The organism is uncultured Vibrio sp. (assembly GCF_947488985.1).
Taxonomy (GTDB): domain Bacteria; phylum Pseudomonadota; class Gammaproteobacteria; order Enterobacterales; family Vibrionaceae; genus Vibrio.
In genome coordinates this window covers 1-50,468 of sequence record NZ_CANLBV010000024.1, presented here as the reverse complement: position 1 = coordinate 50,468, position 50,468 = coordinate 1, and the positions used below count along the sequence as shown (strand labels likewise).

Below are 50,468 nucleotides of genomic sequence, written 5' to 3'. Positions count from 1 at the left end.
CTTTTCATTACTTGGAGTAGCAGTTTCCAGCGAATATCAGTTAGCATTGTTCTTGGCATGGTATTGGTTATGGTTTTACTTTTGACAAAGCAAATTATAACTTTTTACCATACTGTTCAAAAAATACTCACGAAAGATCAACACGCCCGTGCTACCGAAGTTGGACTAAGCTGACCAATTAAATAATCAAATTGGTATAAGTTGTGTATGGCTGATATTAGAAAGGTATTAAAATATGATAGAGATTAAATTTTCGAAGAAAAAAAAGTAAAGCGATGATGTTTTGTGTGGAACAAGCTTTAGGAGCTGTTGAGCAGATTGTTGCTAGGCTAATTAAAGTTGCCAGGTTGGTTTATTTTTAAATAGATCCTGCGGGGGGAGGCTAGGTTGAGTTGTATTGAGATGCAATAGTTTTAGGCAAAAACGAAAAAAGCCAAGTCTTTCGACTTGGCTTTTGAATGTGGCTCCCCTTGCAAGACTTGAACTTGCGACATACGGATTAACAGTCCGCCGTTCTACCAACTGAACTAAAGGGGAATTATTTGTGTCAACATCAGGTCTTTAAAAGACCATTATTTGTTAAGCACCAAATAATGGTGCCTCGAGGCGGAATCGAACCACCGACACGCGGATTTTCAATCCGCTGCTCTACCGACTGAGCTATCGAGGCAAAAGAATGGTGCCGACTACCGGAGTCGAACTGGTGACCTACTGATTACAAGTCAGTTGCTCTACCTACTGAGCTAAGTCGGCACACTAAATTCTTTGCTTGAAGAGTAAACTCTTCATTAGAACCTCATTTAAATGAAGCCCTTGAAAATGGCTCCCCCTGCGGGACTCGAACCTGCGACATACGGATTAACAGTCCGCCGTTCTACCAACTGAACTAAGGGGGAATTATTTGTGTCAACATCAGGTCTTTAAAAGACCATTATTTGTTAAGCACCAAATAATGGTGCCTCGAGGCGGAATCGAACCACCGACACGCGGATTTTCAATCCGCTGCTCTACCGACTGAGCTATCGAGGCAAAAGAATGGTGCCGACTACCGGAGTCGAACTGGTGACCTACTGATTACAAGTCAGTTGCTCTACCTACTGAGCTAAGTCGGCACACTAAATTCTTTATGTTTTTGTCCGTGTTGCTACTCCCTGTTAAAGAGTGTTGACACCAACAAATCAAATTGTGGTGCCCGGAGGCGGAATCGAACCACCGACACGAGGATTTTCAATCCTCTGCTCTACCGACTGAGCTATCCGGGCAACGGGGCGCTATTAAACGGATTTTCTGCATAACCGTCAACTCCTTTTTTAAAAATAATTAAAAAAAACGTTCATTCGTTGTTTTTTTATTCAAAAGTGAGGGTTATGTTTTACCTTGGTTAAATTCTTTTTTGAATTGCGTTACTTTTTCTAGGTATCGGCGCGACTCTTTATTTGGATGCTTCTTGGTAAGCGCCCAGTAGGCTTGGCTCGGTTGCAGCGAGTTCAAGTCTTGCATTGCTCGCTTTCTGTCCTTGCTGAAGGTATTGAGCACGCCACCAGTACCTCCGTTGTAGGCTGAGATCATACTGTATTCAAGTGTTAATGGTTTTTTTACATCTTTCAAATAACGATTTTTAAGGATGTAAAAGTATGCGGTGCCAGCATCAATGTTGTTTTCTGGATTGAATAAGTACTCAGGGCTTGGTTCACCAGGTTTCTTTTTGACGTGTTCAAATACATCTCGACCAGCTGTTTTAGGTACCACCTGCATAAGACCATACGCATTAGCCCAGCTTACGGCGTACGGGTTGAAGCTACTCTCTGTCTTGATGATGGCGTAGATTAAATCTTCAGGGATGTCATAACGCTGAGAGGCTCGTCGAACGATGTCGGCATATTGATAACTACGTTGGCTAGCATGATCGGCTACCATTGGGATTTCAACGTAGTAGGCTTTTTTAAAGTCGACTTCTTTGGTCTTTAGATTATTCGCAATCAGGTAATCCGCAAACTGGTTTGCTCGCCAAGTCCATTGAATAGGCTTTTTTTCTTGGTCTACGACCTGATTATAGAGGAAAGGTTTGCCTTCTAGCTTGATGCTTTTAGAAGAGAATAGATCGACATGTGCCGGATCATCTGGCGTCAAAAGGGTCGTCATGATCGCATTTTTGAGGTGTTTTTTCGGATCGGTAGAGGAAACCGTTTCCACCGTTATCAGGCCTTGGCTAAAATTTACTTCTGAACGGCTTAAGTAATTATCTATGTATTTCACATAGTTACTCTTACCTGCTATCTTGATTTCACTGCTACCCCAACGTTTTTGAATATTACCTGAAAAGCTATCTATTAATGAATCTAGCGCCCCGGTATCTTTTTCAAATTGTCCGGGTAGTTCTGCTAAATTCTTCACAAACCGGTTGGTTGGCTCGTAATTTACATCATAAATGCTTTCGATAAATTCACGACTGCACCCAGTTAACAACATGGCTGTTAGGAAGTAACTTAGCTTTTTCATAGTCCCTCATGCAAAAATGACATCGTAGCGCTAACTATGATGTCATTAAAATATGCTTAAATAAACGTCTTATTCGCTTGGTGGAGTATAACCATCAATCACGACATCTTTACCTTCGAAAAGGAAGTTAACCATCTCTGTTTCTAGAAGTTTACGATGCTCAGGATCCATCATATTCAGCTTCTTTTCATTGATAAGCATGGTTTGTTTGCTTTGCCATTGTCCCCAAGCTTCTTTAGAGATGTTGTCAAAGATGCGCTTACCTAAGTCACCAGGGTAAAGTTGAAAATCTAGGCCTTCAGCATCTTTCTGGAGGCGAGCACAAAATACAGTGCGGCTCATAGTGGTTCCTCTTATCGCGTTCGTTGATTCAAACGTCGTCGTTCAGTTCAAAGGGTAGGCTCTCAATAAGCTGCTTAACAGGAGCGGCTAGGCCAATTTCTTCCGGTTTTGATAAGTTATACCAGAGACCTTTAGTCCCTTCCATTATCAAATCTGGTTGTTTATCTAATTTTACTAATACTGGTGTGATATCTAAGTGGTAGTGGCTGAAAGTGTGCCTAAACGCAATCATGGTCTTGATCGAATTGGTTTCAGTGTCTTTGATCGAACGAAGATCGAGTTGATGTTCGATCTCTGCGTTTTCATTTTGAGGAAAACAGAACAATCCGCCCCAGATACCAGATTGAGGGCGCTGTTCGAGCCATACTTGGTTGTCGTGATACAGAATCACAAACCATGTTTCTTTTACTGGTTTTTCTTTCTTAGGTTTTTTGCCCGGGAAGTCGAGTTGTCTATCAAGCTTTTTGGCTTCACACATGCTTTCAATCGGGCACAGAGTACATTTAGGCTTGCTACGAGTACAAACCATAGCTCCCATGTCCATCATTGCTTGATTGTACTTATCGACATCTTGATTGGGAGTGTGTGCTTCTGCGTGTTCCCACAGCTGATTTTCAACTTTCTTTTGTCCAGGCCAACCTTCAACGGCAAAGCTTCTTGCAAGCGTTCGCTTCACATTGCCATCAAGAATTGCATGAGGAAGTTTATGAACGGAAGACAGCACCGCAGCTGCAGTCGAGCGACCAATACCCGGTAGCGCGTTCATCTCTTCGATAGACAGCGGAAACTCCCCACCATACTGCTCAGCGACGATCTTGGCTGCTTTGTGAAGGTTACGAGCTCGTGCGTAATAACCAAGCCCAGTCCATAAGTGGAGCACCTCGTCTTGTTCGGCGTTCGCTAGGTCAATAACCGTCGGGAAACGTTCCAAGAAGCGTTGGTAGTATGGAATCACCGTGGCAACCTGAGTCTGCTGAAGCATGATTTCAGATAGCCAAACGGTGTAGGCGGTTTTGTTTTGTTGCCAAGGTAATTCTTTACGCCCGTAGGCGTCATACCACTTTAATATGGCGGTTGCGAAAGGAGTCACGACATGCTCTATGCTTTGCTATTATTAGAAGCGAAATTGCACCACACTTAACGTTGGATGTAAAACAGACAAATTGTGTGGGAATTTATCCACGGAAAGACTTGCACCGAAGGCAATTCTTTGGATAATCCCCGCTTTGATTAATCAATGTGCAGGCAAAAATCAATGAGTGAAGTGACCACTAACGAATATACTGAAGACGGCAAACTGGTTCGTAAGATCCGTAGTTTTGTTCGCCGCGAAGGCCGCTTAACCAAAGGCCAAGAAAACGCGATGAATGAATGTTGGCCAACAATGGGTATCGACTACAACCCAGAGCTTCTTAACTGGAAAGAAGTCTTTGGCAACGATAACCCAGTTGTACTAGAGATTGGCTTCGGTATGGGTGCATCACTGGTTGAAATGGCAAAGAACGCACCTGAGAAAAACTTCTTAGGTATTGAAGTTCATAGCCCAGGTGTTGGTGCTTGTTTAGGTACAGCACGTGATGCTGGCGTAACTAACCTGCGTGTAATGTGTCACGATGCAGTAGAAGTATTTGAACACATGATCCCAGATAGCAGCCTGCATACACTGCAACTGTTCTTCCCTGACCCATGGCACAAAGCTCGCCACCATAAACGTCGTATCGTTAAGGCTGAGTTTGCAGAGATGGTTCGCGGTAAGCTGCAACTTGATACTGGTATTTTCCACATGGCAACAGACTGGGAAAACTACGCAGAACATATGATTGAAGTGATGAACCTTGCTCCTGGCTTTGAGAACATCGCTGAAGATGGTGATTACATCCCTCGTCCGGATGAGCGCCCGCTCACTAAGTTTGAAGCGCGTGGCCACCGTTTAGGTCATGGTGTTTGGGACATTAAGTTCAAGCGTACTCAGTAATTCTAACTCACAGCTAATGAAGGTGGATCTTAATTAGAATCTTCCTCCATACCTTGTGAAATGGATAAAGCCAACATTATTCCAGTGTTGGCTTTTTTATCCTTAGGCTTCTATTGCTATTGCTATTGCTATTGCTATTGCTATAGAGATTTAAGGATAAAATTATACCTTACCCATTAAGAATCAATAATATAGAAGTGCCCTATATGAAACCAACTCAAGCTATTTTGGCCGAGATCCTAGAAGAAGTTCGCCCTTTAATTGGTCAGGGAAAGGTCGCAGATTATATTCCTGCATTGGCTCGTGTATCGAACCAGAAACTGGCGATTGCGGTATACACCAATGAAGGTGAAGTGATTCAAGCTGGCGATGCCAATGAAGCCTTTTCTGTGCAATCAATCTCTAAAGCTTTAAGCCTGACGTTGGCGATGGTGTTGTATAAGCCTGAAGAGATATGGCAGCGAGTAGGTAAGGAGCCTTCAGGACAAGCCTTTAACTCGATGATTCAACTTGAGATGGAGCACGGCATCCCTCGTAACCCGTTTATTAATGCAGGCGCGATTGTCGTGGCTGACTTATTACAAAGCCGTCTATCAGCACCAAGACACCGTTTATTAGAATTTGTGCGTCAGCTATCAGGTGATACTCATATTGTGTATGACAAGGTTGTGGCGGCTTCTGAGATGATGCACAGCGATCGTAATGCTGCTATCGCTTATTTGATGCGTTCATTTGGTAATTTTGAGAACGATGTTATCCCGGTACTTAACAATTACTTTCATGCTTGTGCGCTTAAAATGACCTGTGTCGACTTGGCGAAGACCTTTAGCTATTTAGCAAACAAAGGTGTGTCGGTTCAGACCAAGAAAGAGATCATCACGCCAGTTCAAACCAAACAGCTGAATGCTTTGCTCGCCACATGTGGCTTGTACGATGGGGCGGGAGAGTTTGCTTATCGTGTTGGTATGCCAGGAAAGTCTGGCGTCGGTGGCGGTATTATCGCTATCGTTCCGGGCGAGATGACGATTGCAGTGTGGTCTCCAGAATTGGATCCTTCGGGCAACTCGCTTGCAGGAACCAAGGCATTAGAGCTGCTTTCAGAGCGTATTGGTCGCTCTATTTTCTAAGAGAAAGGTACGAGATTCGAGCACGGACTTCGTCCTATAGAATGCTATGCTCCTAGAGGGTTCATAAAACAAAAAGGGTTGACCCTAAAGCCAACCCTTACACAATACTTCTCGAATCTCGAATCTCGAATCTCGAATCTCGAATCTCGAATCTCGAATCTCGAATCTCGAATCTCGAACTATTCGTCTTCTTCAGTCATAAAGGCTTCCAGCAAATCATTTAAGAAAAGTTTGCCTTTTTCAGTGATCTGCCAGTGCGTGTCGCTTTCATTTAAGTAACCGAGATCTTTTGCCCACTCTATTGTTGGCTCAATTGAGTCAAACCCAAGCCCCGTGGTATCAATGAAATCTTGTTTTGGGCATGCTTCCATTAGCCGGAAACGGTTCATGAAGAATTCAAAAGGGCGATCTTCGTTTGCCACTTCAAATTCATCCGATAGATAGGTTTTTACCATGTTCTGGTATGCCGCTAGGTAGCCTCTTGGGTGCTTAATCTTAGTGGTGCGAACAATGCGCCCATCCGCAAAGCTCAGTTTGCCATGAGAGCCGCAGCCAATACCCAGATAGTCACCAAAACGCCAATAGTTGAGGTTATGCCGACACTGATAGCCTGGCTTGCTGTAGCCTGAGATCTCGTACTGAACATAGCCTGCGTCTGCGAGCTTTTTATGGCCTAACTCGAAGATATCCCACAGAGCATCATCATCAGGCAGTTTAGGTGTTTTGTAATAGAACATGGTGTTAGGTTCTATTGTTAGCTGATACCAAGATAAGTGTGGGGGGTTAAGCTCAATCGCTTTGTCTAGATCCGCCAATGCTTGATCTATGCTTTGATCCGGCAAGCCGTGCATGAGATCTAAGTTGAAACTATTCAATCCGATCTTATGTGCTAAGTGAGCGGCGCTCACTGCTTCATCTTGACCATGAATACGCCCCAGTCTTTCGAGCTTCTCTTGTTCAAAACTTTGCACACCCACCGAGATACGAGTAATACCAGCCTTTTGGTAACCGGCAAAACGTTCAGCTTCAATGGTGCCCGGGTTGGCTTCCATGGTGATTTCTATTTCAGGTTTGAACGGGATGCGCTGTTCAATGCCTTGTAATAGTCGGCCAATTCCTTCAGGAGAAAATAGACTCGGCGTGCCGCCACCAATAAAGATCGAATGCAGTGGGCGAGGCATACCATTGAGTTGGTACTTTTCGATATCGGTATCGAGATCGTCAAGCAGTGCATCTATGTATTCTTTTTCTGGGATCTCGGCTTTCAGAGCGTGTGAGTTAAAATCACAATACGGGCACTTTTGTACACACCATGGAATGTGGACATAGAGACTAAGTGCGGGTGGTATTAGCGCTGCATTGTGCATTACAGAGCCTGCTCCTTGAGGGTTTTGAATAGTGACGCAAGCGCTTTACCACGGTGTGATAGTTGCTTCTTACGTGAAGATTCAAGCTCTGCTGATGCGCAGTTATCTTCTGGTACATAGAATATAGGGTCGTAGCCAAAGCCATTCTCACCATGTTCTTCGGTCAGGATACGGCCTTCCCATTTACCGTGACATATTAGAGGTGTTGGGTCATTTTCGTGGCGCATTAGCACCAACACACAGTGGAAACGCGCAGTACGCTTTTCCGTTTCAACACCTTGCATCGCATCAAGCAGCTTTTCGATGTTCTGCTTGTCGGTCGCCCCTTCACCAGAGTAACGAGCTGAGTAGATGCCCGGTGCACCATTTAATATATCAACTTCTAAACCAGAGTCGTCCGCAATGGCTGGCATCCCTGTTTCTTTCGCGGCGTGGCGAGCTTTGATGATGGCATTTTCAATGAACGTCGTGCCCGTTTCAGCGACGTCTGAAACGTTAAACTCACTTTGTGCGATAACGTCAAAACCAAACTCAGACAGAATATCTGCCATTTCGCGAACTTTGCCTTGGTTGCCTGTGGCTAAAACAATCTTACTCATGGGAATGTGACTCTAATCAGTTAATAAATGGAACGGTAAGGTTGGTGCTTACTCTTCAATATAGAATTTTTGTGTGAAGCGCAGTGGACCTGTACCTTTCAAGCCTGCGTTAACATCAATAGTAAAGGTGATGTTTTCTTCGTGAGTTACTGGAAATTCAGCAAGGTAATAAATGGCATCACCCTCTTTAATTTCTCGGAAACTAAGGGTGCGCGTGTTGCCCACCAAGTTTTTAGCTGTTCCTGAGATTTTAGCCGTTGTAGCGGGTTTGCCAAGGGAAGCCTTGTCGATCACGCTGATGTTGAGAATGGCAGAGTAGCCGTTTCGCTTAAGCTGATATTGCTTAGCAACCTGCGCAGTTAAAAACGTGGAGTTAAAAGCCGAGTAGTGAACCTCGACATCCTTGATGTTCTTAAACTGTCCTGCTGAGCTGGGCAGGGCAATAAGAGTGGTGAGTAGTGCTGTTATCCATAGACGCATAATGACTCCAATAAATCGCAAAAAGCCATCATAGGATGGCTTTGATTTCGGAGGGAATTTGGCTTGGCGAGCATATTCGAACTTGCTTATGCCGACCGAGCTCTCCCTTTTCTATCGTAATTTGCCCCTTCGCGACCTTAAATTGTTTGGCAAGGTATTTCGTTAAGTGGGTATTGGCTTTACCATCAACCGGCGGGGCGGTAATGGCTATTTTCAACTCCTCACCGTGCAAGCCGACAATCTTGTCGCGGCTTGCTTTGGGTTGGATATAGAGCCGAAGAAGAATATCGCCTTCCTCGACCCAAACTGCTTTTGGCATTATTACAAGACCCGGTGTTGGCGCTTGAATTATAATTGAAACCAAATAGGACCAATCATGTCGCCCATTAGGAAGTTTGCAAATTGCAGAACAATGAACAGAACCAGAACGCTTAGGTCGAAGCCACCCATGTCAGGCAGAATACGACGGATAGGCATCAGCATTGGTTCGGTCAGTTGATGGAATACGTACTCGATTGGGCTACGGCCTTGGCTCACCCAGCTAAGGATGGCACGGATAAGTAGAACCCAGAAGATCAAGCCACCCGCCGCTTTGAGCAGAGACAGTGCGCCAAAGATCAGGAAGCTGATATCAAATACAGCCGCACCGCCAGAGATAATCAAGTTTAGAGCGACGAACTTAAGTACACACAGCACATAAGCGAAAAACACCGTCGCAAGATCAAGGCTGCCGATGGATGGGATAACTCGGCGCAGTGGGGCTACCACGGGTTGTGTCGCTTTGACGATAAATTGTGAGAATGGGTTGTAGAAGTCGGCACGTGATGCTTGTAGCCAGATACGCAAGATCACAACCATGATGTAAAGATCAAAAACGGTCGAGATCAAAAAGCTCATCGAGTTCATATTGTTTCCTTTTTCGGGGTGATTTGCCGCCTAGGTTCCCCTTAAACGGCAAAATGCTTAAAACAGTTTTTCCATCTCTTCAGCTCGAGCAACCGCCGCCTGCATGGCTTTCGCTACGATCTCTGATAGCTGATGTTCGTTAAACGTGCGTAGTGCTTCTGCGGTGGTGCCACCCTTTGAAGTCACTTGTTCACGCAGTGTCGATAGCTCAGTGCCTGGGTTCGCTACCACCATCTCTGCCGCACCTAATGCAGACTGCTGCACTAATTTACGAGCGGTTTCTTGGTCGAAACCTTGCTTGATCGCCTCTGCTTGCATCGCTTCCATAAATAGGAAGAAGTAAGCTGGAGCACTTCCCGCTGCCGCAATGATGTTATTGATACCAGACTCTTGCTCAACCCAGCTAACTTCACCGACGGCTTGCATCAGCTGAGATGCGAAGTCTTTATCATTTTGGCTGACCGTTGAATCGGCATAAAGACCGCTCATCCCTTTACCAAGCAGTGATGGCGTGTTTGGCATCACACGAACAAGGTTCAGCTGGCAGTTTAACATCTCATTGAGTCTATTCGCATTAATACCCGCAGCAATTGAGATAACCAGTCTGTTGCTAAAGTCGATGCTTTGTAAGGGTTTACATACATCAGCCATCATTTGTGGCTTCACTGATAACACAACAACGTCTGCTTGCTCAGCTGCGGCAATATTATCGCTGGTGGTATTGATGCCGTATTCTTGCTCTAACGGCAGCCTTCTGGTGTCTGAAGGCGCTGTCGCAGTAATCTTTTGCGCTGGGTAACCACTGGCGACTAAGCCCGCTACGATTGAGCGAACCATGTTTCCCGCCCCAATAAAGGCGATGTTCTTATGTTCCATATATCCGATCCTGAACTTGTGGCTGCGCCGTCAAAGCGCAGCAGTATCAATACTTGTTGTTAGTGACGTGTTGCTGACTATTTACTGTAGTCTCGAGCACCAAAAATAGCCGTTCCAATACGAACCATGGTGCTTCCAGCCTCAACCGCGGCGTCCATATCACCACTCATGCCCATAGAAAGGGTATTAATGCTTGAATACTTAGCGGCCAGTTTTTGTTGAAGCTGTGCCAGTTGAGAAAAGGCATGAAGCTGTGATTGATAGTCAGATACGTTTGCAGGAATCGACATCAATCCTCTTAAGGTGAGGTTCGGCAGTGACGAAATCAACTCTGCGAGTGCAAAAACTGTCTCTTCTGATGTTCCTGATTTCGATGCTTCGCCACTGGTATTCACTTGAATAAGAATTTGCAGAGGTGGCAGCGCGCTTGGCCTTTGATCGTTGAGTCGCTGCGCGATCTTATCGCGGTCGACAGAGTGCACCCATTGGAAGCTTTCGGCGATTGGGCGAGTTTTATTAGATTGGATTGGGCCAATAAAGTGCCATTCTAGATTGAGGTTCGAATGCTGTTCTGAAAAGTGTTTTACTTTATCGACACCTTCTTGAACATAGTTTTCACCAAAGGCAACTTGGCCGCCAAGAGCGGCTTCTAGGATCGCCTCAATAGGTTTGGTCTTACTGACCGCTAAAAGTTGCACGGACTCTGGAGATCGTCCGCACTTTTGCTCGGCACTGCGAATCTGTGAGGTGATTTGTTCGATATTTTGTTGAATACTACTCATAGCTGACTTTACTTAAGGGAAAATAAATGGATATCACTGAGTTACTAGATTTTAGTGTAAAGCATAACGCGTCAGATCTACATCTTTCTGCGGGTGTATCTCCAATGGTACGTATAGATGGTGAAGTAAGGAAGCTTGGAATCCCAGCTTTGAGTCATGCTGATGTGCACCGTTTGGTTTTTGAGATCATGAACGACTCACAGCGCGGTGAGTTTGAGGAGAAACTGGAGGTTGATTTCTCTTTTGAGCAGCCTAATGTCGGTCGCTTTCGTGTCAATGCGTTTAACCAAGCTCGGGGGTGTTCTGCTGTCTTTCGTACTATCCCCGTTGAAATTCCAACTTTAGAACAGCTTGGTGCGCCTGAAATCTTTGAAAAGATTGCCAACTACGAAAAAGGTTTAGTGCTTGTCACTGGCCCTACTGGTTCTGGTAAATCGACGACGCTCGCGGCGATGGTTGATTACGTAAACCGCAACCACAATAAGCACATCCTGACGATCGAAGACCCGGTTGAATTCGTTCATACCAACAATAAATGCCTTGTTAATCAGCGTGAGGTCCATCGTGATACTCACAGCTTTAAAGCTGCGCTGCGCAGCGCGTTACGTGAAGACCCAGATGTTATCCTTGTTGGCGAGCTTCGTGACCAAGAGACGATCAGCTTAGCGCTAACCGCAGCGGAAACCGGTCACTTGGTCTTTGGTACTTTGCACACCAGTTCTGCTGCTAAAACTATCGACCGAATTATCGATGTATTCCCAGGGAGCGACAAAGACATGGTGCGTTCTATGCTGTCTGAATCGTTGCGTTCGGTCATTGCTCAGAAGCTGTTGAAGCGTGTTGGTGGCGGTCGTGTAGCTTGTCATGAGATCATGATGGCGACACCAGCGATCAGAAACTTGATTCGTGAAGACAAGGTCGCGCAGATGTATTCGATCATTCAGACGGGCGCAGCACATGGTATGCAGACCATGGAGCAAAATGCGAAGCAGCTAATGGCTCAAGGCTTGGTTGACTCGGAAGAGGTCGAGAGAAAGATCGAAATTGAAACCTCAATGTTTTAATCAAGGTGAACAAAATGGAATTGAATCAAATCCTTGAAGGGATGCTATCTCAAAAAGCATCGGATCTTTATATCACCGTTGATGCGCCTATCCTGTTTCGTGTCGATGGTGAATTGCGACCTCAAGGCGAAAAGTTAAATGTAGCTCAGGTTGCTCAGCTACTTGATGCAATGATGGAGCAAGACCGACGTGATGAATATCAGCAAACACGTGAGGCAAACTTTGCCATTGTGCGTGGGTTTGGTCGCTTTCGTGTCAGTGCATTCTTTCAACGAGAGCTACCTGGAGCGGTCATTCGACGCATCGAGACTAACATCCCAACCTTTGAGCAATTAAAGCTTCCTGACGTATTACAAGATCTTTCAATTGCTAAGCGCGGACTTGTGCTGGTGGTTGGTGCGACAGGCTCTGGTAAATCGACCTCAATGGCCGCCATGACAGGCTATCGCAACACCAATCGTTCAGGCCATATCTTAACGGTTGAAGATCCGATTGAATTCGTCCATGAGCACAAAAAGTGCATCGTAACCCAGCGTGAGGTTGGGTTAGACACCGAGAGTTATGAGGTTGCGCTCAAGAACTCTTTGCGCCAAGCGCCTGATATGATCTTGATTGGTGAAATCCGCAGCCGTGAGACGATGGAGTACGCGATGACTTTTGCCGAGACAGGGCATTTGTGCATGGCTACCTTACACGCCAATAATGCCAACCAAGCATTAGAGCGTATTCTTCACTTGGTGCCGAAAGAGCAAAAAGAGCAGTTCTTGTTTGATTTGTCGATGAACTTGCGGGGTGTGGTTGCTCAGCAATTGATTCGTGATAAAAATGGCAGCGGTCGCCATGGTGTGTTCGAGATTTTACTCAATAGCCCACGAGTATCAGACTTAATTCGCCGAGGTGAATTACATGAGCTAAAGGCCACTATGGCGAAATCGAAAGAGATCGGTATGCAGACCTTTGATCAAGCTTTGTATGACTTAGTGATTGCCGGAAAGATCAGCGAAGAAGATGGATTTCACAGTGCCGATTCAGCCAATAATTTACGCTTAATGCTGAAAACTCGGCGCGGTGATGATGAATCCAGTACTAGTTCACTGGCTGGCGTCAAGATTGATATGGGGTAGGTTAATCGGCCGCTAACGAATGAAAAATGCCTGAGTCCATTAGTGGGTAAGCTCAGGCACGCACTACTCTTTTTATGTTTGTCATTGATGAACCGTGCGATTAACGCTTGTGATTCCTGCTTACATTAGCGAGTTTTGAGTTTGTTGGATTGTCATTCATATAACCTGCATTGTTGGAGCTTGTTGAGCTACATGCTGAGATTGCTAGAGCTGCGAAGATTACTAGAAATATTTTCATAAGAATTCTCACTTACCTAATAATGAATGTGCTCGACATTACGTCGAGTTATTAGTATAGGATCAGAAAATACTTTCAGCATTTGGCGCTTAATTTTTTATTAAAAATATTGCGCCTCAAACCAACTCTCTAAGATAACCACAGCTGATTGATTGTCGACATTGCCTTTACTTAATGCTTTGTAGCCACCCATATCAAAAAGATCAGCTCTTGCTTCGGCGGTTGATAATCTTTCATCATGCAGCTCAACCTCAACCCCAAAGCGTCCTTTAAGACGATTGGCAAATTTCTTGGCTCTAGGGGTGATGGTGGCCAGATCTTTACCGTGAAGGTCGGTAGGTAGGCCAACCACGATAAGGTTCGGCTGCCACTCTTTGATCTGTTTTTCGATGTCGTCCCAGTTTGGGATTCCATCTTTGGCTTTAAAGGCTTTTAGAGGACTTGCAGTGCCTGTGATTTCTTGTCCTATCGCACTACCGATACTTTTTGTACCGTAGTCAAATGCCATAATTGTTCGTGACATGGATCTTCCAAATTTATCTGTGTTTGAGAGTTTTTGTATAGTGAACTTGAACTAGGCGTGGCCAGCGTCAGCGGAAAGCTGGGCCGCATTTATACCTAACATCTGCACTGCGACTTTCCAGCGGTCTGCAATGGGGGTATCAAAGATGACTTTAGGATCGGCTTCAACTGTGAGCCATGCGTTTTCTGTCAGTTCGGTTTCTAGCTGTCCCGGCTCCCACCCGGCATAGCCCAGTGCGACTAAATAATTCATAGGCTCATCTTCCGTTCCTAACACCATCAGAATATCTTTTGATGTGGTCACCGAGATTTGGTCCGTCATGCTGATACTGGATTGATAGCTGCCCTTAGGCTTGTGCAGAATAAACCCACGATCTTCTGCCACCGGCCCACCATTTAATACTGGCTTATTAAGGCTGGCTTGGTTGGGTTTCGGTTGTGTCGATTTAGCCTCTACTTGCTTCAGCATGCTGCCGACGGTGACATCAATAGGTGCATTGATCATTAAGCCCATCGCACCTTCGTCATTGTGCTCACAAAGGTAGATCACCGAGTTTTGAAAGTAGGGATCTTTCATCCCGGGCATTGCGACCAAAAAGTGGTTCGTTAGGTTCATAGCGCCTCCTGCCAGTGTGTTGCCAGTAAAGGAAAAAGAGCGGCGTAACGCCGCTCATTGAATCTGTGCCTAATTACCTAGTTTGCAAATAGCAAAGGCTTTCTTTAGTTTAGGCTATTTCGCGTTAACTCGGAGTTCGATCGCATCCATTAACTTACCCGTGACAGAAATGTCGAAAGCGGCTTCAATTTCACGGATACAAGTTGGGCTTGTTACGTTAATTTCGGTCAGCTTATCACCAATAACATCCAACCCAACGAAGATTAAGCCTTTCTCTTTAAGTGCTGGAGCCACGGCTCTTGCGATAGCCCAATCGGTATCACTTAATGGACGTGCTTCACCGGTACCACCGGCTGCAAGGTTGCCTCGAGTTTCACCTTTCGCAGGGATACGAGCTAGGCAGTAAGGCATCGGCTCACCGTCCACGACAAGAATACGCTTGTCACCATTGCTGATGTCGGGAACAAAAGTCTGTGCCATCGCGTAGTTTTGACCGTGGTTGGTCAAGGTTTCAATGATCACCGATACGTTTGGATCGCCTTCCTTGACGCGGAAGATCGAGGCGCCGCCCATGCCATCCAGTGGTTTTAGGATCACATCACCGTGCTTTTCGCGAAACTCTTTAATTTTATCAGCTTTACGCGTCACTATGGTGGTTGGGGTTAGCTCTGGGAACCAAGCTGTGAATAGCTTCTCGTTACAGTCGCGTAGGCTTTGTGGTTTGTTGACGATCAGCGCGCCGTTTTCTTCAGCACGTTCAAGAATGTAAGTCGCATAGATGTACTCCGTGTCAAACGGAGGATCTTTACGCATCAATATTGCATCTAAATCAGATAGTGCGATCGTCTGTTGTGATTTGAATTCGTACCAACCGTTTGGATCTTCTTTTAGTTCTACAACTTTTGTGTCAGCAATGGCGACGCCTTGATCTAAATGTAGATCATCCATCTCCATGTAATGGATTTCGTAACCACGACGCTGAGCTTCAAGCATCATGGCAAAGCTAGAGTCTTTTTTGATGTTAATGGATGAGATCGGGTCCATTACGATGCCAAGTTTGATCATTTTTTTCTCCTAGCCTAGATCGCCAAAGCGGACTTGTAAGGCTGTAATTGCGGTTAGAGCCGCTGTCTCGGTACGAAGCACACGTGGGCCGAGTAGCGTTTCTTCAAATTTGTATTGTTCTGTCATGCCGATTTCTTCAGCGGATAATCCACCTTCAGGGCCGATCAATAGACGTACCTTGTTGATCGGTTCTGGAAGAGTGTTAATAGAGTACTTTGCACGAGGATGCAGGTTGAGCTTTATCGCTTCACTGGGTTCGCTGCACCACGCTTCAAGCTGCATGATAGGGCGGATAACGGGCACCGTATTACGACCAGACTGTTCACACGCAGCAATAGCGATTTTTTGCCACTGTGCGAGTTTTTTCTCAAAGCGTTTAGCATCCAGTTTGACGCCGCAGCGCTCCGAAATCAGAGGGGTAATGGTGTTGACGCCAAGCTCAACTGATTTCTGGATCGTGAACTCCATTTTGTCGCCACGTGAAATCACTTGGCCCAAATGTAAGTCTAACGGAGATTCACTGCTACGCTCGATACGCTCAGTCACATTCACTGTGACATTCTTCTTCGATACCTCAGCAATGGTCGCCGGGAATTCAGCGCCGCTACCATCAAAGAGCAGGACGTCTTGACCTTCTTTCATGCGAAGGACACGACCAACATGACCCGCGGCATCTTCGCATAAAGCGAGTGAACCTAACTGATGAATGCGTTCTGGGTGATGGATACGAGGGATTCTCATGTTGGTAAACCTATAAATAGTGTCGTTTGGGGACTTTGTTACAGCCTAACATGGATGCTTTTGGTTGAAAAAACAAGGGCAGAGCAAGAGTTTCAGGAGCAATTATGAAACTCTTGTTCGAGATGGTGGCTGCTGTGGGTGTTGATGGTGCGAGTCGCGTTATTGACAAGCCTGGCGAACAAATGGGTTGTGATTGCCTTGGATAGCGTAGATTCGCTGATCACGAGTACATTCCCACTCATCGACAGGGAACTGTTTGTCCCATGCTAGCATCAGCTTGGTTTGCTGTTTAGAGAGCTTAAATCCATACTCTTGGCTCATATACAGGTAGGTTCGTGCTATCGAGCCTTTAGCTCTGTCAGGCGGCATAACTTTACGTTGCTTGAAGTTGACCTGCATCTCACACTGGCCATAGCTCACTCCATCCATGCCATTCCACTGACTGAAATTGTAATTAGAACGATCGCCGTTCACTTCACCAATGGTAGGGGTTAGGTTGTGAAGGTCAGCCTCCATGGATTTAAACGCTTTGTCATTTCGTGTGCAGTTCTTACGCCCGCCATCTTGCCAGCATTGACGCTGGTGGCCAAATTGCCAAGCAGGTACCACGTGTTCCCATTCTATTCTACTCGCTCGCTTTTGTTGTTTTCTTACTTGATAGCCACAACCGTCAAGGTCGGGAATGCCTTTCTTTTTGTCCTTCCACGTGATGTCACAGCCACAATAAAATGACGTTGGGTGGTCGAGGTAAATCTTCACCGCTTCTCTTTTTGCTTTGGAGAATGAACTCGGTGGAGCGGCGAAAACGCTTTGGGTTACCAGTAGGCCAAATACTATCGATAAGTAAAAAGACACAGGTAGGCCAAATGCTTTTTGAGTGATGTTTTGCATAGAAAAAGACTGATAAAAGTATGATAAACCTGAGTCTATCACTCAAATGATAAATGCCTCTATTACATTTCAATCATCTATATACTTGGATCGCGATTTATTGAGGCAGAGATGGCTTGGTTGTGGTCTCTCCAACTTGCTGGGGCTTGTGCCTGTTTTTTGTGGAGGAGCGGATTTTTCTTTTTTGTAGTTGTAGTTACAGTGATGTTGGGGGAAGAAACCTTAAGGCTGAGTTATTGATGCGGCGCTAGCTTAGAAGGATAAGCCGAGAACACCGCAAAATGGTGATAAATCGCGTGCATTTAATTTTAAGTGGTTAGCTAAGTTGGTTACCTGTGAACGCTAAAGTTTGCTGGCACTGCTGGCAGCGATAGCTTGATTGATTGCGCAGCACCTTGTTATGACGTCGGATTGTGAGTGGATAAACCGTGCAGGCGCAACGGTATTCAAAGGTTTTGCCTTGTACAGAGTGAATCTCAAAGCTGTGCGTGGTTTTGGCTGATACGTGGAATACCGTTTCCATCACGTATTTCCACTCATTGCCATGAGGCTTTACTCGGCCAAAGACTTGATGAGTGATCAGATGTGCGAGCTCATGGGGGAGCACTTCGTTAATAAAAGCGTCTTCATTTTCGCGGAATAAAACAGGGTTGAGCTTGATTTCATTAAGCTGTAAATAGGCCTTACCCGCTGCCTTGCCTCTTAATTTGTAAGTGATGGTTGGGCATGGGAACTCACGAGAGAAATGTTGATTAGCGATAGCTAGGCACTCGGCCAATTTTTTATTGGTGCGATGTTGTAGCGGGGTGTATGACAAGCGTAGTTAACTCCAAGTAAAAAGACCTCAGCATTGTAGCTAAGGTCTCATCATAACATTGCTTGGGGTTCTTGCGATGGTTTATAGGTGGTGGTTCTTTTTAATTATCTCATGATAAGCATGCCACGTACCATAACCGAGCAGTGGCATGGTGACGATCATTCCGATGCCGTAGGTCGCAAACCCGACCAAGATACCAGTACAAATAATACTTGCCCAAACCACCATTGCAGGGATGTTTGACTTCACGGCGTTAAAGCTCGTAAAAATCGCACTCATTACATCCACGCGTCTCTCCATCATCAAGGGTATTGAAAAGGCGGAGATGCTAAATATAAGGCTTGCGATAACAAAACCAATCACAGAGCCCGTAATTAAGAAGGGAGCGAATTCAGCCAATGGTGCCCCTTGAACTGACGGGTAAAGCGCATGTAATAGGGCGGCGATGCGCATCCAGAATATCATCGCAACCATCAACACAATCGCAAAGGCCCATTGGTGGGTGGAATTACGAGTGATGGCTTTCATCGAATGCAGTAGGCTAGCGTGGTGCCCTTTTTCTCTTTCCCAAGCTGCGTCATACAAACCCAGAGCTAAAAAAGGCCCTATCAGCATATATACTATCAAGCTGGGCATCACGACCAAGTGGGTGCCTTGCCATTGGACGAGTTGTACTATCGCGATGGCTGCCGCCATAAAGCACAGTCCGTAAAACGCACTGATTAATGGCATTCTGACTAAGTCATGGAGAGCAAGTGACAACCAATGAAAGGGCGCGGAAATGCTGATTTGGTTGCAAGGAATGGTTCGAGCGTAATCCTGATCGCTGACCTTATGTTTTTTATCGTTCAATTCGGATGGGTGTGCGGTACGAGGCATAGATCCCCCTAGTTAAATAACGTCCTAGTTATAGTTCCATAAGGCTCTGTGGTGTGGCTTACGTGAGAGTTATGGTGTTGAGCTAAATTGCTCATAGTCATCCCAGTGATTGTTCTAGCGTGCATTTAACGAGTGTTATTAGATTGAATTACGTTAACTTAAATGTGAGCTTGAGCGCCTAGGAATTACCTTAACTATTGTCAGTAGTAGTCGAAAACACAAATTATCAGCGACTTTTTATACTAAGTGGTTAACGGTAAATAAGGACTGAAGGGAATCTATAGTGGGGAAATATTCGGTAAGTACATAAAAATAAAGCCCTTACTAACAAGCAAGGGCTTTAAAGAAATCAATTGCAGTGGCTAAATTATTTTAGGCCAGCGAAGTCTGCAAGGATTGCTGCTTTGTCAGTTGCTTCCCAAGGGAACTCTTCACGACCGAAGTGGCCGTATGCAGCAGTCTGCTTGTAGATAGGCTGAAGAAGGTTCAGCATCTCTTGAAGACCGTATGGACGTAGGTCGAAGTTTTGACGAACGGCTTCAATGATGATTTCGTGAGCTACTTTTTCAGTACCAAACGTTTCAACCATGATAGAGGTTGGATCTGCAACACCGATAGCGTAAGACAGTTGAATCTCACAACGGTCAGCCATGCCAGCTGCAACGATGTTTTTCGCAACGTAACGAGCCGCGTAAGCTGCAGAACGGTCAACTTTTGATGGATCTTTACCAGAGAATGCACCGCCACCGTGACGAGCTGCGCCGCCGTAGGTATCAACGATGATCTTACGACCAGTTAGACCACAGTCACCCATTGGGCCACCGATTACGAAACGGCCTGTTGGGTTGATGAAGAAGTTAGTGTCTTTGTTGATCCACTCAGCAGGAAGAACTGGCTTGATGATCTCTTCCATTACCGCTTCACGTAGGTCAGGCGTTGTCACTGAATCACAGTGCTGAGTTGAAAGAACAACAGCGTCAATACCAACAATTTTACCTTGATCGTATTGGAAGGTAACTTGTGATTTCGCATCTGGACGAAGGAAGTCAAGTTTACCACTCTTACGCACTTCTGCTTGCTTCTTAACAAGAAGGTGAGAGTAAGTAATTGGAGCTGGCATTAGGATCGGTGTTTCGTTCGTCGCGTAACCAAACATGATGCCTTGGTCGCCAGCGCCTTGCTCTTTAGGATCCGCTTTATCAACACCTTGGTTGATGTCTGGAGACTGCTTACCAATGGTGTTTAGAACAGCACAAGAGTCAGCGTCAAAGCCCATATCAGAATGAACGTAACCAATTTCACGTACTGTTTCACGAGTGATTTCTTCGATATCAACCCAGGCAGACGTTGTAACTTCACCGCCAACCATAACCATGCCGGTTTTTACGTAAGTCTCACAAGCAACACGTGCTTTTGGATCTTGTTCCAAGATGGCATCAAGAACAGCATCAGAGATTTGGTCTGCAATTTTATCTGGATGACCTTCTGAAACAGATTCAGAAGTGAATAGGTGCTTAGCCATGAGAGCTCCACTTTAAGTTGTAAGTGTAATTATTATGGTGTCGCAAGCTAGCAAGCGCCGCCATAAAGTACGGTATGTTCTGTAGGTGTTTCTACATCTAGACGGCTATTCTAATTTCCAGTACTCGAATTACAAGCTCTTTTTTATGATATGTCATAACTAAACGTTTGCGTATAGATTGAGGGAATGAATTGCCAGGGGGAGTGAATGTTCCATTTTGCGAAAATTGACCGTTTAAATGCCAGTAAAACGTTTGCAGTCACTATAGTCGTTTGAGAGAATACCCGCGCTAATAAAAATGACACTTTAGCACCAATCTCTTTTTTAAATCGCTTATGTACTCAGGAGCAGACATGCCTTCTCGTAAAGATCTAGCCAATGCAATCCGCGCACTTAGCATGGACGGTGTTCAACAAGCCAATTCAGGCCACCCAGGCGCACCTATGGGTATGGCTGACATCGCTGAAGTTCTTTGGCGTGGCCACTTGAACCACAACCCAGCAAATCCAGAGTGGGCTGACCGCGACCGTTTTATCCTATCTAACGGCCATGGTTCAATGTTGATTTACTCTTTGCTTCACCTAACAGGCTACGAGCTTTCAATTGAAGACCTGAAAAACTTCCGTCAACTGCACTCTAAGACGCCAGGTCACCCTGAGTACGGTTACGCTCCTGGTATTGAGACAACAACGGGTCCTCTAGGTCAAGGCATCACGAACGCTGTTGGTATGGCAATGGCTGAGAAAGCGCTAGCGGCTCAGTTCAACAAAGAAGGCCACGACATCGTCGACCACTACACTTATGCATTCATGGGTGATGGTTGTTTAATGGAAGGTATCTCTCACGAAGCGTGCTCTCTAGCGGGTACGCTAGGTCTTGGTAAGCTGGTTGCTTTCTGGGATGACAACGGCATCTCTATCGATGGTGAAGTTGAAGGTTGGTTCTCTGACGATACACCTAAGCGTTTTGAAGCATACGGCTGGCACGTAATCCCAGCGGTAGACGGTCACGATTCTGATGCTATCAACGCTGCGATTGAAGCGGCTAAAGCGGATCCTCGTCCAACGCTTATTTGTACTAAAACTATCATCGGTTTTGGTTCTCCAAACAAAGCAGGTACACACGACTGTCACGGTGCTCCACTAGGCGCTGATGAAATCACAGCAACTAAAGCTGCACTTGGTTGGGAACACGGTCCTTTCGAAATCCCAGCGGATATCGCTGCCGATTGGAACGCAAAAGCGGCGGGCGCAGAGAAAGAAGCGGCTTGGAACGCGAAGTTTGATGCATACGCAGCCGCATACCCAGCAGAAGCTGCTGAGCTTAAGCGTCGTCTAAACGGTGAGTTACCAGCTGAGTGGGAAGAGAAAGCAAACGCAATCATTGCCGATCTGCAAGCTAACCCAGCAAACATCGCTTCACGCAAAGCCTCTCAAAACGCACTAGAAGCGTTTGGTCAAATGCTTCCAGAATTCATGGGCGGCTCTGCTGACCTTGCGCCTTCTAACCTAACTATGTGGTCTGGTTCTAAGTCTCTTGAAGCCACTGACTTCTCTGGTAACTACATCCACTACGGTGTACGTGAATTCGGTATGACGGCTATCATGAACGGTATCGCTCTGCACGGTGGTTTCGTACCGTACGGCGCAACCTTCCTAATGTTCATGGAATACGCGCGTAACGCAATGCGTATGGCTGCGCTGATGAAAGTTCAGAACATCCAAGTGTACACGCATGACTCTATCGGTCTTGGCGAAGATGGTCCTACTCACCAACCGGTTGAGCAGATCGCTTCTCTACGTTTAACGCCAAACATGAGCACATGGCGTCCATGTGACCAAGTTGAGTCTGCTGTTGCATGGAAACTGGCTATCGAGCGTAAAGATGGCCCAACATCTTTGATCTTCTCTCGTCAAAACCTTGCACAACAAGATCGTGACGCTGAGCAGTTAGCAAACATTGCTAAGGGTGGTTACATCCTGAAAGATTGTGCTGGTAAGCCAGAGCTAATCATCATTGCAACAGGTTCTGAAGTTGAGCTTGCTGTTGAAGCAGCTGCACAACTCACCGCTGAAGGCAAAGCAGTACGCGTAGTCTCTATGCCTGCAACTGACGCATTCGATAAGCAAGACGCTGACTACCGTGAGTCTGTACTTCCATCTGACGTAACTGCACGTATCGCTGTCGAAGCTGGCATCGCTGATTTCTGGTACAAGTACGTTGGTTTTGGTGGCAAGATCATCGGCATGACAACGTTCGGCGAATCTGCACCAGCAGGTGAACTGTTCAAGATGTTCGGTTTCACAACTGAAAACGTAGTGAATACGGCAAAAGAGCTTCTTGCTTAATCATTGATTGCTAGCCTAGCGGTAGCAGTGAAATGAATAAAAAACCGAGCGTAGAGCTCGGTTTTTTTGTCTGTGGAGTTTGTTGAGTTATGCACCCCTTATAATCATCAGAGGCATCTATATGGGGACACTGAATTATTCAACTAATGCCTTTTAGGTAGGATTCGGTTATTATCCGTGGCACGAAATTTTGGTGAGATGTATGGAACTATGCTAAAAGTCGCGATAAACGGATTTGGAAGAATAGGGCGTAATGTATTACGCGCTGTCTATGAAAGTGGTAAAAGCCAACAAATCAAAGTAGTAGCTGTCAATGAGCTGGCTCAGCCTGACGCTATGGCTCACCTATTGCAGTACGATACCAGTCACGGCCGCTTCGGCAAAAGAATCTCCAACGATCAAGAGCATATCTATGTGCATCATGGCCTTGGTACTGAAGATAAAGGCGAGTTTGATACGATTCGTATCTTACACCTTGCCGATATTGAGTTACTGCCTTGGCGTGATCTAGAGGTCGATATTGTTCTCGATTGCACCGGTGTTTACGGTTGTCGAGGTGATGGCCTCGCGCACATTGCGGTTGGGGCGAAAAAAGTGCTGTTTTCCCACCCGGGAGCTAATGACCTTGATAATACGATTATCTACGGTGTTAACCACGACACTATCGAAGCCGATCATCGAATCGTTTCCAATGGTTCGTGCACCACTAACTGCATTGTCCCTATTATTAAGGTTCTCGATGATGCTTTTGGCATTGAATCTGGCACCATTACGACCATTCACTCATCAATGAACGATCAACAAGTGATCGATGCATATCATAGTGATTTACGCCGTACTCGAGCTGCTAGTCAGTCGATCATTCCGGTCGATACCAAGCTGCATAAAGGTATTGAAAGGATCTTCCCGAAATTTTCCAACAAGTTTGAAGCGATATCTGTGCGAGTACCGACAGTAAATGTCACTGCGATGGATTTAAGTGTCACAATTAATGCAAATGTGAAAGTTAATGACGTAAATCAAACCATTGTTAACGCGTCCCAGTGTACATTACGTAATATAGTTGACTATACTGAAGCGCCACTCGTATCCATCGACTTTAATCACGATCCCCATAGCGCAATCGTTGATGGTTCACAAACTCGAGTGAGCAATGGCCACTTAGTAAAAATGTTGGTGTGGTGTGATAATGAATGGGGCTTTGCAAACCGGATGCTGGATACGGTACTTGCAATGCAAGCTTCCGAAGGCAACAAGTAAGACCTAGGAGCAAATGTGCGATTTATTTATTTTTTAGCTTGAAATAAATCCAAACAATCCACATATTAGTACCAGTTGAATAATTTATAGGCTTAGCTAGATTGCTGAGTTTCCAAAACTTTATATTTATTTAAATTTGAGAGGACAAATCATGTCTGTGATCAAGATGACTGACCTGGAACTTGCAGGTAAACGCGTATTTATCCGTGCTGACCTAAACGTACCAGTAAAAGACGGTAAAGTAACTTCAGATGCACGTATCCTTGCATCTCTACCAACGATCAAACTTTGCCTAGAAGCTGGCGCAAAGGTAATGGTTACTTCTCACCTTGGTCGTCCTACTGAAGGCGAATACAACGAAGAGTTCTCTCTAGCTCCTGTAGTGAACTACCTAAACGACGCACTAGATTGCGACGTTAAACTGGCGAAAGATTACGTAAATGGTCTAGAACTAAACGCTGGTGAACTTGTTGTTCTTGAAAACGTTCGCTTTAACAAAGGCGAGAAGAAGAACGAAGAAGCTCTTTCTAAGCAATACGCTGCGCTATGTGACATCTTCGTAATGGATGCATTCGGTACCGCTCACCGTGCTCAAGCTTCTACACACGGCGTGGGCACTTACGCTCCTGTAGCATGTGCTGGTCCTCTTCTTGCAGCTGAGCTTGAAGCACTTGGTAAAGCAATGGATAACCCAGCGCGTCCACTAGTGGCTATCGTTGGTGGTTCTAAGGTTTCGACTAAGCTAACTGTTCTAGAATCTCTTTCTAAAATTGCTGACCAACTGGTTGTTGGCGGTGGTATCGCGAACACTTTCATCGCAGCTGAAGGCCACAACGTAGGTAAATCTCTATACGAAGCAGACCTAGTTGAAACGGCTCAGAAGCTAATGAAAGAGTGTGCTATCCCAGTTGCAACTGATGTTGCATGTGCGAAAGCATTCGACGAAAACGCTGAAGCTGAAATCAAGAACGTTGCTGACGTACAAGACGACGACATGATTTTTGACCTTGGTCCAGATTCAACAGCGGCACTTGCTGAAATCATCGGCAACGCAAAAACAATTCTTTGGAACGGCCCGGTAGGCGTATTCGAATTCAAAAACTTCGAAGCGGGTACAGCTGGTATTTCTAAAGCAATCGCTGAGTCTGCAGGCTTCTCAGTAGCGGGTGGTGGTGACACTCTAGCGGCTATCGACAAGTTCGGTATCCAGGCGGATGTTTCTTACATCTCAACTGGCGGTGGCGCTTTCCTTGAGTTCGTTGAAGGTAAAGTACTTCCTGCAGTAGCAATGCTTGAAGAGCGTGCTAAAGCATAATGAATTTAAAAAGGCGAGATGTGAATCTCGCCTTTTTAACGTTTGCGGCGTTTCATTCCTTTTTGCTAAAATAGAACAAGTTGTGAGCAAACGATTGCAAATATAAAACTTAAGTTTTTTGATTTTAAAACGATAGAATAAATAGGACTATTTCCATGTCTAAGATCTTCGATTTTGTAAAACCTGGTGTGATTTCTGGCGATGACGTACAGAAAGTATTTGAAGTAGCAAAAGAAAACAAATTTGCGCTTCCAGCGGTAAACGTTGTTAACACTGATTCAATTAACGGCGTACTAGAAGCAGCAGCTAAAGTTAAAGCTCCTGTTGTTGTTCAGTTCTCTAACGGCGGTGCAGGTTTCTTCGCTGGTAAAGGTGTTAAACTTGAAGGTCAAGGTGCACAAATCCTTGGCGCTGTAGCGGGTGCGAAATACGTTCACGCTGTGGCTGAATCTTACGGTATCCCAGTGATTCTACACACTGACCATGCTGCTAAGAAATTGCTTCCTTGGATCGACGGTCTACTAGACGCTGGTGAAGAGTTCTTCGCACAAACGGGTAAGCCTCTTTTCTCTTCTCACATGATCGACCTTTCTGAAGAGTCTCTAGAAGAAAACATCGAAATCTGTGCTGAGTACCTTGGTCGCATGGCTAAGATGAACATGACTCTAGAGATCGAACTAGGTTGTACTGGTGGTGAAGAAGACGGCGTAGATAACTCTCACATGGACGCATCTGAGCTTTACACTTCTCCAGAAGACGTAGCATATGCATACGAGAAACTTAACGCTGTTAGCCCACGTTTCACTATCGCAGCTTCTTTCGGTAACGTACACGGTGTTTACAAGCCAGGTAACGTTGTTCTAACTCCAACTATCCTACGTGACTCTCAAGCATACTGTGCAGAGAAGTTCGGTATCGCACCTAACGCTCTAAACTTCGTATTCCACGGTGGTTCTGGCTCTACTGAAGCTGAAATCCAAGAGTCTATCGGCTACGGTGTTATCAAAATGAACATCGATACTGATACACAGTGGGCAACTTGGGATGGTATCCGTTCTTACGAAGCTGAGAACCACGATTACCTACAAGGTCAAATCGGTAACCCTACTGGTGAAGACGCACCAAACAAGAAGTACTACGATCCACGCGTATGGCTACGTGCTGGTCAATCTTCAATGGTTGCTCGTCTAGAGAAAGCTTTCGCTGACCTAAACGCTATCGATGTACTATAATTCTTTGAATTAGGTACTATTTAAGTTTTAAAAGCCCGCTCACTGAGCGGGTTTTTTATATTTGATAGAAAAATGTAATAAATGTGTGAAAAGTCTAGCCTGCCGTGAATAATTCTCGTAGTCTTTTAGTTATCGGCACTTTAGCTTTCTATTGAGCGGTGTTTATTGGTGTAAGATTTGCTATCCGTCACCGTCAAGGCATGTGCCGAAAAGCTGAACTTAGTTCAGTGTGTAAAAAGGACTTGGCTTAAACTTACTATCAAGACAACAACTTAATATTGCTAGGTTGTTTTTTTTATTGTTGAGTCAGTTTGGATTCAGGCAGTTTAGCTCACAGCATATTATAGAGAGGATGCACATTATGGCTGAAAGTTCGGCAGCGCTAGAGACCCCCATTGTGGATGGTTTATCTCAAGCAGAGCAGTGGTTAACAAATAATTCAGATCTATTTATTCAATACGGTGTCAATATCATTTCTGCACTGGTTATCCTATTTATTGGTAACCTGATTGTAAAAGCCGTTGCGAATAGTGTGTCTAAGGTTCTTCAGAAGAAGAATATGGACCGAGCGGTTGTAGACTTTATTCATGGTTTAGTTCGTTACTTGTTGTTTGTTATTGTTCTGATTGCTGCTCTTGGTCGCCTTGGCGTGCAAACGGCCTCTGTGGTTGCTGTTATTGGTGCGGCAGGTTTAGCGATTGGTCTTGCACTGCAAGGTTCGTTATCTAACTTTGCAGCTGGTGTCCTTATTGTGGCATTCCGTCCATTCAAGTCGGGTGACTATGTGGAGATTGGCGGCGTAGCTGGCTCGGTGGAATCGATTCAAATTTTCCAAACGGTTCTCACCACACCTGACAACAAAATGGTCGTCGTGCCAAACGGCAGCGTTATTGGTAGTCCAATTACCAATTATTCTCGTCACGATACACGACGTATTGATCTTATGATTGGGGTGTCTTACAACGCCGATCTTCAGAAGACAAAAGCGCTACTGACTAAGATCTGCGAATCCGATGAGCGTGTATTGAAAGAGCCTGGCGTTCAAGTTGGCGTTCACACATTAGCCGACTCTTCCGTTAACTTTGTGGTTCGCCCATGGGTTGCGACTGCTGACTACTGGAATGTCTACTTTGATCTTATGCAGGCGATTAAAGAAGGCTTAGATAATGAAGGGATCGAAATTCCATTCCCACAAATGGACGTACATATGAACAAGGTGGATGCGTAATCTCTATTCGATTTTATCGCCATAAGCTTTTAATTTTATAGCGACAAGCTTCGACAAGGAAAGGCGGATAACTTAGGTTATCCGCCTTTTTTGTTGCTCGAATAGAGAGCTTCAAGCGACCAGTATTGATCACTGTATTCTTTGGCCTTTTGCTTTTGGGGACTGGAAGGTGTGTTACTTAAAGGTACCTGAAATCGAGATTGCGTTTACTTACCATCCCAGCCCTAATAAACGTTTTTTTCAGCGTCAAAGTTCTGTTAGAAGTCGAGAGTGGAGATTGGTTATGCGATAAATTACTCTATGATAAAGGATATTTGTTCAGCATAGGTTTACATTATGACATTTGTACCAAAGATGTTAGCAACGTCTCTCACCTTTACCGCTGTTTTGAGTGTGGTAAGTTTCCCATTGCTCGCTAACTCTCCGTCTTTTCCTCACATTTCGACGACGGGTTATGGTGAAGTGATAGCAGCGCCCGATATGGCGAACTTCTCCGTCAGGGTCGTTGAGTCTATGATGACTGCTGAGCAGGCGAAAATGGCTGTAGATACGGTTGTGACGGACTTTCTTAATGAGCTACAGCAAGCAGGGGTTGCTCAGGAAAGCGTCCGTAGTTCAAACCTATACTTGTCCCCGCAGTATCATCATCCGAAAGATGGCAAGCCAGAACTCGTGGGTTACCGAGCCTCACGGAATGTCACGGTTCAGGTGAATGACTTAACTCAGCTCAATGACTATATGGATATCGCCATTAGTCAGGGTATCAATCAGATCGATAACATCCAGCTGCAAGTGCGTGATCAAGCGAAGTACCAAGAGCAAGCTCGTATGGAAGCAATAAAAGACGCTACAGCTAAGGCTAAGTCATTGGCGAGTGGATTTAAGCGCAATCTGGGTGATGTGTGGCGAGTGGACTACAATGCGCAGTCTTCACAGCCAGTACTCATGCGCTCAATGGCGATGGATGCGCGATCAGAATCAAATACCTATCAAGACTCAACGATCACCATTCGTGATCGTGTCAATGTTATCTACCAATTAGGCAACTGATTAACCATACCTAAAGAGTGATAGGATCATGATGATCTTATTGCCTAGAGCCGGTTGAATACGAAAAAGGCTCTCATGATGAGAGCCTTTGTGTTTTCAATATCGAGTTCGATATTTAGTGAAGTAGACGAGCACGGATAGTGCCTTCGATCTCTTTCAATTTAAGTAACGCTTCTTCTGAGCGATTCGCTTCTACATCGATAACCACATAACCCATATCTGCGTTCGTTTGCAGGTATTGGCCTGCGATATTAATCCCTTCTTCAGCGAAGATGGTGTTAATTTGAGTAAGTATACCCGGGCGGTTTTGGTGAATGTGCAGTAGACGAGAAGTGCCAGTATGCAATGGTAGTGATACTTCTGGGAAGTTGACGCTCGACAACGTAGAGCCGTTATCAGAGTATTTCGCCAATTTGCCAGCCACTTCAACACCGATGTTCTCCTGTGCTTCCTGAGTTGAACCACCCACGTGAGGCGTTAGGATCACATTGTCGAACTGCATCAGCGGAGATTCAAACGGGTCTGCGTTGGTTTTTGGTTCTGTAGGGAAAACATCAATGGCCGCGCCTGAAAGATGATTAGAATCCAAAGCGCCACACAAAGCAGGGATGTCTACCACAGTGCCGCGTGCGGCATTGATAAAGATAGAGCCAGGCTTCATGCGTGCGAACTCTTCTTTACCCATCATATCTTTTGTTTCGTTGGTTTCAGGTACGTGTAAAGAGATCACGTCACACTTGTTCAGCAACTCTGTCATGGTATGAACTTGCGTTGCGTTACCTAGAGATAGTTTGTTTTCAATATCGTAGAAGTAAACACGCATACCAAGGTTTTCAGCAATGATACCTAGTTGAGTACCAATGTGACCGTAGCCAATAATACCTAAACGTTTACCACGAGCTTCGTAAGAGTTGTCGGCACTCTTCTTCCAGATACCACGGTGAGCAAGCGCGTTCTTTTCTGGGATACCACGCAACAGCAGTAGAATTTGGCCCAAAACCAATTCAGCAACGCTGCGCGTATTTGAGAATGGTGCGTTAAAAACAGGAATACCGCGCTTGGCTGCCGCTTGAAGGTTCACTTGATTGGTACCAATACAGAAACAACCAACAGCAACCAGTTTTTCAGCGGCATCGATGACTTCTTGGGAGAGGTTAGTGCGAGAACGGATACCGATAAAGTGTGCATCTTTAACTGCTTTAAGAAGCTCGTCTTCAGGAAGTGAGCCTTTATGGTACTCAATATTTGTATAACCAGCGGCTTGCAGAACCTCTACTGAAGAAGGGTGTAAGCCTTCTAATAGTAGAATTTTTATTTTTTCTTTTTCCAGTGAAACTTTAGCCATTGTTCTCGTCCTTAAAATGGAAAGGTTGGGCAAACGCGGCGCACGTGCTACAAAATGGCTTAAAGGGGAACAAACTCACCACTTTGTTAGGAGACAAACGTTTTCCCTGTGCGTCTTCTGAACAATAAAGTATCAAAAAAAAAATGTTTTGGGTAAGAAAATTACGTAATAAGACATAATTTTACAGGTAGAAAGCAAAAAAAAACGGCGCCCTTAGGCACCGTATGTAATGAAGCAACAAAAAAATCAATCTTTTGTTATTTACTCTTCGATTTTTGCGCCTTCAGGCGTACCAGTGATAACGACATCCGCACCACGGTGAGCAAATAGACCAACGGTTACTACACCAGCGATAGCATTGATCGCATCTTCGAGTTGTTTTGGATCTTTGATCGCCATGCCGTGCACATCTAGAATCATGTTGCCGTTGTCGGTTGTGCAACCTTCGCGGTACACTGGGTCACCGCCCAGTTTTACTAATTCACGAGCAACGTATGAACGCGCCATTGGGATAACTTCAACCGGTAGTGGGAATTGACCCAAAACATCAACCGCTTTGGTGCCATCAACAATACACACAAATTTATCAGAGATAGCCGCTACGATTTTTTCACGAGTCAGAGCCGCACCGCCGCCCTTGATCATGTCGCGTGAAGCGTTAATTTCGTCAGCACCATCAACATAAACGTCTAGCTTAGCGACATCGTTACATTCAAATACTTTGATTTCGAGTGCTTCTAGTCTTTCAGTAGAAGCAACAGAGCTTGAAACCGCACCTTTGATCTTGTTTTTCATTGTGCCAAGTGCGTCGATGAAGTGATTGACTGTTGAGCCAGTACCGACACCGACAATGCTGCCTTCTTCAACATATTGAAGTGCTGCCCAGCCTGCTGCTTTTTTCATTTCATCTTGAGTCATGCCATTCTCCTGAATAAGGTTTTGCGATTTGAATTCATCGTTCGCGTATTGAAGTTAACGTTTGTATCAGAGGTTAACGTTTGCGGCGAGATTATAGCGCTTTAATGGTGGTTTTCCCATTGCCAAGTCTTACTCGGAGTCACTATTTTCGGTAACGGGATATCCCACTCTTCAATCGGTAATCGCTCGACATGTTGGCAGTCATGGGCTAAACCTATCGGGGTTGCGCCACAGCCAGTCTCAAACCATCGAGCCAAGGTGCGATCATAGTATCCCCCCCCCATGCCTAAGCGATGACCATGCGAGTCAAAGCCAACTAACGGGGTGAAAATCAGGTCGAGTTGCTGGCATGGTTTGACGAGCATTTGATTGAGCTTAGGTTCGACGATACCGTATTTATTCAATACCGTGGGGGTGGTTGGCGAGTAGTGAAGAAATAGCAGGTGGCCAGCAGAAAAGGGGTGCAATACAGGTAAATAGGTTTGTTTACCTTGCGCCCATAGCCATTCTATTAATGGTTGGGTGTCGAGTTCGCCATCGACCGAGAGATAGAGAGCAATATGCTGAGCACAGTTAATCTCATCGATTTGAGCACACTGGTTAACTAAGTTAAAACTGGATTGAGTTTGTTGTTCGGTAGATAAAGAATTACGTTTAATGCGTATCTGTTTGCGAAATTCGCTGCGTGTGAGCGTCTTCATAAGAAGGGATACCCCAAAGTGCCGTTGAGAATAGATGGCCCTTGAACCAGCGAGTTCAAGGCGGGTCAGCAATGATTACCGTAGGCTTCTCGGTCGGGCCGAGCATGCTCAATAGCACTCAAGTACTAACCCTTAGGGATTGCTTATCGGCTCGGGGACGTGAATCCTCTGACAAACACTCCAGGGTAAATTTTGTGTACGCTATTGCTGTCCGTGCTTTACTTTACTGAGGACATCAGAGAGCGATGTCGTGAGCTGTTCCATTCGCTCGGTCAGTGCGTTTTGTTCGTCGTTTGCTTCAAACTTCTTGGTTTGCAGTTCATAGCAAATATTCAGTGCTGCAATGGTAAGCAACTTCACTTCATTGGTTACCTTAGTACGCTCAGCCATCTCTTTCAATCGATTATCAAGATCGGCCGCCGCTGCAATCAATGACTCTTCTTGTCCCTGAGGACAATTTACACGAGTCAGTTTTCCTAATATTTCAACGTCTACCGCTTGGTTACTCATGATGGATGAACTCTTTAACGCACTATTTTAATGCTGTTGCCCTTTATCATTTTGAAAAAGTAAAAGTGCAAGTACCGATGAGGAAGCCATTTCCTCTGAGGGGAAACTATAGGTAAACCGCTATTAAGATTCAAGCTTTTCAGAGTGACTGTGTGTAAATGAGAGCTTGAGCACACAGTAATTCACCAAATTGACCAATCGTTAGTCACTCCTGGTTTAATTGCTCGGGATCGATGCTTACCAGAATTGGGGTGAAGTGGTACGATTATACTATCGAAATAAAGAATAACTGAGCGAGCTATCTGATGAGCGAAATGACTTTACCTGATTACCTAACCGTTGCGACTGAACTTCAATCGGCAAGTTTAGCCGTAACCCCTGCTGAGATGCATGGGCTATTAACGGGTATGTTAAGCGGGGGCTTAAGCCTTGCAGATAAAAGTTGGCAACCCCTGATCTTTGATTATACCAATGAAGGCATGGGGTGGCCCGATCGCGCGTTAACGCTAGCAGAAGCGACATTAAAAGTGACGACCAGTGAAATCACGGGTTCAGGTATGGAGCTGTCTATGCTATTGCCTGATGAAGACGCTAGTGCAAGCTTGTTTGATCTTGCTGACGGCGTTTCTGATTGGATTAACCATTTCATTTCTGGTTTAGGTCTGGTGGGCGCTCAATTGAACAAAGCGTCTGAAGGCACCAAAGAAGCATTAGCGGATCTTGAAGAGATGGCCAAGCTAGGCATTGACGAAAAAGATGATCTAGAAGAGCAAGCGCAGCTTCTAGAACATGTTATTGAGCACGTAAAAGCGTGTGCACTAACGATTCATGCTGAATTTGGTGCACGCCCATCTGAAGATGCGGTTCCAACCCTTCATTAATCCGCTGGTTGCTTTGAGGTCATGATGGCTCAGTATGATGTTGTAATTGCGGGTGGTGCAATGGCGGGGGCAACCTTAGCCCTTGCCTTGAATCACCTAAGCCAAGGTTCGTTGTCGATAGCGGTCGTTGAGCCTTATCAGGTTGATCATCAAGCTCATCCTGGGTTTGACTCTCGTTCGATCGCTTTGTCTTATGGCACGGTGCAGATCCTGGATTCATTGCACCTGTGGCAATCTATCGCTCCGGTAGCTACCCCGATTAAAGAAATTAATGTATCAGATAGAGGCCATGCTGGGATGACGGATATCTCCAGTGAGGCGCTTACTGTCGATGCGCTGGGGTATGTAGTCGAATTAGCCGATGTAGGGCGGATCTATCAGCAAAAGCTCACGTCTGAATCGGCGATCACGCAGCTGTGTCCTGATTCGGTAGCGCAGGTTGAGCGAGCGCAAGCGCTGACGACCATCGAGCTAGCAAGTGGGCAAACCGTCACCACTAAATTATTGGTGGCGGCCGATGGGGCTATCTCAACCTGTTGTCAGCAGCTCAATATTTCACTGAGTGAACATGACTTTGAACAAGTCGCTGTGATTGCCAATATCGTGGCGAGCGAACCCCATCAAGGTCGAGCGTTTGAGCGTTTTACTCATCATGGGCCAGTTGCTCTATTACCAATGAGTGACAACCGTTTATCGCTGGTTTGGTGTTTGCCACCAGAGCAAGCGAAAAAGGTGATGGCCTTCAACGATGATGAGTTTCTGGAGCAGCTACAGAGCGACTTTGGTTGGCGACTTGGCCGACTTGAGAAAGTCGGCAAGCGTGCGAGTTACCCACTGATCCTTCGTCACCGCCAGCAAAATATATCTCATCGATTCGCCATTGTTGGTAATGCAGCACAAACGCTCCACCCCATTGCGGGGCAAGGCTTTAACCTCGGCATTCGAGATGTGGCTTCCTTGGCGGAGGAGTTGTGTCGCCAGTTGGACGATGTGGGCCGCTATACTGGTCTTGTTTATTTTAGAAAACGCAGAGAGCAGGACAGAGGGGCAACGATCACGTTAACTTCAAGCCTAGTGCATTTGTTCTCAAACGATTTTATGACCGCTCGTATTGGGCGTAATATTGGGTTGGCTGTAATTGATAACCTCCCACCTCTTAAGGGTCCACTCTTACGTCATACGCTTGGCCTAGTAGAAAGATAAGGTAGAAAAATAATGATGCAAAGTGTTGATATCGCAATTATTGGTGGCGGCATGGTTGGCCTATCTCTCGCTGCTGCTTTGAAAGACAGTGACCTGCGAATCGCCGTTATTGAAGGTCGCGCACCGAGTGAGGGGCTTAGCGAACTGCCCGATGTTCGCGTTTCAGCATTGAGCCGCTCTAGTGAAATGATTCTACGTAATTTAGGCGCGTGGCAAGGCATTGAACAAAGGCGTGCTGCACCGTATCAAGCGATGGAAGTATGGGAACAAGACAGCTTTGCTCGTATAGAATTCGACTCGACGCGTTTAGCTCAGCCTAACCTCGGTCATATTGTTGAAAATCGTGTGATTCAGCTAGCGCTGCTTGATCAGATCAAAAAACAAGACAATGTTAGCTTATACATGCCCGCGACGTGTAAAACGATGGCGATGGGCGAGAGTGAAGCATGGTTAACGCTCGATAATGGGCAGGCGCTGACAGCCAAGTTAGTCGTGGGTGCGGATGGCGCAAATTCTTGGGTTCGTAAGCAGCAAGACATCCCATTAACACATTGGGATTACGGACACAGTGCGATTGTCGCGAACATTAAAACCACAGAGCCGCACCACAGCGTTGCCCGTCAAATATTCACACCGCAAGGCCCACTGGCATTCTTACCAATGCAGCCGAGCAACATGAGCTCGATTGTTTGGTCTACCGAGCCTAATCGTGCCGAGAATCTCGTATCTATGTCGGACTCTGAATTCAATAAGCAGCTCACGGCTGAATTCGACTCTAAGCTTGGATTGTGCGAAGTAGTCGGTGACCGTTTTGCTTTCCCACTACGCATGCGATACGCACGAGACTTCGCTGTTGATCGTGTGGTTTTGGTCGGTGATGCTGCTCATACCATTCACCCGTTAGCAGGGCAGGGCGTGAACCTTGGCCTACTAGATGCTGCAAGTTTAGCGCAAGAGCTGTTAAAGCTGTGGGCTGCGGGTGAGGACATTGGTACCAAGCGTAACCTACGTGGTTATGAGCGCTGGAGAAAAGCCGAGGCGGCGAAGATGATTGCTTCAATGCAGGGCTTTAAAGATCTGTTTGAAGGCGATAACCCAGCTAAGAAGTTAATTCGAGGTATTGGCATGAAGCTCGCTGGTCAGCTACCCGGTGCCAAAGATGAAATCATGAAACGTGCATTAGGTTTGTCAGGCAACCTTCCTGATTTAGCCAAGCGTCCTGTCACGCATCGATAGCGGAGCCAGATGCTCCGTTATTGATGTCGTAACGATTTAGAGTCATTAAACGAAAAAGGGTTGGCATAAGCCAACCCTTTTTCGTTTCGAATTCGTTAGATCGCCAAACTAAGCGTATGCACAGCGTAGCTTCATAATCTCACCATTGATCTCTTTCACTGTTTGAAAGTGGCGTTTTTCAGCTCGTTCCGGCAGCACAAGCTTACCGTTATCAAACTCAAATTTCCCTACGCCGTAAATGTAGATTCGCCCTTTGAAAAGTCGACTTACATGTTTAGCTATCATACCTGGTGTATAGCGCTTAAACAGTCTCATTATAGTTATCCTTATATTTACCTAGCCTGCATATTATAAAAAATCTCCGAGATAATAATTGTGATAAGTATGGAGTAAAATGCAGTAGAGTTGACGTTAATTAGATATTTGTGCTGTTCTAAACACTTTTTGCAGTAAATATCTATTTTTACGTGACCTTCTCCTCAAATTTATTGTGAGTGATGAAAACGCAGTGAACTTTCGTATCCATTATTAAGCATTAATAATGTTACAAGTATAAGAATAGGCGGGATTCTCTATTTGTATAATCGAATCATAAATTTTAGGCATAAAAAAAAGCCCGTCTAAAACGGGCGAATAGTCACAGATGCATTACACAAAAGTGGATACTGATATTACTCAGTGGATTCACTATTACTGATTTGCCTATAAGCTAGCCAGTGAATTTACAATAACCCACATTTCGAGTAATGACTACTTATGTCTTAATTTTGATTAGAAATTTACTTGTTGGGTTGTTTAATTACGATAAGTCTCACGAAAAATATGTACTCAATGAAAGTATGGGTTTTATTTTGTGACTCGACTCGCCTTTTGGGAGTGCTTATCGACTGATCTCAGCAATGCGCGGAGCACAAAGCGCCATAAGATCATCGAGGGCAAGGGCGATACCAGCCATGCGGTCACCTGAGCTAATGGTAACGGTCGAGTTGTTCTGAATGGATGGATCAAAAATGATCGGCATATGCCTTTTTAGAGCGAGAGGGCCAACACACCCTACTTTAAAACCTGTGATGGTTTCAACATCAGCAGCTGATACACAGGTCATTCGGCGACAGTTTAGCAGCGAGCGCACTTTCTTTGGGTCGACAGAGCGATCGCCTGCAGTACAGGCTAGCGCATACTGGTTACCCATATCTTTGAGCAGGATGCATTTGACCATTTGTGAGGTGTCAATGCCTCTCTCTAGTGCGGTATCTTCGATGCTGGTGGTGGGTTTGCTTTGCATCAGCAGGCGATAATTCACCTGCTGTTGATCCAGCCATTGTGTGATCAGGGTTTCCACAGAGTTACTCGTCGTCAAGGCTGTACGGCAGTGGCAGGATATTCCATATTTGATCAGGCTGTGCGGTCAATCGAAGCTGAACATCATCGTCAAGGTTGTTTGGCAGTACCATCAGGCCAATCGCTTGGTGATCAGCAAATTGATAGACGTTTAACAGTCGGCCTGCGCCACGCCAGTTTTCACCCACGCTACGCTCTAGTTCAATCGAGCTTTCTAAAGACAATACTTCAGCCGTTGGTCCTGAAACAATGCGCATTTCACGCTTGTTCATGCCTCGATACTTGGCACGAGCTACTGTTTCTTGACCCGTGTAACAGCCCTTGGTGAAGCTGATGCCACCAATCGCTTGCAGGTTAAGTGCCTGAGGGATGTGCTCATTTTGCTCTGCTTTGGTTAGGTTAGGCTGAGCATCGATAATTTCATGATACTGCCAAAGCGTTTGCGCTACTTTTTCAGCCGAGCTGTTCGATACCAAGACTTCAGCGGCTTCTTCGGTAATAAGCAGAGCCCAGCGGTGGTCAGAGACCTGAACGGCAGTGCCACCAGAGATAGTACGTACCTTACCTTGGCTTTCTGAAATCGAGTCTATGTATTGATCAGCGGCAGTACCCATAATGCCGAGCACAACGTCGGTGGTTTGCTCAATTTCAACCTTAGAGAACACCGCGTATTTTTTGATTTCGACTAATTCAACGTCAATTGCGGATTTCGGCTGCATGAGTGCATAGCCACCATTGTGGTGGAACAGACGGAAGATGCTCCATACTTTTCCTTTGGCATCACAGTGTGCGCCTAATGTGGATTCATTATTAGGAAGAGTCACGACATCGCACGTTACTTGGCCTTGCAGGTACGACTTTTTGTCATCGCCTAGCATGGAGATTGCACTCCAGTCTGATACGTAGGTCATCATCAGTTCTGGAAACGATTCATTTGGCGTATGAGCGAGCGGCTGAAAGGTGTTTTTCCAATCCATTTTATCTTTCCTAATCATTTTATTTGGCTCTATGTTAATCCGGTTCCGTTTCTTTGTCAGCCAAGGTTTTTTTGTGAGCTTAGATAGGGACTGTGACTCACACAGTAGTTGCAGAGCTTATGAATTGTTACACTTCGAGCAAGAAACATTATCGGTGAGGATAGCCAATGTATACTGCAGAGCAGAAAGCACGAATTAAATGGGGTTGCCGTCGCGGCATGTTAGAGCTTGATGTTGTCATAATGCCATTTTTTGAAGAGTGCTTTGATTCATTGCAAGAGCAGGAGCAGCGTGAGTTTGTTTCTCTACTAGAGTGCGATGACCCCGATTTATTTTCTTGGGTAATGGGGCATGGACGCAGTGAAAATTTAGGCCATGCATCAATGGTTGATAAAATTGTTGCACACAACCTCAGCAAGGTTCGTTAAGCTTCAGCTTAGCCCTTCCTATTCTGCATTATTTGTTAAAGGTACGGTTTTTGGGTGCCTTTTGTTTTTGATCGTCCTGTCTTCTGTTCCGCTTGCTGTCAGCCTGTATTGCTTAATGTTAATCATCCACTTGTTCAAAACTAATCACGTGATTGTAAACAGTGCTCATGGTCGTTTTGATTATCAAGAAGATGGTGAGGTTCGGCTTAATGATCAGCGTTATTTTCTCAAGTCCGTTGATACGATCTGGGCGCAATTCTTTGTTAAATTACGATTTAGGTGTGGGCATTCGGTATTACTATGGCGAGACAGTTGTCGTGAGCGTGAATATCGACACTTTTTAGCTCACATTCAGCGGCAACACCAACGCTAAAGAAAAGGGAGCGCTGGGCTCTCTTTTCTTTGATCGTGTCTTATACCAATCACAGCAAGTAAGTGATCAGAAATAGCGTTTTCACAAGCTAGGGTGATCAGTTATTTACTACGATTGGTATTATTATGACGGATTGGCTGGCGTAAGGATCGTAGGTCCGCTATCTTCAGCCAGCTCTGGGTAATCCAAGGTGTAGTGCAGGCCACGACTCTCTTTACGTTGCATAGCACAACGAACCATCAGCTCTGCAACTTGCAGTAGATTACGTAGCTCTAGCAGGTTATTCGACACCTTGAAGTAGCTGTAGTACTCATGGGTTTCTTGTTGCAGCATTTGAATGCGACGCAGTGCGCGTTCGAGGCGTTTATCGGTTCGAACAATCCCCATGTAATCCCACATGAATAGACGCAATTCATGCCAGTTGTGTTGAATGATAACCTCTTCGTCACTATTGGTCACTTGGCTCTCATCCCATGCTGGCAGCTCGGCACATAGCTGAGATTGATCGATGTTCTCAACAATGTCTTTTGCTGCTGCCCACGCATAAACCACGCACTCAAGCAGTGAATTTGACGCCATACGGTTAGCTCCGTGTAAGCCGGTATAGCTTACTTCACCAATCGCATACAGATTCGTGAGGTCGGTTTGACCTTGCTTATTGACCATCACACCACCGCAAGTGTAGTGCGCTGCCGGTACGATAGGGATCGGCTCTTTGGTCATGTCGATGCCTAAGTCCATCAAACGAGTGTGGATCATAGGGAAATGCGCGGTGATAAACTCTTTAGGCTTATGGCTGATGTCGACATACATGCAGTCAGCGCCCAAACGTTTCATTTCAAAGTCAATCGCCCGCGCTACTACGTCACGTGGCGCTAATTCACCACGCTCATCGAAGTCTTTCATAAAGCGAGAACCATCAGGGCGACGCAAATAAGCGCCTTCACCACGTAGGGCTTCCGTGAGTAGGAAGTTACGTGCTTCTGGGTGGAACAAGCAAGTCGGGTGGAATTGATTGAACTCTAGGTTCGCAACGCGGCAACCTGCACGCCAAGCTATCGCTATACCATCACCAGAAGAGACGTCAGGGTTGGAGGTGTATTGGTAAACTTTTGAAGCGCCGCCGGTGGCTAACACAACAAACTTAGCGCGTACGGTTTCGACGTGTTCTTGGTTGCGGTTCCAGATATAGGCACCGATAACTTTGTCTTTTGAACCATCAATCTTATCTTCGGTGATCAAATCCAACGCATTATGGCGTTCGAAGATCTCGATATTTGGGTGGTTATTCACGTTATCTTGTAGGGAGGTTTGCATCGCCATACCCGTTGCATCGGCGGCATGCAAGATCCTGCGGTGGCTATGGCCGCCTTCGCGAGTGAGGTGATACTTAGGCTGGCCTTCGGTGCTGTTCTCATCTTTATCAAATGGAACACCGCCATCAATCAGCCATTGCACACACTCTTTTGCATTTTCAGCAATGAATTGAACGGTATCTTCTTCACATATTCCACCGCCAGCAATTTGAGTATCTTCTACATGTGACTCAATACTGTCCGACTCATCGAACACTGCAGCAATACCGCCTTGTGCATAATATGTCGACCCTTCGCTGCGTGGTCCTTTGCTTAATACAATTACTTTTGCATGTTCTGCTACGCGTAAGGCTAATGACAAGCCTGCTGCACCACTTCCTACCACTAATACATCACATTGATGTTCTCGGTTTGCGTTCATAAAACTCATTAAATCCCGGGCTATAGTAGAATTGTCTACTCTTGATTGGCTTTGTCTTGTTTTAGGCGTTTCGGGAAGACTGTTATAATCTTCCTAGAGTCATCTTAAAACGCTATGTAAAATCAAGATGTAGACAACTATCTAGAAATATTTAATTGCTCAATACCATTGCTTTTGCTCAAGTTTCCTAAATTGATAGGGGCAACTATTTTTATTACATCACATTGTGAAACAATAATGGCAAATAATTTTAAGAAAGTTGGAACTTTCGGTATTGGACCTAGTCACAATAGTGCTCTTGTAGACGGTGGTGTCAATACTACAATTTCGCATAATTAGTACCCGTATCTGTGAAGGTGAGGGTTATAACAATAGGAGTACCCGCTCGAATGAACGAGCAGCTAACGGATCAAGTGTTGATTGAGCGAGTTCAGAGTGGAGATAAGCAGGCATTTAACTTACTCGTGGTTAAGTATCAAAACAAAGTTTGTAATCTTATCTCTCGATACGTGAATAATTCTGGTGATGTACCTGATGTAGCACAAGAAGCTTTTATTAAAGCTTACCGCGCGATACCTAATTTTCGAGGCGAGAGTGCCTTCTATACATGGCTATACAGAATTGCTGTGAACACCGCTAAGAACCATATCGTTGCTCAAAGCCGTAGGCCACCAGTAACGGATGTCGATGCAGAAGATGCAGAATATTACGAAACAGACAGCGCATTAAAAGAAATATCGAACCCTGAGAACTTAACGCTGTCAAAAGAATTGAAACAAGTTGTTTTTGGAGCGATTGAAGCGCTGCCAGAAGATTTAAAAACTGCAATGACATTGCGTGAGCTCGAGGGCTTGAGCTACGAAGAAATTGCAGAAGTAATGGATTGTCCAGTAGGAACCGTACGTTCGCGTATTTTCCGAGCTCGTGAAGCGGTGGAAAAGAAAATCAAACCTCTTTTGCAACGCTAGAACTTGTAATAATTATGGTGAAAATAATGGCTGATAAAGAAAAGCTTTCGGCACTCATGGATGGTGAAATGATCGATAAGGGTCTCATTGTAGACCTTGAAAGTGTTCAAGAAAGTATCAATACCTGGCAGAGTTATCATTTAATTGGTGACGTAATGCGCGGGGATGCGCCAAAAAATCAAGATTGGAATATCGCTAGTAGTGTAGCAGCAGCGCTCGAGGATGAGCCTGCGTACAATTCAACATCGAATCTGCATCAAGCAGCGGTTGAACCTAGTGTTACTCCAGTTGAAGAACAGCCGAAACCTCATCAAGCGAAGCGTCAGCTTCCTGTGTGGTTACAACAGTTTGGACAAGTTGCCGTGGCAGCGTGTGTCTCATTAGCAGTTGTATTGGGTGTTCAGCAATATGGTGGTAGCGATCCTGCTGCACCAGAGCAGCTACCTGTACTTCAGACGATTCCATTTTCAGGCTCGGTTGAACCAGTAAGCCTAACGCGTGACTCTGTTGAGAAGCCCACTTCTGAAGCTAACATACAAGAGCAGCGCAAACGTGTTAATGCGTTATTGGAAGACTATCAATTGCAGCTCAGACTAAACAGTGACGCATCGCCAATCGAAGATGCCCATCTAGAATCGGACATTGAATGAAGAAAATCCTGGTCAGTGCACTGACACTGTTTAGCTTGATGTCTCCAGCAGCCTTTGCAGAGGAACCGACAGAACCGACTGCTAAGGCTTTGCTTCATCAAATGAACGAGGCCAGTCAGCATCTAAATTACGAATTCTCCTACATACTGATAAAGAAGAGCAGTATTGAACCTCTGCTGTATCGTCATGCTGTGAACGAAGATCAACAACTCGCCCACCTTATTTATCTCAGCGGCCCAGTTCGTGAGGTGATTCGACGTGGCAACGAAGTGAGCTATATTGAGCCAGGTACAGAGCCATTTACCATCCAATCTGGCAGTATGGTTGCCCCGGTCATTCCGATGATCAATCGAGATATCGATTCTCTTAATCAATACTATGACTTCGTTAAAGTTGGGCGAGCTCGTGAAGCGGGTAGCACCACTCAAGTATTGCGAGTCGTACCTAAAGATGGCCTGCGCTACTCTTACGTGGTTTGGGTTGATGAGAAAACGAACCTTCCTCTGCGTGCCGATCTGCTCGATCGTGATGGCGAAGTGCTTGAACAATACCGTACGATCTCTTATGTGGTGAACGATAAAATTGCTGAGGTCATGGCGGGCTTAAGTCAAGCTCAACTGCCGAAGGTGTTGTCATTGCCGGAAGGCTTGGTGAGTGAAACCAACTGGCAAGCCTCTTGGATACCTGAAGGGTTTAAGTCGAATGAGCTCAGTCGTTATCAAATGGCGGCGACCGATAAAATGGTTGAGAGTCAACTTTTCAGTGATGGATTGTTTAGCTTTTCGGTATATATCGCCGACAAAGACGAACACTCATTGAAAGGTCAGTTGGTACGTCAAGGGCGTAGAACCTTACACAGCTTAGTGATTGGCGACAGAGAAGTGTCTGTTGTGGGGGATATCCCGCCAGCAACAGCCAAGCGTATCGCTCAATCTGTTATTTTCAATAATCAGGTGTCAGCGCAATGATGACCGCGCTGGCGACCGTTAGCTCAGTTGAACAAAAAGGTAAGCAATACTTTGTTCAATTGAGTTGCGAACAACAAACTAGTTGCAGCAGCTGTTCATCTCAAAAAAGCTGCGGTACCGGGGTTGTCACCAAAGCTGTTGGGAACAAGTCATTGTTTTGGATCTTAAAAACCAAAAGTCTTGTTAAGGCCGGGCAGGTTGTAGAGATCGGCTTTCCTGAAAAAAGCCTGTTGCAGTCAGCCGCGATTGTTTACCTTATCCCATTATTTATGCTGATGGCGGGGGCTGGTTTCGGTCTGCTATTGCTACAGCCCTTACTCCAAGGGGGCGAGGGGATTGTTATCCTTAGTGCTACACTATTTACAGCAGGTGGTATCGCTTTAGCGAAGCGGTTAGCCAAACCCATGGAAGACAAATCCAAGCAAGAAGTCGTCTTGATTCGAATCCTAGGTGAGTCTCTCGTCTAATTTATGATGCTTATTGCCCTTAAATTGGGTAGAATCTGCCAACTTGATTGAAATGCCGCCACCAATGCTGATGCTAGATTGGAAGCATAGCGGCTTTCTTATTATCCCTATTCAAAGAGTTTAGTCACACCAAGCCTATGAAGCACATTCGTAATTTTTCGATTATCGCCCACATCGACCACGGTAAGTCGACCCTTTCTGACCGCTTAATCCAAGTTTGTGGAGGATTAAGTGAACGTGAGATGGCAGCTCAAGTCCTCGATTCTATGGATATAGAACGCGAGCGTGGTATTACAATTAAAGCGCAGAGTGTGACTTTAGATTACAAAGCTAAAGATGGTGAGACTTACCAACTTAACTTTATCGACACGCCTGGACACGTAGACTTCTCGTATGAAGTATCTCGTTCTCTAGCGGCTTGTGAAGGCGCACTACTTGTAGTGGATGCTGGCCAAGGTGTTGAAGCACAAACTCTAGCAAACTGTTACACAGCAATCGAAATGGAACTGGAAGTGGTGCCAATCTTGAACAAGATTGACCTACCAGCTGCTGAACCAGAGCGCGTTGCTGAAGAGATCGAAGAGATCGTTGGCATCGATGCGATGGAAGCGACTCGCTGTTCTGCGAAAACAGGTTTAGGCGTTGATGATGTTCTAGAAAACATCGTAACGGCTATCCCACCACCGGAAGGTGATCCTGAAGCGCCTCTTCAAGCGCTGATCATTGACTCTTGGTTCGATAACTACCTTGGCGTTGTTTCTTTGGTTCGTATCAAGAACGGTACACTGAAGAAGAACGACAAGATTCGAGTAATGTCGACAGACCAAGTTTGGGGTGTTGACCGTCTAGGTATCTTCACACCTAAGCAAATCGACACCACTGAGCTAAATACTGGTGAAGTAGGTTGGGTTGTTTGCGGTATTAAAGACATCCTAGGTGCACCGGTTGGTGATACGTTGACGCTTGCTAAAGGCGGCAGCACTGAACGTCTACCTGGTTTCCAAAAAGTGAAGCCTCAGGTATACGCAGGTCTGTTCCCTGTTTCATCTGATGACTACGAAAACTTCCGTGATGCACTAGGCAAACTAAGCCTGAACGATGCATCACTGTTCTTCGAACCAGAAAGTTCGGCAGCACTTGGTTTTGGTTTCCGTTGTGGCTTCTTAGGAATGCTTCACATGGAGATCATCCAAGAGCGTCTAGAGCGTGAATACGACCTAGACCTAATCACAACTGCTCCAACAGTAGTGTATGAAGTTGTAAAAACAGATAAAACGGTTCTTTACGTTGATAGCCCGGCTAAACTGCCAGCGGTTAATGACCTAGAAGAAATTCGTGAGCCAATTGCACGCTGTAATATTTTGGTACCTTCGGACTACTTAGGTAACGTAATCACACTGTGTGTTGAGAAGCGTGGCGTACAAGTAGACATGGTTTACCACGGTAACCAAGTTGCTGTGACATACGATCTTCCTATGGCAGAAGTCGTTCTAGACTTCTTCGACCGCCTGAAATCAACGTCTCGCGGTTACGCATCATTGGATTACAACTTCCAACGTTACGAGCCATCAAACATGGTACGTGTAGACGTATTGCTGAATGGCGAAACGGTTGATGCACTGGCTATCATCACGCACAAAGATATTGCTCAGTCTCGTGGTCGTCTACTGGTTGAGAAGATGAAAGAATTCATCCCTCGTCAGATGTTCGATATCGCGATTCAAGCCGCGATTGGTAACCACATCATTGCTCGTTCTACAGTGAAACAACTGCGTAAGAACGTAATCGCAAAATGTTACGGTGGTGATATCAGTCGTAAGAAGAAACTTCTTAAGAAACAAAAAGAAGGTAAGAAGCGTATGAAGCAGATCGGTAACGTTGAACTGCCTCAAGAAGCATTCTTAGCGATTCTTCATGTTGGTAAAGACTAGGTATCAATCGCACTAACTACCTGCTGAGCATTACTGGTTAAAATCGTTTATTTCTTTGTTGCAAAGATTGTAATTAGGCCCACTAGTCACTGCACTTTGCGCCTCGAACTAAACGATTTTTCCTGCGTAATCTCCCCAGCATTTAGTCAGCATGATTGATACAGATTAGAAATATTAAGCAGAGTGAAAGGGTTATACTCTTTCACTTTCGTTATTTTTAAAGAAATGAAATTTAAGGGATATCAATGGCTAATACATTTTCGCTTATCTTAGTGATCGTAACTCTAGTGACTGGCATTGTATGGGCGTTGGAAAAGTTTGTGTGGGCGAAGAAGCGCCAACAAAAACTGGCTGACGTTGAAGCACAATCGAATGGCCTAGACGCTGAAACCAGCGCAAAAGTTACGGCTCAGCCTTGGTGGGTTGAAAACAGTGTTTCCATTTTCCCGGTAATTGCATTTGTTTTGGTTCTGCGTTCATTTATTTATGAACCGTTTCAAATCCCTTCTGGCTCGATGATGCCAACCCTTTTGGTGGGGGACTTCATCTTGGTAGAGAAGTACGCGTATGGTCTAAAAGACCCTGTATGGCGCACTCAACTGGTAGAAACGGGCAAGCCAGAGCGTGGTGATTCAATCGTATTTAAGTACCCACCTCAACCTAATATCGACTACATCAAGCGTGTTGTTGGTATGCCAGGTGACACAATTCGCTATAGCAGTCGTAAAGAGATCTGTATTCAAGCGAAGGGTACAAGTAGCTGTGAACCAGTGAAATTAAGTAACGTTGAAGAAAGCCAATTTGTTCAAGATGGTGTGCCTCTGATTCAGCTGAATGAACAGCTTGGAGACGTAGAGCACCAAATTTTAGTTAACCCATTACGCCGAGATCGTGTGCAAGCATACCAACCTCGCAATGGCGTTAACGAGTGGGTCGTTCCAGAAGGCCAATACTTTGTGATGGGTGATAACCGTGACAACAGTGCTGATAGCCGTTACTGGGGCTTTGTCCCTGAAGCAAACCTTGTTGGTAAGGCCGTTGCTATTTGGATCAGCTTTGAGTTCGAACGCGGTTCAGACAGCATACTTCCAACATGGATTCCTACTGGTGTGCGCTTTAATCGCATCGGTGGGATTCATTAATCGATCACATAACACATCGAGAGAGCATGAATTCTCCAATTGATAAACTAGAGAGAAAGATTGGCTATCAGTTCAATGATGCCGATCTTATCCACTTGGCGCTGACTCACCGCAGCGCCGCAGGTAAACATAACGAACGTCTTGAGTTTCTGGGCGATTCAATTTTAAGTTTTGTTATCGCTGATGATCTTTACCACCGTTTCCCTAAGGTAAACGAAGGTGATATGAGCCGCATGCGTGCAACATTAGTACGTGGTCATACATTGGCAGAACTAGGTCGTGAATTCGAACTAGGAGATTACTTAAAATTAGGTCCAGGTGAGTTGAAGAGTGGCGGTTTCCGTCGTGATTCTATTCTAGCGGATGCAGTTGAAGCGATCATCGGCGCTGTCTATTTAGATAGTGATACCGAGACGGTTCGCGGCATTATTTTAAGCTGGTACCAATCTCGCCTAGAAGCAATTCAGCCTGGAGTATCTCAAAAAGATCCGAAAACTCGTCTTCAAGAGTTTTTGCAAGGTCGAAGAAATCCTCTACCTGTTTACACAGTGACTAATATTAAAGGTGAAGCACACAACCAAGAATTTACGGTTGAGTGTGAAGTGGCAGGTGTGGATAAACCTGTTATCGGTAAAGGCACTAGCCGCCGCAAGGCAGAACAAGCGGCTGCTGAAACAGCATTAGAGCAACTAAGCAATGTCTGATAACAACCAAGATTTCGATATCGATGCATTCTTTTCATCTGATAGCAAACAAACAGGCCTACCGGAAAACCAACACTGTGGCTTCATCGCTATTGTCGGTCGCCCAAATGTAGGTAAGTCGACGCTTCTGAACCATATTTTGGGTCAGAAGATCTCTATTACATCACGTAAACCACAGACGACACGCCACCGTATTATGGGCGTTGAAACTGAAGGCGATTACCAAGCGATTTTTGTTGATACTCCTGGACTTCATATTGAAGAAAAGCGTGCCATCAACCGCTTGATGAACCGTGCAGCGAACAGTTCACTGAGTGATGTGAACCTAGTATTCTTCCTAGTCGATGGAACTCACTGGACTGATGACGATGAGATGGTATTGAACAAGCTGAGAAAAGCAGATTTCCCAGTGGTTCTTTGTATTAACAAAGTAGACAACGTTCAAGACCGTAACGACGTTATGCAGCACATGATGGAAGTGTCTAAGAAGATGGAATTCGTTGATGTTGTTCCAATCTCAGCGAAGCAAGGTAAAAACATCGATGTACTGCGTAAACATGTACGTGAACATTTACCTAAAGCGACCCACCACTTTCCTGAAGAGTACGTGACGGATCGCTCACAGCGCTTTATGGCGTCTGAGATCATCCGTGAAAAGCTGATGCGATTCACTGGTGAAGAACTCCCTTACTCCGTCACGGTTGAAATCGAGCGTTTTGATTACAACCCAGATAACGATGGCTTCCACATCAACGCCCTGATCCTTGTTGAACGTACTGGTCAGAAGAAAATGGTGATTGGTAAAGCCGGTGAGAAGATCAAAACAATTGGTCGTGAAGCACGTATCGATATGGAAGAGCTATTCGGTCGTAAGGTTTACCTAGAGACTTGGGTCAAGGTTAAATCTGGTTGGGCTGATGATGAGCGTGCACTTCGCTCGTTAGGCTACATCGACGATCTATAATCTAGATTGAACTTCACTTTCCTTAGTGGGATGTGAAAACCAAAATAGTGAGTTTAAGAGAGAGTGCGAACTCTCTCTTTTTGTATCTGTAATAAGGGTAAGTGATTGAGCGAAGGGTTACAGCGATGCTTTGTGTTGCACCGTCGACCATATAGCGAGTCGAGTCTGATCTTGGATGTCTTCAGTGAAGAGTTCGGTCGGATGACGTTGATGTCTAAAGGCGCACGCAGCAAGCGTTCCAATTTGAAAGGTGCATTGCAGCCTTTTACGCCGCTACTGCTTAAGTGGTCTGGTAATGGTTCGATGAAAACCTTACGCCAAGCTGAGCCAATAAGCTTGGGGCTTCCTCTCGCGGGTATAAACCTGTATTCAGCCATGTATGTGAATGAGCTAATCGGCCGCGTATTGATGGCTGAAGTACCAATACCTGCACTTTTTCACGACTATCTTCATGCTTTAACAGAGCTCGCGCATAATGAGAACCCTGAGCCAGCACTGCGTCGCTTTGAGTTGGCTCTATTATCTGCAATGGGCTATGGGGTAGACTTTTTACACTGCGCAGGTACTGGTGAAGCCATCGATCCAACCATGACTTATCGCTACCGAGAGCAGAAAGGTTTCATCGCTTCAGTGCGTCGAGATAACCTGACTTTTATGGGCGATGAACTTATTGCAATCAGCGAACGTAGGTTTATCACTAAAGAGCAGTTAAAAGCGGCAAAACGCTTTACACGCATAGCCTTAAAGCCGTATCTTGGCGGCAAACCATTAAAAAGTAGAGAGCTATTTATGCCAACCATAGCTCTCTCTAGAGCACGGAGTATTGGAAAATGAGCTCAATCCTTTTAGGCGTTAATATCGACCATATTGCAACCCTGCGTAATGCGCGTGGTACTAAATACCCAGATCCAGTACACGCAGCCGAGATTGCCGAACGTGCAGGTGCAGACGGCATTACCATCCACCTGCGTGAAGACCGTCGTCATATTGTTGACCGCGATGTGCGTATTCTGGCTGAAACACTTCAAACTCGTATGAACTTGGAGATGGCAGTAACGGACGAGATGGTTCAAATTGCCCTCGATACTAACCCTGAGTTTGTTTGTCTGGTTCCTGAAAAGCGTGAAGAGTTAACCACTGAAGGTGGCCTAGACGTCGTTGGTCAGCTTGAGAAGATCAAAGCGGCGACGCAAAAACTGTCTGCAGCGGGTATCAAAGTATCTCTGTTTATCGATGCTGACCGTGAGCAAATCGATGCAGCAAAAGCGTGTGGCGCACCGTTCATTGAGCTACATACGGGTCATTATGCGGATGCTAAGACAGAAGAAGACCAACAAGACGAGCTTAAGAAGATCGCGGCTGGCGCAAGCTACGCGGACGATCTTGGGATCACAGTTAATGCGGGTCATGGTCTCACCTACCATAACGTTGCCCCGATTGCGGCACTTCCAGAGATATACGAGCTGAACATCGGTCACTCGATCATGGGACGCGCAGTGTTTGATGGCTTAAACAAAGCCGTTGCAGACATGAAAGCAATTATGGAAACAGCACGTAACAACGCTTAGTTTTGTAAGTAGTAAGCGATGCGTTGTGAATTATTAGATAGAAGTTAAGTAGTAGAGGAAACATGGCAGTTGTTGGATTAGGTACAGATATTACAGAAATTGAACGTATTGAAAAGGCGTTGTCACGAAGTGGTGATGCTTTTGCTCAGCGTATTTTGACGGATTCTGAATTTGAAGTATTCCAGCAACTTAAGCAAAAAGGGCGTTACCTTGCCAAGCGTTTTGCTGCTAAAGAAGCGGCATCTAAGGCATTAGGCACAGGGATTGCTTTGGGTGTGACCTTCCACGACTTTGAGATTTCAAACGATGAGTATGGTAAGCCAGTTCTGAGCCTACATAAAAAAGCGCGTGAAATCGCAGAGGCGAGTGGTACAACATCGATTCATCTGACTATTTCGGATGAGCGTCACTACGCAGTGGCGACCGTGTTACTCGAATCCTGATTGATTACGACCAACCTGAATCTAATGTTTGATTAGCGACTCGCTACAAAACAAAAAAGCAGAGCTTACGAGCTCTAATGCCGTTCACTTAAGGTGAGCGGCATTGTTTTTTCTAGGATATCGGCTTGGCTTTTTCTTCACGACTCTA

Annotated in this window: 52 protein-coding genes, 7 tRNA genes and 1 other RNA gene; 26 read left to right on the top strand and 34 right to left on the bottom strand. The window is 45.4% G+C overall.

Translation table 11 applies throughout. The features are described from left to right. Window positions 1-461 precede the first annotated feature (461 nt). The 10 genes from Q1A70_RS08035 to mutY form a co-directional block, all read right to left on the bottom strand. Window positions 462-537: transfer RNA gene (locus Q1A70_RS08035), tRNA-Asn, on the bottom strand. A 57-nt stretch (window positions 538-594) separates the two neighbouring features. Next, window positions 595-670 (bottom strand) — tRNA-Phe (locus Q1A70_RS08030). A gap of 7 nt (window positions 671-677) precedes the next feature. Continuing rightward, window positions 678-753: transfer RNA gene (locus Q1A70_RS08025), tRNA-Thr, on the bottom strand. Window positions 754-820: 67 nt separating this feature from the next. Beyond that, window positions 821-896, bottom strand: a tRNA-Asn gene (locus tag Q1A70_RS08020). 57 nt (window positions 897-953) lie between these two features. Next, window positions 954-1,029, bottom strand: a tRNA-Phe gene (locus tag Q1A70_RS08015). A 7-nt stretch (window positions 1,030-1,036) separates the two neighbouring features. Next, window positions 1,037-1,112 (bottom strand) — tRNA-Thr (locus Q1A70_RS08010). A gap of 74 nt (window positions 1,113-1,186) precedes the next feature. Then, window positions 1,187-1,262: transfer RNA gene (locus Q1A70_RS08005), tRNA-Phe, on the bottom strand. 103 nt (window positions 1,263-1,365) lie between these two features. Beyond that, window positions 1,366-2,499, bottom strand: a complete 1,134-nt coding sequence (mltC, locus tag Q1A70_RS08000) for a membrane-bound lytic murein transglycosylase MltC (RefSeq protein WP_299688676.1) — start codon at window positions 2,497-2,499, stop codon at window positions 1,366-1,368. A 69-nt stretch (window positions 2,500-2,568) separates the two neighbouring features. Further along, complete coding sequence (locus tag Q1A70_RS07995) at window positions 2,569-2,841, bottom strand: oxidative damage protection protein (RefSeq protein WP_004735465.1); 273 nt, start codon at window positions 2,839-2,841, stop codon at window positions 2,569-2,571. 28 nt (window positions 2,842-2,869) lie between these two features. After that, a complete protein-coding gene (mutY, locus tag Q1A70_RS07990) occupies window positions 2,870-3,931 on the bottom strand; it encodes an A/G-specific adenine glycosylase (protein WP_299688679.1) in 1,062 nt (353 codons plus the stop codon). Window positions 3,932-4,096: 165 nt separating this feature from the next. Between mutY and trmB the strand changes: the two genes are divergently transcribed. After that, window positions 4,097-4,816: a tRNA (guanosine(46)-N7)-methyltransferase TrmB gene (trmB, locus tag Q1A70_RS07985; protein ID WP_299688682.1), complete on the top strand. Its 720-nt coding sequence runs from the start codon at window positions 4,097-4,099 to the stop codon at window positions 4,814-4,816. 206 nt (window positions 4,817-5,022) lie between these two features. Then, window positions 5,023-5,943, top strand: a complete 921-nt coding sequence (gene glsB / locus Q1A70_RS07980) for a glutaminase B (protein ID WP_299688685.1) — start codon at window positions 5,023-5,025, stop codon at window positions 5,941-5,943. Between the two features lie 179 nt (window positions 5,944-6,122). On the opposite strand, the gene hemW is transcribed toward glsB, so the two are convergent. The 7 genes from hemW to Q1A70_RS07945 form a co-directional block, all read right to left on the bottom strand. Beyond that, window positions 6,123-7,310: a radical SAM family heme chaperone HemW gene (hemW, locus tag Q1A70_RS07975; protein WP_299688688.1), complete on the bottom strand. Its 1,188-nt coding sequence runs from the start codon at window positions 7,308-7,310 to the stop codon at window positions 6,123-6,125. Next, on the bottom strand, window positions 7,310-7,909 hold the full coding sequence (locus Q1A70_RS07970; RefSeq protein WP_299688691.1) for an XTP/dITP diphosphatase: 600 nt from the start codon (window positions 7,907-7,909) through the stop codon (window positions 7,310-7,312). The genes hemW and Q1A70_RS07970 overlap by 1 nt, the downstream gene beginning before the upstream one ends. Window positions 7,910-7,957: 48 nt before the next feature. Next, a complete protein-coding gene (locus tag Q1A70_RS07965) occupies window positions 7,958-8,389 on the bottom strand; it encodes a DUF4426 domain-containing protein (protein WP_299688693.1) in 432 nt (143 codons plus the stop codon). A gap of 28 nt (window positions 8,390-8,417) precedes the next feature. Then, the gene (yggU, locus tag Q1A70_RS07960; protein ID WP_299688696.1) at window positions 8,418-8,708 is read right to left on the bottom strand and encodes a DUF167 family protein YggU; all 291 of its coding nucleotides are present in this window, start codon (window positions 8,706-8,708) and stop codon (window positions 8,418-8,420) included. 29 nt (window positions 8,709-8,737) lie between these two features. Further along, the gene (locus Q1A70_RS07955) at window positions 8,738-9,295 is read right to left on the bottom strand and encodes a YggT family protein (RefSeq protein WP_299688699.1); all 558 of its coding nucleotides are present in this window, start codon (window positions 9,293-9,295) and stop codon (window positions 8,738-8,740) included. 57 nt (window positions 9,296-9,352) lie between these two features. Next, a complete protein-coding gene (gene proC, locus Q1A70_RS07950) occupies window positions 9,353-10,171 on the bottom strand; it encodes a pyrroline-5-carboxylate reductase (RefSeq protein WP_299688702.1) in 819 nt (272 codons plus the stop codon). 77 nt (window positions 10,172-10,248) lie between these two features. Further along, window positions 10,249-10,953 carry a YggS family pyridoxal phosphate-dependent enzyme gene (locus Q1A70_RS07945; RefSeq protein ID WP_299688705.1) on the bottom strand — a complete coding sequence of 235 codons (705 nt, stop codon included), beginning with the start codon at window positions 10,951-10,953 and terminating at the stop codon, window positions 10,249-10,251. A gap of 26 nt (window positions 10,954-10,979) precedes the next feature. Between Q1A70_RS07945 and Q1A70_RS07940 the strand changes: the two genes are divergently transcribed. Both Q1A70_RS07940 and Q1A70_RS07935 read left to right on the top strand, forming a co-directional pair. Further along, complete coding sequence (locus Q1A70_RS07940) at window positions 10,980-12,017, top strand: type IV pilus twitching motility protein PilT (RefSeq protein WP_299688708.1); 1,038 nt, start codon at window positions 10,980-10,982, stop codon at window positions 12,015-12,017. Between the two features lie 14 nt (window positions 12,018-12,031). Beyond that, window positions 12,032-13,141: a PilT/PilU family type 4a pilus ATPase gene (locus Q1A70_RS07935; RefSeq protein WP_299688711.1), complete on the top strand. Its 1,110-nt coding sequence runs from the start codon at window positions 12,032-12,034 to the stop codon at window positions 13,139-13,141. A gap of 338 nt (window positions 13,142-13,479) precedes the next feature. Here the strand turns inward: Q1A70_RS07935 and ruvX are convergent, their stop codons facing one another. The 8 genes from ruvX to metK form a co-directional block, all read right to left on the bottom strand. Then, the gene (ruvX, locus tag Q1A70_RS07930; protein WP_299688714.1) at window positions 13,480-13,902 is read right to left on the bottom strand and encodes a Holliday junction resolvase RuvX; all 423 of its coding nucleotides are present in this window, start codon (window positions 13,900-13,902) and stop codon (window positions 13,480-13,482) included. A 51-nt stretch (window positions 13,903-13,953) separates the two neighbouring features. Further along, entirely contained in the window at window positions 13,954-14,517 is a 564-nt protein-coding gene (locus Q1A70_RS07925; protein ID WP_299688717.1) for a YqgE/AlgH family protein, read from the bottom strand. 114 nt (window positions 14,518-14,631) lie between these two features. Beyond that, window positions 14,632-15,582, bottom strand: coding sequence for a glutathione synthase (gene gshB / locus Q1A70_RS07920; RefSeq protein WP_299688720.1), 951 nt, complete (start codon window positions 15,580-15,582; stop codon window positions 14,632-14,634). 9 nt (window positions 15,583-15,591) lie between these two features. Next, window positions 15,592-16,323, bottom strand: a complete 732-nt coding sequence (rsmE, locus tag Q1A70_RS07915; protein WP_299688723.1) for a 16S rRNA (uracil(1498)-N(3))-methyltransferase — start codon at window positions 16,321-16,323, stop codon at window positions 15,592-15,594. A 159-nt stretch (window positions 16,324-16,482) separates the two neighbouring features. Beyond that, entirely contained in the window at window positions 16,483-17,214 is a 732-nt protein-coding gene (locus Q1A70_RS07910) for an endonuclease (RefSeq protein ID WP_299688726.1), read from the bottom strand. A 316-nt stretch (window positions 17,215-17,530) separates the two neighbouring features. Next, on the bottom strand, window positions 17,531-18,031 hold the full coding sequence (locus Q1A70_RS07905) for a SprT family zinc-dependent metalloprotease (protein WP_299688729.1): 501 nt from the start codon (window positions 18,029-18,031) through the stop codon (window positions 17,531-17,533). 81 nt (window positions 18,032-18,112) lie between these two features. After that, window positions 18,113-18,910 (bottom strand): DUF2189 domain-containing protein, encoded by a 798-nt coding sequence (locus tag Q1A70_RS07900; protein ID WP_299688732.1) that lies wholly within the window; start codon window positions 18,908-18,910, stop codon window positions 18,113-18,115. 367 nt (window positions 18,911-19,277) lie between these two features. Next, the gene (gene metK / locus Q1A70_RS07895; RefSeq protein WP_010435682.1) at window positions 19,278-20,432 is read right to left on the bottom strand and encodes a methionine adenosyltransferase; all 1,155 of its coding nucleotides are present in this window, start codon (window positions 20,430-20,432) and stop codon (window positions 19,278-19,280) included. A gap of 353 nt (window positions 20,433-20,785) precedes the next feature. Here metK and tkt point away from each other — a divergent pair, with 353 nt between their 5' ends. From tkt to Q1A70_RS07865, 6 genes are all read left to right on the top strand, one after another. Next, window positions 20,786-22,780 (top strand): transketolase, encoded by a 1,995-nt coding sequence (gene tkt / locus Q1A70_RS07890; protein ID WP_299688735.1) that lies wholly within the window; start codon window positions 20,786-20,788, stop codon window positions 22,778-22,780. Between the two features lie 210 nt (window positions 22,781-22,990). Then, window positions 22,991-24,040, top strand: a complete 1,050-nt coding sequence (gene epd / locus Q1A70_RS07885; RefSeq protein ID WP_299688806.1) for an erythrose-4-phosphate dehydrogenase — start codon at window positions 22,991-22,993, stop codon at window positions 24,038-24,040. Window positions 24,041-24,191: 151 nt separating this feature from the next. Then, window positions 24,192-25,355: a phosphoglycerate kinase gene (locus Q1A70_RS07880; RefSeq protein WP_299688738.1), complete on the top strand. Its 1,164-nt coding sequence runs from the start codon at window positions 24,192-24,194 to the stop codon at window positions 25,353-25,355. Between the two features lie 155 nt (window positions 25,356-25,510). Beyond that, the gene (gene fbaA / locus Q1A70_RS07875; RefSeq protein ID WP_299688741.1) at window positions 25,511-26,587 is read left to right on the top strand and encodes a class II fructose-bisphosphate aldolase; all 1,077 of its coding nucleotides are present in this window, start codon (window positions 25,511-25,513) and stop codon (window positions 26,585-26,587) included. Window positions 26,588-26,948: 361 nt separating this feature from the next. Beyond that, complete coding sequence (gene mscS, locus Q1A70_RS07870; protein WP_299688744.1) at window positions 26,949-27,815, top strand: small-conductance mechanosensitive channel MscS; 867 nt, start codon at window positions 26,949-26,951, stop codon at window positions 27,813-27,815. A 336-nt stretch (window positions 27,816-28,151) separates the two neighbouring features. After that, window positions 28,152-28,865 (top strand): oxidative stress defense protein, encoded by a 714-nt coding sequence (locus Q1A70_RS07865; RefSeq protein ID WP_299688746.1) that lies wholly within the window; start codon window positions 28,152-28,154, stop codon window positions 28,863-28,865. Between the two features lie 115 nt (window positions 28,866-28,980). Here Q1A70_RS07865 and serA read toward each other — a convergent pair whose 3' ends face one another. The 5 genes from serA to zapA all read right to left on the bottom strand — a co-directional run bounded on the left by serA (window position 28,981) and on the right by zapA (window position 32,339). Further along, window positions 28,981-30,210, bottom strand: coding sequence for a phosphoglycerate dehydrogenase (gene serA / locus Q1A70_RS07860; protein ID WP_299688749.1), 1,230 nt, complete (start codon window positions 30,208-30,210; stop codon window positions 28,981-28,983). A 261-nt stretch (window positions 30,211-30,471) separates the two neighbouring features. After that, a complete protein-coding gene (gene rpiA, locus Q1A70_RS07855) occupies window positions 30,472-31,128 on the bottom strand; it encodes a ribose-5-phosphate isomerase RpiA (RefSeq protein WP_299688752.1) in 657 nt (218 codons plus the stop codon). Window positions 31,129-31,229: 101 nt separating this feature from the next. Next, window positions 31,230-31,829: a 5-formyltetrahydrofolate cyclo-ligase gene (locus Q1A70_RS07850; protein WP_299688755.1), complete on the bottom strand. Its 600-nt coding sequence runs from the start codon at window positions 31,827-31,829 to the stop codon at window positions 31,230-31,232. 6 nt (window positions 31,830-31,835) lie between these two features. Further along, a non-coding RNA gene (ssrS, locus tag Q1A70_RS07845) (6S RNA) lies at window positions 31,836-32,019 on the bottom strand. A gap of 11 nt (window positions 32,020-32,030) precedes the next feature. Continuing rightward, window positions 32,031-32,339, bottom strand: a complete 309-nt coding sequence (zapA, locus tag Q1A70_RS07840; protein WP_299688758.1) for a cell division protein ZapA — start codon at window positions 32,337-32,339, stop codon at window positions 32,031-32,033. A gap of 305 nt (window positions 32,340-32,644) precedes the next feature. On the opposite strand from zapA, the gene Q1A70_RS07835 reads away from it, so the two are divergent. Genes Q1A70_RS07835 through Q1A70_RS07825 form a run of 3 tightly spaced genes read left to right on the top strand, consistent with a single transcriptional unit; the run spans window position 32,645 to window position 35,659 of the window. Then, window positions 32,645-33,220, top strand: coding sequence for a YecA family protein (locus tag Q1A70_RS07835; protein ID WP_299688761.1), 576 nt, complete (start codon window positions 32,645-32,647; stop codon window positions 33,218-33,220). A 24-nt stretch (window positions 33,221-33,244) separates the two neighbouring features. Further along, window positions 33,245-34,423 (top strand): 2-octaprenyl-6-methoxyphenyl hydroxylase, encoded by a 1,179-nt coding sequence (gene ubiH, locus Q1A70_RS07830; protein WP_299688809.1) that lies wholly within the window; start codon window positions 33,245-33,247, stop codon window positions 34,421-34,423. 12 nt (window positions 34,424-34,435) lie between these two features. Further along, window positions 34,436-35,659, top strand: a complete 1,224-nt coding sequence (locus Q1A70_RS07825; RefSeq protein WP_299688764.1) for an FAD-dependent 2-octaprenylphenol hydroxylase — start codon at window positions 34,436-34,438, stop codon at window positions 35,657-35,659. Between the two features lie 108 nt (window positions 35,660-35,767). On the opposite strand, the gene Q1A70_RS07820 is transcribed toward Q1A70_RS07825, so the two are convergent. From Q1A70_RS07820 to ygfZ, 3 genes are all read right to left on the bottom strand, one after another. After that, complete coding sequence (locus Q1A70_RS07820) at window positions 35,768-35,974, bottom strand: DUF1107 domain-containing protein (protein WP_299688767.1); 207 nt, start codon at window positions 35,972-35,974, stop codon at window positions 35,768-35,770. Between the two features lie 565 nt (window positions 35,975-36,539). Next, complete coding sequence (locus tag Q1A70_RS07815) at window positions 36,540-37,001, bottom strand: YbaK/EbsC family protein (RefSeq protein ID WP_299688770.1); 462 nt, start codon at window positions 36,999-37,001, stop codon at window positions 36,540-36,542. A 4-nt stretch (window positions 37,002-37,005) separates the two neighbouring features. After that, window positions 37,006-37,977, bottom strand: a complete 972-nt coding sequence (gene ygfZ / locus Q1A70_RS07810) for a tRNA-modifying protein YgfZ (protein WP_299688773.1) — start codon at window positions 37,975-37,977, stop codon at window positions 37,006-37,008. A 167-nt stretch (window positions 37,978-38,144) separates the two neighbouring features. Between ygfZ and Q1A70_RS07805 the strand changes: the two genes are divergently transcribed. Together Q1A70_RS07805 and Q1A70_RS20865 are read left to right on the top strand one after the other, a co-directional pair. After that, entirely contained in the window at window positions 38,145-38,405 is a 261-nt protein-coding gene (locus tag Q1A70_RS07805; protein WP_299688776.1) for a succinate dehydrogenase assembly factor 2, read from the top strand. After that, the gene (locus tag Q1A70_RS20865; RefSeq protein WP_363318240.1) at window positions 38,353-38,778 is read left to right on the top strand and encodes a protein YgfX; all 426 of its coding nucleotides are present in this window, start codon (window positions 38,353-38,355) and stop codon (window positions 38,776-38,778) included. The genes Q1A70_RS07805 and Q1A70_RS20865 overlap by 53 nt, the downstream gene beginning before the upstream one ends. 123 nt (window positions 38,779-38,901) lie before the next feature. Here Q1A70_RS20865 and nadB read toward each other — a convergent pair whose 3' ends face one another. Continuing rightward, a complete protein-coding gene (nadB, locus tag Q1A70_RS07800) occupies window positions 38,902-40,515 on the bottom strand; it encodes an L-aspartate oxidase (protein ID WP_299688779.1) in 1,614 nt (537 codons plus the stop codon). Between the two features lie 389 nt (window positions 40,516-40,904). On the opposite strand from nadB, the gene rpoE reads away from it, so the two are divergent. The 11 genes from rpoE (at window position 40,905) to acpS (ending at window position 50,320) form a co-directional block, all read left to right on the top strand. Continuing rightward, a complete protein-coding gene (rpoE, locus tag Q1A70_RS07795) occupies window positions 40,905-41,483 on the top strand; it encodes an RNA polymerase sigma factor RpoE (RefSeq protein ID WP_299688782.1) in 579 nt (192 codons plus the stop codon). Window positions 41,484-41,509: 26 nt separating this feature from the next. Then, window positions 41,510-42,133, top strand: coding sequence for a sigma-E factor negative regulatory protein (locus Q1A70_RS07790; protein WP_299688785.1), 624 nt, complete (start codon window positions 41,510-41,512; stop codon window positions 42,131-42,133). Beyond that, window positions 42,130-43,101 (top strand): sigma-E factor regulatory protein RseB, encoded by a 972-nt coding sequence (gene rseB / locus Q1A70_RS07785; RefSeq protein WP_299688788.1) that lies wholly within the window; start codon window positions 42,130-42,132, stop codon window positions 43,099-43,101. Before Q1A70_RS07790 ends, rseB begins: the two co-directional genes overlap by 4 nt. After that, entirely contained in the window at window positions 43,098-43,568 is a 471-nt protein-coding gene (locus tag Q1A70_RS07780) for a SoxR reducing system RseC family protein (RefSeq protein ID WP_299688791.1), read from the top strand. The genes rseB and Q1A70_RS07780 overlap by 4 nt, the downstream gene beginning before the upstream one ends. A gap of 137 nt (window positions 43,569-43,705) precedes the next feature. Beyond that, window positions 43,706-45,499 carry a translation elongation factor 4 gene (lepA, locus tag Q1A70_RS07775; RefSeq protein WP_017629577.1) on the top strand — a complete coding sequence of 598 codons (1,794 nt, stop codon included), beginning with the start codon at window positions 43,706-43,708 and terminating at the stop codon, window positions 45,497-45,499. Between the two features lie 245 nt (window positions 45,500-45,744). Then, complete coding sequence (gene lepB, locus Q1A70_RS07770; RefSeq protein WP_239830531.1) at window positions 45,745-46,641, top strand: signal peptidase I; 897 nt, start codon at window positions 45,745-45,747, stop codon at window positions 46,639-46,641. A 26-nt stretch (window positions 46,642-46,667) separates the two neighbouring features. Then, window positions 46,668-47,345, top strand: coding sequence for a ribonuclease III (gene rnc, locus Q1A70_RS07765; RefSeq protein ID WP_017629579.1), 678 nt, complete (start codon window positions 46,668-46,670; stop codon window positions 47,343-47,345). Further along, complete coding sequence (era, locus tag Q1A70_RS07760; protein WP_299688797.1) at window positions 47,338-48,309, top strand: GTPase Era; 972 nt, start codon at window positions 47,338-47,340, stop codon at window positions 48,307-48,309. The genes rnc and era overlap by 8 nt, the downstream gene beginning before the upstream one ends. A gap of 105 nt (window positions 48,310-48,414) precedes the next feature. Next, window positions 48,415-49,143 (top strand): DNA repair protein RecO, encoded by a 729-nt coding sequence (gene recO, locus Q1A70_RS07755; RefSeq protein ID WP_299688800.1) that lies wholly within the window; start codon window positions 48,415-48,417, stop codon window positions 49,141-49,143. Beyond that, window positions 49,140-49,877, top strand: a complete 738-nt coding sequence (gene pdxJ / locus Q1A70_RS07750; protein WP_017059040.1) for a pyridoxine 5'-phosphate synthase — start codon at window positions 49,140-49,142, stop codon at window positions 49,875-49,877. Before recO ends, pdxJ begins: the two co-directional genes overlap by 4 nt. A 62-nt stretch (window positions 49,878-49,939) precedes the next feature. Further along, window positions 49,940-50,320: a holo-ACP synthase gene (acpS, locus tag Q1A70_RS07745; RefSeq protein WP_299688803.1), complete on the top strand. Its 381-nt coding sequence runs from the start codon at window positions 49,940-49,942 to the stop codon at window positions 50,318-50,320. Window positions 50,321-50,468: the final 148 nt, after the last annotated feature.

What these genes read in the sequence shown, in the direction of transcription:
- pdxJ (WP_017059040.1), top strand. Translation starts at nt 49,140, where the DNA reads ATGAGCTCAATCCTTTTAGGCGTTAATATCGACCATATTGCAACCCTG.
- Q1A70_RS07865 (WP_299688746.1), top strand. Translation starts at nt 28,152, where the DNA reads ATGACATTTGTACCAAAGATGTTAGCAACGTCTCTCACCTTTACCGCT.
- tkt (WP_299688735.1), top strand. Translation starts at nt 20,786, where the DNA reads ATGCCTTCTCGTAAAGATCTAGCCAATGCAATCCGCGCACTTAGCATG.
- Q1A70_RS07925 (WP_299688717.1), bottom strand. Translation starts at nt 14,517, where the DNA reads ATGAACCTAACGAACCACTTTTTGGTCGCAATGCCCGGGATGAAAGAT.
- Q1A70_RS07900 (WP_299688732.1), bottom strand. Translation starts at nt 18,910, where the DNA reads ATGCCTCGTACCGCACACCCATCCGAATTGAACGATAAAAAACATAAG.
- Q1A70_RS07965 (WP_299688693.1), bottom strand. Translation starts at nt 8,389, where the DNA reads ATGCGTCTATGGATAACAGCACTACTCACCACTCTTATTGCCCTGCCC.
- Q1A70_RS07940 (WP_299688708.1), top strand. Translation starts at nt 10,980, where the DNA reads ATGGATATCACTGAGTTACTAGATTTTAGTGTAAAGCATAACGCGTCA.
- Q1A70_RS07935 (WP_299688711.1), top strand. Translation starts at nt 12,032, where the DNA reads ATGGAATTGAATCAAATCCTTGAAGGGATGCTATCTCAAAAAGCATCG.
- Q1A70_RS07850 (WP_299688755.1), bottom strand. Translation starts at nt 31,829, where the DNA reads ATGAAGACGCTCACACGCAGCGAATTTCGCAAACAGATACGCATTAAA.
- Q1A70_RS07945 (WP_299688705.1), bottom strand. Translation starts at nt 10,953, where the DNA reads ATGAGTAGTATTCAACAAAATATCGAACAAATCACCTCACAGATTCGC.
- mscS (WP_299688744.1), top strand. Translation starts at nt 26,949, where the DNA reads ATGGCTGAAAGTTCGGCAGCGCTAGAGACCCCCATTGTGGATGGTTTA.
- Q1A70_RS07790 (WP_299688785.1), top strand. Translation starts at nt 41,510, where the DNA reads ATGGCTGATAAAGAAAAGCTTTCGGCACTCATGGATGGTGAAATGATC.
- Q1A70_RS07880 (WP_299688738.1), top strand. Translation starts at nt 24,192, where the DNA reads ATGTCTGTGATCAAGATGACTGACCTGGAACTTGCAGGTAAACGCGTA.
- ubiH (WP_299688809.1), top strand. Translation starts at nt 33,245, where the DNA reads ATGGCTCAGTATGATGTTGTAATTGCGGGTGGTGCAATGGCGGGGGCA.
- hemW (WP_299688688.1), bottom strand. Translation starts at nt 7,310, where the DNA reads ATGCACAATGCAGCGCTAATACCACCCGCACTTAGTCTCTATGTCCAC.
- acpS (WP_299688803.1), top strand. Translation starts at nt 49,940, where the DNA reads ATGGCAGTTGTTGGATTAGGTACAGATATTACAGAAATTGAACGTATT.
- lepB (WP_239830531.1), top strand. Translation starts at nt 45,745, where the DNA reads ATGGCTAATACATTTTCGCTTATCTTAGTGATCGTAACTCTAGTGACT.
- era (WP_299688797.1), top strand. Translation starts at nt 47,338, where the DNA reads ATGTCTGATAACAACCAAGATTTCGATATCGATGCATTCTTTTCATCT.
- rsmE (WP_299688723.1), bottom strand. Translation starts at nt 16,323, where the DNA reads ATGAGAATCCCTCGTATCCATCACCCAGAACGCATTCATCAGTTAGGT.
- Q1A70_RS07910 (WP_299688726.1), bottom strand. Translation starts at nt 17,214, where the DNA reads ATGCAAAACATCACTCAAAAAGCATTTGGCCTACCTGTGTCTTTTTAC.
- metK (WP_010435682.1), bottom strand. Translation starts at nt 20,432, where the DNA reads ATGGCTAAGCACCTATTCACTTCTGAATCTGTTTCAGAAGGTCATCCA.
- ygfZ (WP_299688773.1), bottom strand. Translation starts at nt 37,977, where the DNA reads ATGGATTGGAAAAACACCTTTCAGCCGCTCGCTCATACGCCAAATGAA.
- glsB (WP_299688685.1), top strand. Translation starts at nt 5,023, where the DNA reads ATGAAACCAACTCAAGCTATTTTGGCCGAGATCCTAGAAGAAGTTCGC.
- Q1A70_RS07820 (WP_299688767.1), bottom strand. Translation starts at nt 35,974, where the DNA reads ATGAGACTGTTTAAGCGCTATACACCAGGTATGATAGCTAAACATGTA.
- rseB (WP_299688788.1), top strand. Translation starts at nt 42,130, where the DNA reads ATGAAGAAAATCCTGGTCAGTGCACTGACACTGTTTAGCTTGATGTCT.
- fbaA (WP_299688741.1), top strand. Translation starts at nt 25,511, where the DNA reads ATGTCTAAGATCTTCGATTTTGTAAAACCTGGTGTGATTTCTGGCGAT.
- rnc (WP_017629579.1), top strand. Translation starts at nt 46,668, where the DNA reads ATGAATTCTCCAATTGATAAACTAGAGAGAAAGATTGGCTATCAGTTC.
- epd (WP_299688806.1), top strand. Translation starts at nt 22,991, where the DNA reads ATGCTAAAAGTCGCGATAAACGGATTTGGAAGAATAGGGCGTAATGTA.
- Q1A70_RS07805 (WP_299688776.1), top strand. Translation starts at nt 38,145, where the DNA reads ATGTATACTGCAGAGCAGAAAGCACGAATTAAATGGGGTTGCCGTCGC.
- zapA (WP_299688758.1), bottom strand. Translation starts at nt 32,339, where the DNA reads ATGAGTAACCAAGCGGTAGACGTTGAAATATTAGGAAAACTGACTCGT.
- Q1A70_RS20865 (WP_363318240.1), top strand. Translation starts at nt 38,353, where the DNA reads ATGCATCAATGGTTGATAAAATTGTTGCACACAACCTCAGCAAGGTTC.
- Q1A70_RS07825 (WP_299688764.1), top strand. Translation starts at nt 34,436, where the DNA reads ATGATGCAAAGTGTTGATATCGCAATTATTGGTGGCGGCATGGTTGGC.
- serA (WP_299688749.1), bottom strand. Translation starts at nt 30,210, where the DNA reads ATGGCTAAAGTTTCACTGGAAAAAGAAAAAATAAAAATTCTACTATTA.
- Q1A70_RS07970 (WP_299688691.1), bottom strand. Translation starts at nt 7,909, where the DNA reads ATGAGTAAGATTGTTTTAGCCACAGGCAACCAAGGCAAAGTTCGCGAA.
- yggU (WP_299688696.1), bottom strand. Translation starts at nt 8,708, where the DNA reads ATGCCAAAAGCAGTTTGGGTCGAGGAAGGCGATATTCTTCTTCGGCTC.
- mltC (WP_299688676.1), bottom strand. Translation starts at nt 2,499, where the DNA reads ATGAAAAAGCTAAGTTACTTCCTAACAGCCATGTTGTTAACTGGGTGC.
- nadB (WP_299688779.1), bottom strand. Translation starts at nt 40,515, where the DNA reads ATGAACGCAAACCGAGAACATCAATGTGATGTATTAGTGGTAGGAAGT.
- proC (WP_299688702.1), bottom strand. Translation starts at nt 10,171, where the DNA reads ATGGAACATAAGAACATCGCCTTTATTGGGGCGGGAAACATGGTTCGC.
- rpiA (WP_299688752.1), bottom strand. Translation starts at nt 31,128, where the DNA reads ATGACTCAAGATGAAATGAAAAAAGCAGCAGGCTGGGCAGCACTTCAA.
- Q1A70_RS07835 (WP_299688761.1), top strand. Translation starts at nt 32,645, where the DNA reads ATGAGCGAAATGACTTTACCTGATTACCTAACCGTTGCGACTGAACTT.
- ruvX (WP_299688714.1), bottom strand. Translation starts at nt 13,902, where the DNA reads ATGTCACGAACAATTATGGCATTTGACTACGGTACAAAAAGTATCGGT.
- lepA (WP_017629577.1), top strand. Translation starts at nt 43,706, where the DNA reads ATGAAGCACATTCGTAATTTTTCGATTATCGCCCACATCGACCACGGT.
- Q1A70_RS07780 (WP_299688791.1), top strand. Translation starts at nt 43,098, where the DNA reads ATGATGACCGCGCTGGCGACCGTTAGCTCAGTTGAACAAAAAGGTAAG.
- rpoE (WP_299688782.1), top strand. Translation starts at nt 40,905, where the DNA reads ATGAACGAGCAGCTAACGGATCAAGTGTTGATTGAGCGAGTTCAGAGT.
- gshB (WP_299688720.1), bottom strand. Translation starts at nt 15,582, where the DNA reads ATGATCAAACTTGGCATCGTAATGGACCCGATCTCATCCATTAACATC.
- Q1A70_RS07955 (WP_299688699.1), bottom strand. Translation starts at nt 9,295, where the DNA reads ATGAACTCGATGAGCTTTTTGATCTCGACCGTTTTTGATCTTTACATC.
- Q1A70_RS07995 (WP_004735465.1), bottom strand. Translation starts at nt 2,841, where the DNA reads ATGAGCCGCACTGTATTTTGTGCTCGCCTCCAGAAAGATGCTGAAGGC.
- trmB (WP_299688682.1), top strand. Translation starts at nt 4,097, where the DNA reads ATGAGTGAAGTGACCACTAACGAATATACTGAAGACGGCAAACTGGTT.